The sequence below is a fragment of the Fibrivirga algicola genome (genome assembly GCF_011742925.1).
Classification (GTDB): domain Bacteria; phylum Bacteroidota; class Bacteroidia; order Cytophagales; family Spirosomataceae; genus Fibrella; species Fibrella algicola.
In genome coordinates this window covers 1-45840 of sequence record NZ_WAEL01000015.1, presented here as the reverse complement: position 1 = coordinate 45840, position 45840 = coordinate 1, and the positions used below count along the sequence as shown (strand labels likewise).

Annotated in this window: 56 protein-coding genes; 9 read left to right on the top strand and 47 right to left on the bottom strand. The window is 55.2% G+C overall.

Annotated elements, in window-relative coordinates:
* Window positions 1-94 precede the first annotated feature (94 nt).
* Window positions 95-1327, top strand: coding sequence for a tyrosine-type recombinase/integrase (locus F7231_RS26835; RefSeq protein ID WP_166694315.1), 1233 nt, complete (start codon window positions 95-97; stop codon window positions 1325-1327).
* Window positions 1328-1357: 30 nt separating this feature from the next.
* Window positions 1358-2305 (top strand): hypothetical protein, encoded by a 948-nt coding sequence (locus tag F7231_RS26830; RefSeq protein ID WP_166694314.1) that lies wholly within the window; start codon window positions 1358-1360, stop codon window positions 2303-2305.
* Window positions 2306-2345: 40 nt separating this feature from the next.
* On the opposite strand, the gene F7231_RS26825 is transcribed toward F7231_RS26830, so the two are convergent.
* The 3 genes from F7231_RS26825 to F7231_RS26815 are packed head-to-tail and all read right to left on the bottom strand — an operon-like array spanning window position 2346 to window position 3483.
* Entirely contained in the window at window positions 2346-2630 is a 285-nt protein-coding gene (locus tag F7231_RS26825; RefSeq protein ID WP_166694313.1) for a hypothetical protein, read from the bottom strand.
* Window positions 2627-3235 carry a master DNA invertase Mpi family serine-type recombinase gene (locus F7231_RS26820; RefSeq protein ID WP_166694312.1) on the bottom strand — a complete coding sequence of 203 codons (609 nt, stop codon included), beginning with the start codon at window positions 3233-3235 and terminating at the stop codon, window positions 2627-2629. Before F7231_RS26820 ends, F7231_RS26825 begins: the two co-directional genes overlap by 4 nt.
* On the bottom strand, window positions 3232-3483 hold the full coding sequence (locus tag F7231_RS26815; RefSeq protein ID WP_166694311.1) for a hypothetical protein: 252 nt from the start codon (window positions 3481-3483) through the stop codon (window positions 3232-3234). The genes F7231_RS26820 and F7231_RS26815 overlap by 4 nt, the downstream gene beginning before the upstream one ends.
* Window positions 3484-3739: 256 nt before the next feature.
* Between F7231_RS26815 and F7231_RS26810 the strand changes: the two genes are divergently transcribed.
* The 3 genes from F7231_RS26810 to F7231_RS26800 all read left to right on the top strand — a co-directional run bounded on the left by F7231_RS26810 (window position 3740) and on the right by F7231_RS26800 (window position 4850).
* The gene (locus F7231_RS26810) at window positions 3740-3946 is read left to right on the top strand and encodes a hypothetical protein (protein WP_166694310.1); all 207 of its coding nucleotides are present in this window, start codon (window positions 3740-3742) and stop codon (window positions 3944-3946) included.
* 230 nt (window positions 3947-4176) lie between these two features.
* Entirely contained in the window at window positions 4177-4431 is a 255-nt protein-coding gene (locus tag F7231_RS26805; RefSeq protein ID WP_166694309.1) for a LytTR family DNA-binding domain-containing protein, read from the top strand.
* A gap of 113 nt (window positions 4432-4544) precedes the next feature.
* Window positions 4545-4850, top strand: coding sequence for a hypothetical protein (locus F7231_RS26800; RefSeq protein ID WP_166694308.1), 306 nt, complete (start codon window positions 4545-4547; stop codon window positions 4848-4850).
* A 361-nt stretch (window positions 4851-5211) separates the two neighbouring features.
* On the opposite strand, the gene F7231_RS26795 is transcribed toward F7231_RS26800, so the two are convergent.
* The 22 genes from F7231_RS26795 to F7231_RS26690 form a co-directional block, all read right to left on the bottom strand.
* Window positions 5212-8502 (bottom strand): phage tail tape measure protein, encoded by a 3291-nt coding sequence (locus F7231_RS26795; RefSeq protein ID WP_166694307.1) that lies wholly within the window; start codon window positions 8500-8502, stop codon window positions 5212-5214.
* Window positions 8503-8504: 2 nt separating this feature from the next.
* Window positions 8505-8963 carry a hypothetical protein gene (locus F7231_RS26790; protein ID WP_166694306.1) on the bottom strand — a complete coding sequence of 153 codons (459 nt, stop codon included), beginning with the start codon at window positions 8961-8963 and terminating at the stop codon, window positions 8505-8507.
* Window positions 8960-11041 carry a hypothetical protein gene (locus tag F7231_RS26785; RefSeq protein WP_166694305.1) on the bottom strand — a complete coding sequence of 694 codons (2082 nt, stop codon included), beginning with the start codon at window positions 11039-11041 and terminating at the stop codon, window positions 8960-8962. Before F7231_RS26785 ends, F7231_RS26790 begins: the two co-directional genes overlap by 4 nt.
* Window positions 11041-13158 (bottom strand): hypothetical protein, encoded by a 2118-nt coding sequence (locus tag F7231_RS26780; RefSeq protein WP_166694304.1) that lies wholly within the window; start codon window positions 13156-13158, stop codon window positions 11041-11043. The genes F7231_RS26785 and F7231_RS26780 overlap by 1 nt, the downstream gene beginning before the upstream one ends.
* A 30-nt stretch (window positions 13159-13188) precedes the next feature.
* A complete protein-coding gene (locus F7231_RS26775; RefSeq protein ID WP_166694303.1) occupies window positions 13189-13815 on the bottom strand; it encodes a hypothetical protein in 627 nt (208 codons plus the stop codon).
* A gap of 2 nt (window positions 13816-13817) precedes the next feature.
* Window positions 13818-16193, bottom strand: a complete 2376-nt coding sequence (locus F7231_RS26770) for a hypothetical protein (protein ID WP_166694302.1) — start codon at window positions 16191-16193, stop codon at window positions 13818-13820.
* Window positions 16190-17395: a fibronectin type III domain-containing protein gene (locus F7231_RS26765; protein WP_166694301.1), complete on the bottom strand. Its 1206-nt coding sequence runs from the start codon at window positions 17393-17395 to the stop codon at window positions 16190-16192. Before F7231_RS26765 ends, F7231_RS26770 begins: the two co-directional genes overlap by 4 nt.
* On the bottom strand, window positions 17392-19350 hold the full coding sequence (locus tag F7231_RS26760; RefSeq protein WP_166694300.1) for a hypothetical protein: 1959 nt from the start codon (window positions 19348-19350) through the stop codon (window positions 17392-17394). The genes F7231_RS26765 and F7231_RS26760 overlap by 4 nt, the downstream gene beginning before the upstream one ends.
* An 80-nt stretch (window positions 19351-19430) precedes the next feature.
* The gene (locus tag F7231_RS26755; protein WP_166694299.1) at window positions 19431-19820 is read right to left on the bottom strand and encodes a hypothetical protein; all 390 of its coding nucleotides are present in this window, start codon (window positions 19818-19820) and stop codon (window positions 19431-19433) included.
* 86 nt (window positions 19821-19906) lie between these two features.
* Entirely contained in the window at window positions 19907-20671 is a 765-nt protein-coding gene (locus F7231_RS26750) for a hypothetical protein (protein ID WP_166694298.1), read from the bottom strand.
* A complete protein-coding gene (locus F7231_RS26745) occupies window positions 20672-21073 on the bottom strand; it encodes a hypothetical protein (protein WP_166694297.1) in 402 nt (133 codons plus the stop codon).
* 37 nt (window positions 21074-21110) lie between these two features.
* Window positions 21111-21686, bottom strand: coding sequence for a D-Ala-D-Ala carboxypeptidase family metallohydrolase (locus F7231_RS26740; protein WP_166694296.1), 576 nt, complete (start codon window positions 21684-21686; stop codon window positions 21111-21113).
* A 3-nt stretch (window positions 21687-21689) separates the two neighbouring features.
* Window positions 21690-22178 carry a hypothetical protein gene (locus F7231_RS26735; RefSeq protein ID WP_166694295.1) on the bottom strand — a complete coding sequence of 163 codons (489 nt, stop codon included), beginning with the start codon at window positions 22176-22178 and terminating at the stop codon, window positions 21690-21692.
* On the bottom strand, window positions 22069-22452 hold the full coding sequence (locus F7231_RS26730; RefSeq protein WP_166694294.1) for a hypothetical protein: 384 nt from the start codon (window positions 22450-22452) through the stop codon (window positions 22069-22071). Before F7231_RS26730 ends, F7231_RS26735 begins: the two co-directional genes overlap by 110 nt.
* A gap of 3 nt (window positions 22453-22455) precedes the next feature.
* On the bottom strand, window positions 22456-22629 hold the full coding sequence (locus tag F7231_RS26725; RefSeq protein ID WP_166694293.1) for a hypothetical protein: 174 nt from the start codon (window positions 22627-22629) through the stop codon (window positions 22456-22458).
* Window positions 22630-22641: 12 nt separating this feature from the next.
* Window positions 22642-23541, bottom strand: coding sequence for a DUF6712 family protein (locus F7231_RS26720; RefSeq protein WP_166694292.1), 900 nt, complete (start codon window positions 23539-23541; stop codon window positions 22642-22644).
* Window positions 23538-24896: a hypothetical protein gene (locus F7231_RS26715; RefSeq protein ID WP_166694291.1), complete on the bottom strand. Its 1359-nt coding sequence runs from the start codon at window positions 24894-24896 to the stop codon at window positions 23538-23540. Before F7231_RS26715 ends, F7231_RS26720 begins: the two co-directional genes overlap by 4 nt.
* Window positions 24897-24901: 5 nt before the next feature.
* Window positions 24902-25288: a hypothetical protein gene (locus F7231_RS26710; protein ID WP_166694290.1), complete on the bottom strand. Its 387-nt coding sequence runs from the start codon at window positions 25286-25288 to the stop codon at window positions 24902-24904.
* A gap of 323 nt (window positions 25289-25611) precedes the next feature.
* Complete coding sequence (locus F7231_RS26705) at window positions 25612-26475, bottom strand: hypothetical protein (RefSeq protein WP_166694289.1); 864 nt, start codon at window positions 26473-26475, stop codon at window positions 25612-25614.
* Between the two features lie 85 nt (window positions 26476-26560).
* Window positions 26561-26923, bottom strand: coding sequence for a helix-turn-helix domain-containing protein (locus tag F7231_RS26700; protein ID WP_166694288.1), 363 nt, complete (start codon window positions 26921-26923; stop codon window positions 26561-26563).
* 67 nt (window positions 26924-26990) lie between these two features.
* Window positions 26991-27266, bottom strand: a complete 276-nt coding sequence (locus F7231_RS26695) for a hypothetical protein (protein ID WP_166694287.1) — start codon at window positions 27264-27266, stop codon at window positions 26991-26993.
* A gap of 253 nt (window positions 27267-27519) precedes the next feature.
* Window positions 27520-27966: a hypothetical protein gene (locus F7231_RS26690; RefSeq protein ID WP_166694286.1), complete on the bottom strand. Its 447-nt coding sequence runs from the start codon at window positions 27964-27966 to the stop codon at window positions 27520-27522.
* 63 nt (window positions 27967-28029) lie between these two features.
* Between F7231_RS26690 and F7231_RS26685 the strand changes: the two genes are divergently transcribed.
* Window positions 28030-28251, top strand: coding sequence for a hypothetical protein (locus F7231_RS26685; RefSeq protein WP_166694285.1), 222 nt, complete (start codon window positions 28030-28032; stop codon window positions 28249-28251).
* A 113-nt stretch (window positions 28252-28364) separates the two neighbouring features.
* Entirely contained in the window at window positions 28365-28688 is a 324-nt protein-coding gene (locus F7231_RS26680) for a hypothetical protein (RefSeq protein WP_166694284.1), read from the top strand.
* A 236-nt stretch (window positions 28689-28924) separates the two neighbouring features.
* On the opposite strand, the gene F7231_RS26675 is transcribed toward F7231_RS26680, so the two are convergent.
* From F7231_RS26675 to F7231_RS26570, 22 genes are all read right to left on the bottom strand, one after another.
* On the bottom strand, window positions 28925-30649 hold the full coding sequence (locus F7231_RS26675; RefSeq protein WP_166694283.1) for a DUF4209 domain-containing protein: 1725 nt from the start codon (window positions 30647-30649) through the stop codon (window positions 28925-28927).
* Window positions 30650-30903: 254 nt separating this feature from the next.
* Window positions 30904-32601, bottom strand: coding sequence for a hypothetical protein (locus F7231_RS26670; protein WP_166694282.1), 1698 nt, complete (start codon window positions 32599-32601; stop codon window positions 30904-30906).
* Window positions 32598-33209, bottom strand: coding sequence for a hypothetical protein (locus F7231_RS26665; RefSeq protein ID WP_166694281.1), 612 nt, complete (start codon window positions 33207-33209; stop codon window positions 32598-32600). Before F7231_RS26665 ends, F7231_RS26670 begins: the two co-directional genes overlap by 4 nt.
* Window positions 33196-33780 carry a hypothetical protein gene (locus tag F7231_RS26660; protein ID WP_166694280.1) on the bottom strand — a complete coding sequence of 195 codons (585 nt, stop codon included), beginning with the start codon at window positions 33778-33780 and terminating at the stop codon, window positions 33196-33198. The genes F7231_RS26665 and F7231_RS26660 overlap by 14 nt, the downstream gene beginning before the upstream one ends.
* 67 nt (window positions 33781-33847) lie before the next feature.
* On the bottom strand, window positions 33848-34072 hold the full coding sequence (locus tag F7231_RS26655; protein WP_166694279.1) for a hypothetical protein: 225 nt from the start codon (window positions 34070-34072) through the stop codon (window positions 33848-33850).
* Window positions 34073-34074: 2 nt separating this feature from the next.
* Window positions 34075-34593 carry a hypothetical protein gene (locus tag F7231_RS26650; protein ID WP_166694278.1) on the bottom strand — a complete coding sequence of 173 codons (519 nt, stop codon included), beginning with the start codon at window positions 34591-34593 and terminating at the stop codon, window positions 34075-34077.
* Between the two features lie 2 nt (window positions 34594-34595).
* Complete coding sequence (locus tag F7231_RS26645) at window positions 34596-34934, bottom strand: hypothetical protein (RefSeq protein WP_166694277.1); 339 nt, start codon at window positions 34932-34934, stop codon at window positions 34596-34598.
* 89 nt (window positions 34935-35023) lie between these two features.
* Window positions 35024-35974: a hypothetical protein gene (locus F7231_RS26640; RefSeq protein ID WP_166694276.1), complete on the bottom strand. Its 951-nt coding sequence runs from the start codon at window positions 35972-35974 to the stop codon at window positions 35024-35026.
* 3 nt (window positions 35975-35977) lie between these two features.
* Window positions 35978-37246, bottom strand: coding sequence for a S49 family peptidase (locus F7231_RS26635; protein WP_166694275.1), 1269 nt, complete (start codon window positions 37244-37246; stop codon window positions 35978-35980).
* Entirely contained in the window at window positions 37239-37709 is a 471-nt protein-coding gene (locus tag F7231_RS26630; protein ID WP_166694274.1) for a hypothetical protein, read from the bottom strand. Before F7231_RS26630 ends, F7231_RS26635 begins: the two co-directional genes overlap by 8 nt.
* 174 nt (window positions 37710-37883) lie before the next feature.
* Complete coding sequence (locus tag F7231_RS26625; protein ID WP_166694273.1) at window positions 37884-38375, bottom strand: hypothetical protein; 492 nt, start codon at window positions 38373-38375, stop codon at window positions 37884-37886.
* 111 nt (window positions 38376-38486) lie between these two features.
* Complete coding sequence (locus F7231_RS26620) at window positions 38487-38864, bottom strand: hypothetical protein (RefSeq protein WP_166694272.1); 378 nt, start codon at window positions 38862-38864, stop codon at window positions 38487-38489.
* Window positions 38865-39212 carry a hypothetical protein gene (locus F7231_RS26615; RefSeq protein WP_166694271.1) on the bottom strand — a complete coding sequence of 116 codons (348 nt, stop codon included), beginning with the start codon at window positions 39210-39212 and terminating at the stop codon, window positions 38865-38867.
* Window positions 39213-39550: 338 nt separating this feature from the next.
* Window positions 39551-40969, bottom strand: a complete 1419-nt coding sequence (locus F7231_RS26610) for a DUF3987 domain-containing protein (protein WP_166694270.1) — start codon at window positions 40967-40969, stop codon at window positions 39551-39553.
* Window positions 40969-41445, bottom strand: a complete 477-nt coding sequence (locus F7231_RS26605) for a hypothetical protein (protein WP_166694269.1) — start codon at window positions 41443-41445, stop codon at window positions 40969-40971. The genes F7231_RS26610 and F7231_RS26605 overlap by 1 nt, the downstream gene beginning before the upstream one ends.
* Complete coding sequence (locus tag F7231_RS26600; protein ID WP_166694268.1) at window positions 41442-41675, bottom strand: hypothetical protein; 234 nt, start codon at window positions 41673-41675, stop codon at window positions 41442-41444. The genes F7231_RS26605 and F7231_RS26600 overlap by 4 nt, the downstream gene beginning before the upstream one ends.
* A gap of 129 nt (window positions 41676-41804) precedes the next feature.
* Window positions 41805-42629: a hypothetical protein gene (locus F7231_RS26595; RefSeq protein WP_166694267.1), complete on the bottom strand. Its 825-nt coding sequence runs from the start codon at window positions 42627-42629 to the stop codon at window positions 41805-41807.
* A 4-nt stretch (window positions 42630-42633) separates the two neighbouring features.
* Window positions 42634-42978 (bottom strand): hypothetical protein, encoded by a 345-nt coding sequence (locus tag F7231_RS26590; protein WP_166694266.1) that lies wholly within the window; start codon window positions 42976-42978, stop codon window positions 42634-42636.
* 111 nt (window positions 42979-43089) lie between these two features.
* Entirely contained in the window at window positions 43090-43359 is a 270-nt protein-coding gene (locus F7231_RS26585) for a hypothetical protein (protein WP_166694265.1), read from the bottom strand.
* A gap of 7 nt (window positions 43360-43366) precedes the next feature.
* Window positions 43367-43612, bottom strand: a complete 246-nt coding sequence (locus F7231_RS26580) for a hypothetical protein (RefSeq protein ID WP_166694264.1) — start codon at window positions 43610-43612, stop codon at window positions 43367-43369.
* Entirely contained in the window at window positions 43609-43779 is a 171-nt protein-coding gene (locus F7231_RS26575) for a hypothetical protein (RefSeq protein ID WP_166694263.1), read from the bottom strand. Before F7231_RS26575 ends, F7231_RS26580 begins: the two co-directional genes overlap by 4 nt.
* A 94-nt stretch (window positions 43780-43873) precedes the next feature.
* Window positions 43874-44191, bottom strand: a complete 318-nt coding sequence (locus F7231_RS26570) for a hypothetical protein (RefSeq protein WP_166694262.1) — start codon at window positions 44189-44191, stop codon at window positions 43874-43876.
* A 141-nt stretch (window positions 44192-44332) separates the two neighbouring features.
* Here F7231_RS26570 and F7231_RS26565 point away from each other — a divergent pair, with 141 nt between their 5' ends.
* Both F7231_RS26565 and F7231_RS26560 read left to right on the top strand, forming a co-directional pair.
* Window positions 44333-44686 carry a helix-turn-helix domain-containing protein gene (locus tag F7231_RS26565; protein WP_166694261.1) on the top strand — a complete coding sequence of 118 codons (354 nt, stop codon included), beginning with the start codon at window positions 44333-44335 and terminating at the stop codon, window positions 44684-44686.
* 118 nt (window positions 44687-44804) lie between these two features.
* Complete coding sequence (locus tag F7231_RS26560; protein WP_166694260.1) at window positions 44805-45365, top strand: hypothetical protein; 561 nt, start codon at window positions 44805-44807, stop codon at window positions 45363-45365.
* Window positions 45366-45840 lie beyond the last annotated feature (475 nt).

Below are 45840 nucleotides of genomic sequence, written 5' to 3'. Positions count from 1 at the left end.
AAGGTAAATACCTGAAAATCAACGGTTTTCAGGTATTTTTTTTGCCATTTTTAAAAAATGGCAAAAAAAATGGCAAGCTCAATTGTACTAAAGCATGAATCAGGGCAAATCCGACAAATTTCCCTTCAAGCTGGCTACCCTCTATAAGCCTGCTGACAATGATCTCACCAAGCAGTGGGTGGTTGAGTATCACATCTGGCATATTACCGAGAAGAAGCTGAAGCGCAAGCGCGTGGTACTGGCTCAGCCAACGGTAAAAGAGAGGCTACAAGCTGCCGCTGACCACATCAAGGTACTTAACCAGGCACTGAAAACGGGTAAGGCATTTACGGGCGAGAAGCCCGTCGATGAGGAGCCGTGGCGGGTACCCCTCAAGCGGAACAGGCTTCCCGATGTCAAGGCGGTTCCTGAGAAAATAGCAGCCAACCGGCCCATCATTCCAGCTATCGTTGAGTACCTAGCCTTCGTCAAAAAGACACTGGCGCGTAATACCCACACGGGGTATAAGACCTCGCTGTATTCGCTGATGAACTACCTGAACCGGCATAATAGAAGCAACATCTTCCTGGGGCACTTCGATCAACTGGAGGCCCTGACTTACCTGGATGAGGTTATTACCGTAGAGGGGAATGGCAACCGTACCCGCAATAACCGACTGAACGATGCCAGTGTGTTCTTTAACTATTATATCAGTCGGGATCAGCGGACCCGGAGCTTGGTTAACCCCTTCGAAAACCTGAACCTGCTACCCTATCTGAAGCACAAGCACCAGGCCTACTCCAAACGCCAGCAGGCTGACTACCGGAAAGCCTGTCAGGATCTGGGCTACCCCCAGTTACTGCTCTTTGTGCGGTTCATCTATTACACGCTGGCCCGCCCCAATGAAGAAGTACGCAGGCTCAAGATTCGCGACCTGCGCGAGAAGGTAATCTACATCACGGCCGAGAGTGCCAAGACATCCGAGGGGGATTACATTGCTATTCCCGGTCCGCTGGCTAGGCTCATCGAGGAGTTCAAGCTGAAGACGTACCCGGATCATTATTACGTCTTCAGCTACAATGATGAACCCGGACCAGAACTACTCGGCCCTAAGTATATGTACCGCCGTCACATGAAAGTGCTCGAGAAAATGGAATTGACCGATACGAATCACGATGTATACAGCTGGAAACACACCGGGGCCGTAGCGCTTTGGGAGGCCACCAAGGATATCGAGTTGGTACGCCGTCAGTGCCGGCACAAAGACATGAAGCAGACAATCGAGTACCTTCGTGATCTGGGCGTTCACGCTGACAATGAGAAGATCCACCAGTTTCCTGAATTTTAACGACCAACCGCCTATAACCTTTTACTACACGTGAAAAACGAAGAGAAAAAACGAACTGTTGTAGGTGATTCATTGACAGCTAAACTGGCTGAGAACAAAGTAATTCCCGAAACTGAAGGAAACGATAAGCCTAAAATTGCCTTCTTTATCACCCCATTAGGGGGGGATAGTTCTGAGATTCGTCGGGCAACTGATGGTCTTATTGACGCAGTCATTGAACCTGCCTTGAGGCGTTTCGGTATCGACTTAATTCCCCCTCATAAAATCAAAAATCCGGGTAACATTACGCGGCAGATAGTCCGTCATATCTTGGAATGCGATTTGGTTATTGCCAATCTCACAGGCTTAAATGCCAATGTGATGTATGAACTGGCGATTCGACATGCCAGGAGAAAGCCGGTTATTGTCATCGCCGAGAACGGGACAGTGCTACCTTTTGATATAGCTGCCGAGCGGACAATATTCTATAAAAATGACATGGGTGGTGCCGTTGAACTTACCGCTCGGCTGGTTGAGACAATTCCGCTGGCTCTCAATGATACGAATCCTGAAAATCCAGTTTACAATGGGCTGGAGGCCTCTATCATACAGGAACAGGTTGAGCAGTCGAATGACCCAGTACAGCATTACATACTCGACAAGTTGAATGAATTAGCTGACAGTGTAGCGACTTTACGTAGCAATTCATCCCGGACAACCTCACCTGATCAAACTAATAGCTCCTTATTTTCTTCATTCGAATCTCCAAATCACACTTCCTACACTATCCGCTTGCGAGAGCCCTCACGTGATCAGATACACAGTCTTAAAAATTTCCTTCTGAGGCGGTGGCCTAGAGCAAATATAGCTTTGGGGGCGGATGGAGTGAACTTAACATTTATAGGGTTTAAAGAAAAACACACCATACCGGCACTTACCAAAGTTTTAGAAAGTGCCGGTTTTGACGTTGAGGTTGACGAAGATCCGTGGCCATTTTAAGCTTGATACTTTACTGTCGGTAATTGCAGCAGTCTACTCATTACCGATGCTTGTAATTGTGTTCTATATCCAGGCGCAGAATCTTTTGTGATAAGTAATCATATGAATCGACGTAGCCTCTCCAGTATTCTTGGTTAAGCCATTTTTGACCATCCCTAATGATGAACTTTTGGCCATCATAAGCAATCTGAAGGTTAGCGGCATGATCAACGAAGTGAAACACTCGCTCGCCATTAATCATGCCCAGGTCTCTGGCCTGAAGCCTATTGAGAATCTCATCGTCAAATGGAGAATTTATCTCATCTGAAGTGCTTGGCCCTTTCATAGTTTTTGAATTAGGTCTCTGTTACTTATAAATGAATTGACTGTTTGCCGGTCAACGCCCAACATACGTGCCATGGCTGACAGAGATACCTTATTCTTCAGCCATCCCCGGATAATTTCTTCCTTACCCGACAGTTTCACCGATTCGTTGCGGCTTCCCTTCGGCCGGCCAAGTTGCATACCTTCCGCTTTCTTTCGTTCTAAGGCCTCACGCGTGCGCTGAGAAATCAAGTTGCGCTCAATCTCGGCCGACAAACCGAAGGCGAAGGCCAGCACTTTTGAGCTGATGTTGTTACCCAGCTCATAGCCTTCCTTAATAGCAAACACGCGCACGTCGCGCTCCATGCAGTCGTGCAGGATGCTCATGATCTCCATGAGTGACCGACCCAGCCGGGACAGCTCCGTTACATATAAGACGTCTTTGGCCTTCATCGATGAGAGCAAGTTCCCTAGGGCACGGTCGGCAGCAGACCTAGTACCACTGGCGGTTTCTTCGATCCACTGATCAACGTGCACCCGATCGGCGCTGGTTTTTTTCAGGATTTCAAAACGTTGGTTTTCGGCGGTCTGCCGGTCGGTTGATACCCGGATATAAGCGTAAATCATAGCGTAGCAGAAAGGAGTGGAACAAGCTCGCTCCAGGTCGTTAACCTAAAATCAGCAGTTTGCCAGGCACTAATGTTGCCTGTCTCTTTGCTGGGATCGAATAAATCAGATGGATTGGTATGAATGATGACCACAGCCGAAAAGGCGTGAGTCGTGTCCATACCGTAGTCATCTAGGGCAAGTAAAACCAGTAGTTCACCAGCTGGTAGATTAGTGGCCATCACCAGATCTCCAGGTTTCAAGTTCATAAAAGTGATGGCGTTTGGTTAAACCTATTTAACCCCTTAAATATACGCAAGTAGTAACACATTTTAACGCCACTTAATATACCCTAGTATTGAGGTATGTAAACGCTCGTTTCTTCTATCGAATCAGAAGCTATTCGCTGATGATTTATCATAGGCTCTAACCTAGCCTTTTAGTAAAACTACCGAACTGTACAGCTCAATTATTACTTAAATTACTCAAGTATTGGTAGCTTGCCCTTTCTGAAATGACCACTATATGACTTTACAGACGAGATTACTATTGCTCAGCGCAGGTTTTATTGGCTTTCTTGGCTACTGCGCAGTACTGATTGACTGGATACAGGATTTCTATAGTGGCCTATACAAGCGAGAATTAGCCGAGGCAGCTCTAAAGACGGGGGCCATCCTGCTTTATACCTACGCCGGTGTCCGTTTTGCTAAAAACAAGATTAATTTATTTTAAAAGATAAAAGGTGGCCGGTTAGCCACTAAGCGAAGCTGTATTATATGTCCCCGTCAATTAGTCCGTTGAATGAGCTGGTGATACCCGGTTACCGCTACTTTCAAAATCTATCCCTCATTGTTTACTGCGAGGGCGACATTAATTATACCCGGCTTCATCTGACAAAGCTTGAGCGGCCTGTTTCGGTTAATACCACCACGTTTTTGCCACCGAGTCATAGGCCCCCCCTAATGGTAACTAAAACGCTAAAGTATTTTGCGGAGCAATTGCCCCACTTCATCCGAATCAGTAGGGGGCTGCTGGTCAATCCCATATACATTGATAAAATCGTTACCGTGAAAAGCAAGTCAATGCAAGTTCACCTGCTGGACGGAACCATCCTGAATGGGTCGCGCCGGCAAATTCCGGAGGCCATCAACAAATTCACGCTCTACCAGGAGGGAGTTGTTGCCAGGCAGGTACGGTCGTCTCTCATCGTCGAGTGACATAAAGTCAGAACCCGGTTATAGTTGCCTAGTCGTGGTGGTAATGCCCCTAAACTATTTACTAATGGATATGAGACTAGATAGTTTTACCTTTCTGACTAAGCCCTAACGCTATGCTTACCCGTTTCATTGAGAACGCTGATTGGAACAGAGAACAACTTCAGTTGATACGAGATTATCATCTGGAATGGGGTGCTTACTTTAAGGAGAGAAGAAGCACCTGGCGAGCCTTGATGAACGCGCAGGCCCAGCAGCGACATGCGTTGGCTTACCACGCTTATAGGGATCGAGCAGCGCTGCTCACCAAACAAATAGAAGAAACTCAGCAATGGCGGATTGAAGGGGCAATAATGAAGCAAGCCATTATTGCCCATCACGAAGCAGAGCGAAACAAGTTGGGTCCACAAGGCGAAACCTGAGGTATCGCCCGAACCAGAAGCTCAAGGACAAAAGAGCGTCTATTGAGTTCAGTGGCCAACGACACTGAGCTGCTTACACGGTTGTCGCTTGCCCGGAGTTGAGGTATAAGTCTGTTAGCTGTCAACAAACAAAAAAGCGAACCAGTACAACCGGTCCGCTTTCCGCTTCTATCCTCACAAATAGAGATTTCTCCCCATTGCGAGCTACAAAGATATGCTCCCAGGGTCTGTACGGGAGATTTTTCCGAGTTGAGGACCCGAGAATAAAAAAGCAGACCAGCATAACCAGTCTGCTTTTTTATTTCTTCTAAGTTATTCAACCACAAGAATTTTTCCTGTTGGTAACCGTAAAGATAAGTAATTACAACGTATTCTGGGTACGTACCTGAGTGACCTCATCCCGGTACTCCTCAAATGCCCGGTAGTTATTCTCCACCTTCAGGTTCTTGATCTTGCTCAGCTCCCCTCGCATCAGCTGCATCTCCTGGAGCAGGGGCGTCAGGTTCATGCCTGGCGTGGATCCGGGTGCTGGCTGACTGCCGCCCATGGACGCTACCCCGGAGGCCGTCCCCATGTTCCGGTAGGCTCCCGTGACCTGCACCGCCTCCAGGGCGTGGGCCAGATTCGCCATCACCGGATTCTGGAGCATGGCCCCGCCCATGATCCACTCGGGCCGCTTCTCGCCCACCATGTACGAGCTGGCTCCCTTGTTGACCATGGTTGGTTTGGTGGCAAATCCCGACGCGCCCCCGTACAGCGACTCGTAATCGGTAAACCCGCCCTCATCCTTCATGGCAATGCCCGACACGCTCGCGGCGGCGGCTAGTCCCCGGCCAACGGCCAGAGCGGAGTAAATCCCCTTCACCACCGGCCCGGCGAAGCCCAGCAGGGTGAACTGCGGGTTAGCCCACACGTCTGAGATCTCCTTATACGTATTGATGGCGATCTTGGCAATGGCGTAGGCCCGCTCGGCGGCAAACATGGCTTTGTAGGCAATGGTGTGCTCACCCACCAGGGTCCGGTAGCCCGAGATACCCTCGGCAACAAACTGGGCCATTGCGTTCTCAAACGCCTCTTTGGCCTGCAAGCGCTGCTGATCCGTCAGGCTTTCGTCGGTGGCCATCTGCTCCATGGCCATCAGCTGCCGGTTGACCAGTCGCTGCTGGATGGCCGCCCGCTGATTAGCCTGGTCATTCTGGTTGGCCGTGATATCGGCCTCGATGGAAGCCGTATCCTGCTTGAAGGTGTCCAGCAAGCTGAGCTTGGCTTGCAGGAACTGATCCATGATCAGCAGCTCCCGGCCGTAGTGGACCTGATCGCTGATGGTACCGCCCGCATGCGCCAGGTCATTGGCGGCCAGATCGGCATCACGCAGCACCTCCAGCCGCTTGATGGCCATCTCGACCATCATCTGGTTGTATTCCTGCTGTTCTTTCAGATCCGCTGCCCGCTCCTGCTCCTGCTTTTCCCGCTTTTCGGCGTTGATTTTCTCCGCCTTTTTATCGGCCTTGTCCTGAATGGCGGCCAGCTCGGTGTACATAGTCTCGGAGACCTGCGCCTGTTTGTCTTTGTCACTGCCGGCCAGCTCCAGGAGTTTGGCGTAGTGAGTACCGAAGGCTATGTGATCGCGCTCGAACTCATCGTCGCGGTCCTGCGCCGTGCGTTTACGAGCATCCTCCAGGAGTTTGGCGTAGTCGTCCTCATGCTTCTGGGCGGCTTTGAGGGAGCGTTCCCGCTTGAGCCGATCGGCTTTTTCCTCCTTCGACTCGCCCATATCAATGCTACCTCCCCCGGCCTGTTTCGGCGGTAGGGTAGTGGCTGCAACCGGTTTGGGTACGTTGGCATTCAGGTAGTCACCAGAGAGACCTGCTTTCCGGGCTTCCAGCGCAGCAATCTCAGCGTTCTTGGCGTCAATTTGCTCTTTGAGCTTTTGCCGATCGGCGTTGGTCAGCTGCACATCCACGTACTGCCCCATCCCTGTGTTCTGGCGATCAACCCCGGTGCGCTGTTTGGTGAGCAGTCCCAGCTGCTGGCCACGGGCGCGGTTTAGCTCCGATTCAGTTTCGGCGATGGCCTGCTGATTGGTGTACTTCAGAATCTCCTGCTGCTGCTTGACATACGCCCGGGCCTTGTCGGTCGAGATGGCCATTGCATTACCCATCTTATCGAACTGGGTAACGGCCGAGGGAATCGTTTGGGCAATGGTGGCGATGATCTTGTTGAGTTCCGTCTGCTCATCCTTGGAGAGCTTGGTTTTGCTCTTCAATTCATCGTGGCGTTTCAGCAGGGGATTCACGTCCCGCTCCAAGCCCTTTACCGCCGATCGCTGACTCTCAAAGGCAGTCGTTGCCTCCTCACTGGCTGAGTTGAGGTCCAGTAGTTTAGTGGTCAGATTAACGAATCCACTGGCCAGCGGAATAAGCTTAGTCAGCAGCTGCTCCTTGAGATCGGCCAGTTTTTTAAGACTCACCGCCAGGGACAGATTCTTCTTGTCGTACTCGGCGGTGATGCTGTCGGTCTGGGTCAGGGCCTGGGTGGCCCGGTCGGATTTCTGGGCCAGCAGGTCCGTGTTGCTGGCCAGTTTGCTGAGCACTTCCATCTCGCCCGCCCCCGTCAATTTCGATTTCTCCAGCACGGCCATAAACTCGACTTGATTGCCCGAGACTTTCTTTAGCCCCTCGACGTACTTGACAAAGGCCCCGTTGATGTCGTTTTTGATCAGATCCCGGTATTCTTTGAGCGGTACCCCGGCTACTTTGGCGAAGGTTTCGGTCTCGGTCAGCATCTTCTGGAAGATATTCACCGTGGCCGTGCTGCCCCGCTCGGCCGTTACATTCAGCTCGGAGAGCGTGGCTGAGAGGCCCAGTACCTTACCCTCGGTCAGGCCCAGCGGAATGAGTACCCCACCCATGCGGTTGGCAAAATCCGAGAGCATGGGGGCTGTGGCCTTCCCCTCCGCGCCCAGCACGTTCATGGCGTTACCGATCCGGAGCAGATCCTGATCGATGTTATCCGACTTGATATTACTGAACACGTTGCGCAGGCCCAGCACGTTCTCGACGGTCTTCTCCACCGAGCCAAACTCATCACCGATGGCCACGTTAACCCGGTTGGCGCCATCGACGAACTTGTCCATCTCACCAGCGGCTACCCCGAACTGACCACCCGTAGCGGCCATGGCGCGCAGGTCATTGGTGCTGGTGCGGGTCGGCATTTTGTAGAGCTTTTCATTCAGGGCCTCGACCTGCTGCGTGCTCATGTCCGCATTCTTAGCGATATCAGCAAAGCTATCGGCCATCTTGATGCTGTGATCGAGCACCACCGGAGCCAGGCCGATGAGCTGCCCCAGTCCGGCCGTGAGCAGATTGCCTCCCAGTACGCCGGTGAGCGTCCCCACCACGTTCTGCTTGAAGCCCGCCCAGCCCGTAGCTGCCCCGTTCAGCCGGGCGCGCATGTCAGTCTCGGCGGCTGCCAGCGTTTGGTATTCTTTCATTTTTTTGGCAAACGCCGCCGGATCATCAGCCTCCCGCATCTTCGAGAGTTCACGCCGGGCCACGGTGGCCGCTTTGCCGACTTCGGTCAGGGCAGCCTGGGCCTGCTGGCCATTAATGACTAAATCAATAACGGCCCGTTCCTGTTGAGTTACTGCCATGATTATAGGGGGATGGGTAGGGTTAGGGTAAGGGCATTTTCAAGCAGCTGCACGGGCACACTCACGTACCGGGCGGCCAGTATTTCACGGAGGCGGTGCAGCTCGTAGCCTTTCTTTTTGGCGTACCAGCGGCGGGGTGTTCGTCCGGGTGAACCCATGCGCAGACGGCGGGCGGTAAGGCGGTCATTGTAGTCAGTGCCCCGCCCTACGCCTATGTCCTGAAAGCGGCCATAGAGCAGGAATTCCAGCACGATGCGGTGGGAACTGCCCAGGCCCTGCACGTTTTGCCACCACCGGTTTCGCAGGTTGCCCGTGCGTTTAGCTCCCCGTTTTTTGGTGTTGACCCGGTAGAGCTTTTTCTCCAGTGATTCCTGAAAGTGCTGGGTGGCGTAGCGGGTCCAGTCAACCAGCGCCCCCTTCAGGTTGATGCGCTGGTTGATATCCAGTTCCTCGTAGGTCATAGCAGCTGATAGCCTTCGCCCACCTCCAGCTGAATGGTGCGGGTACGACCCACCAACAGGCGGCCCGACACGCGGATGGTTATGGTAGCGTAATTCTCAAACTGCGCATCGACCACCTGCACCGCCTGGCTGATGGGCAGTTTGATGGTGTAGAGCGGATCCGGGTTGGCCAGCGTGGCGGTCTGCTCGAAGTCGGGTGAGTTGTGCTCGCTCACCCGCAGGGTTAGCAGCAGCTCCTGACTGAACACGGCCGGTATAGTACGGCCCGCATCGGCCCAGGCCCGCACCGTCAGGGTCAGCAGCCGCCGGCTCAGCGAGCAGCTGATGCCGGCCGGGTACTGGGTGGTGGGGTACATGATGACCTCGTTGGGCGGAATGCGCTCCACCTGACTCAGCTCCACGTACACGATCGGCGGGATGGCCGGGGCGGGATTCTCTCCGATCGGGGGCAGGAGCCGACTGACGAGTCGGCATTTGACCAGGCCCCGCTGGGCGGGTAGTTCGGCCTGAATCAGATCGAGCAGCCCCGTAGCCTCGTTGCCCTGCGGATCGCGCAGGTGCAGGCGACTGCCGGGCAGTAGACTCGCCGCCTGGGCCACCGGCAGCAGCAGCTGCTGGGTCAACCCTTTGGTTTTCGCCCGAAACGAAAACACCGAGCGCAGGCCACTGAGCCAGCCCCCGCGCTTGCCCCCCAGGGTCACGCTCTCCCCGTCGACGGGGAAGGGCGTGGCGGACGGATAGAACCGCCCACTGCTGTCCCGGCTCAGGGGGACGTAGCTCAGCACCAGCAGCCCTATGCTGTTCTTGCGGGTACCCTCAGCGCTCAAATACCGATCGGATTTTTCCAGCAGGGGTTCGGTCACGTTGCCCGGGCAGCGCAGGGCGGGAAGAGTCCAGCTGGCCGTGGAGCCGGGCCGGATCTCGCGCACCATTGAGCAGGTGCCCACCCGCAGTTTGACCTCCGTTTTGCCGTCTCCGTAGATCACCGGGGGAATGAGCTGGGCCTGCCCCTCGGCGGTGCGGCGCAGCTCATCGGTGCCTTCCACGTACTCGTAGACCGAGTAGCCCGTGCGGGCCGCGTCCGTTACCCCGCCGCCCTTGATTTGCAGCGCCCCCCGCAGATCCACCGCCGGGGCCAGCAGCAGATCACTAAAGCGGTCCACGTAGCACACCCGGCCCCGGCTATCCCAGCGAAAGAATAACCCGTACCGTTCACGCACACTTTTTAGAAACTCGGCCACCGTGCTCTCGGGCAGGTGCAGGCCGGGCATTGCCCAGTATTGACTGATCTGGTTTGACCCGTCCGGGGCCACGCCGCTCCGGAGACTCGAGCGAATAGCGGTCATGTTGAGCACCACCAGTCGCTGAACGTTCCCGTCGGCGGGCCAGCCCCCCGCCATGCGGTAGCCAAACTTGCCCAGTAACTGCCCGACCACCCAGGTCAGAAAGAAAAACGGCACAACGGGCTGGCCCACCTTGCCCGTCAGGGTGTCGGTCTGAAAAACGCCATCGGCATTCACGGCGTTGACGTACACGGGCCGCTCGTAGGTCAGCCCCGGCAACTGGGCAATGCGCTGGGCGGTGAACTCCTCGTCCATGAAGCCCTCGTTGCGCAGGGGGAAGAACGTCAGGGGAAACGAGCCAATTGGTAACTGCGCGATCTGGCCCATGCGCGGGGCCATCTGGCCGGGGTTCGTCGCTCCCAGGTACACCGGATCGGTGAGCACCTCGGCCAGTTTTCTGCCCGCCAGCTCATCGGTTTGAGCCGAGTAGTCCAGCCGCAGCGTGCCCGAGCCAAGGCCGTTCTCGATCTTATAGCGCAGCACGCCGTTCCGGTACAGGCCCCCGTCGACCAGCAGCTGCACAGGCAGCTCCATGGCCCCACTGGCAGCGGGGCGGTGCGTCTGACCGACAAACCGCTGATTGGGTGGGCAGTCGGTCAGCGGAAAGGAAAGGGGGTAGGAGAAGCCACCCGGCAGACTGTCGGCGTCCAGCAGGCCCGCTGCTTGCTCCAGCACCAGCGAGGTGTCGGAGCTGAGCAGGAGCCGATCGCCGGCCTGGTTGCGAATGTCGATCATTAGAGTTCAGATTCGACAGTGATGGAGGACCAGGTGTTATTCATACCCTGACTGACGGGCTGGCCATTGGTGTAATAGCTGGGCACATTGTCTTTCTTGCCCCGCCGCAGGATCAGGTTGGTCAGCACGTTGTCGGAGGTACCACTGCGGAAGATCACTGACTCATAGTAGGGATTCAGCCCCGCCGCCAGTGCCCCGAAGCTGGAGATTGTCGAGTTCTTCAGGGTGTTGCCCACGCTGGTGTTATCAAACTGCCAGCCCTGTTCGACGGTCGTGCTTTGCACCAGCACCGTCAGGTTCTCAAAGCTGCTCTGCCGGGACTTCACGTCCACACTGCGCCGGCCGTAGTAGTAACCCCCGTCGACGTGGATATCCTTGGTGCCGTAGAACTGCATGGGCCGGCCCAGCACGCTGATGTGCCCCCCCTTGAAATAGATCTGCTCGGTGGTGTTGCGCCCGTCGTCGGTGACCGAGTAGCCCACGGCGTTCTCGATCGAGCCCACGGCCGTGTTGGATTCAGCCAGGCTGTATTTGACGTTGACAAACTCGTAGGCGATCGTTTTGGCATCTTTCGAGTAATTCTTCGCGTGGTAGATGCCTGTGATGAGTCCCGAAAAGCTGGTGGCCATCCGGCTCACCTCCCCGGTGTTGGCCGCCGAGTTGGTGAAGCGGTTATTCGTCAGCGTGACGTTGGTTAGCCGCACGGCATCGTAGCCCTGCGAGAGGATTTCCACCGGCATCCGGGGAATGTTGATGAACTCGCAGTCGTGCATATAAAAGTCGCTCGACGTCGCTCCGGAGTTACTGCTGGTGCTGTACTGGGTGATGTTGAAGGCGTTCCAGTTGCCCGCGTTAGCCCCGATCCACTTGCACCGTGCGAACTCCAGCCCCTGAAAGGTGACCAGTTCATTCGTGAACACGGCCGCGTTGCCTGCCCCCGTCCAGGTGGTGGTAAAGGTGATACCCGTGATGGCCGCCCGCTTGACGGTGTGGGTATTGGTGAAAAATAGCGAAGTGGCTCCCGCTGTAGCCACGAACGTCGCTCCGGAGGGAGCCGTCAGGGCCACGTTGTCCCAGGCCCCGGTCTGGGTGAATACGTTTGACGCCAGGGTGTAGGAGGCCGGCGCGATAATGCCCCGTTTGTTGATCTGAGCCGTGGTCAGAAAGCTCTGGATCTGGGCCGTTGTGCTTAGGGGCACATCGACCATTAGGGCGTAGTTGACCCGGTTCACCGTGCTGTCAGCGAAGTAATGACTCGTCGCCGGCGTGCCCCCCGTGGCCGAGGTCGAGCTGCCACTGGTGACGGTCGTGCTGGTGGGCGTCACCCACAGGAGGTTGGTACCATCGGTGCTCAGGACTTTACCCGTCGCGTAGCCATCCCGCGATTTGAGGTAGTTGACCAGCATCAGGTTGAACTCGGTGGCGTTGCTGTAGAAATTCCCCATACTGTTATCGTACTGGATCAGCCCGTTGCCGTTGAAGAGGCCCCGGATACTGGTCGCGGTCCAGTTGTTGATCAGCGAGTAGTTATCCCAGCGCGTAATCTGGCTGTCTGTCACCAGCCGCAGCAAGGGGGTCAGGAGCAGGTTAGCCGGGTTGCGGGCCGCCGTTTGATCCGCCGTTCGGTTAGCGTTGTAGGTCGTGGTTGGAACGGCGGCATTGGCCGTGGTCTGAGCGGCCCCGATGGCGGCCAGATCCGTGGCCCGATTAGTATTGTAGGTGGTGGTAGGCAGCGCCTGATCCGCCGTAGTCTGAGCGGCTCCGATTGCCCCCAAATCAGCCGCCCGGTTGGTCGTGTATGTGGAGGCAGGCAGGGCGGCATTGGCCGTCACCCGCACCGCTTCCACCTCTGCCCGGTCATTGAGCCGGTTGACGGTGTAGAGCGAGGTCTCCAGCTTGGCATTCAGGGCCGTACTGGTCAAATACGCGGGAATTCCCGTCAGGTTGGTAAAGGCAGTGGGGGTCGTGGTTACCGAACCGGGCGTGCTGGTCAGGGGTGTCCACGGCCCTTTCTTGTAGGAGTACTCGATGACCGTCCCGTTTTTGCGGTAGGTCATTTGGGCCTGCGCCAGCGTGGTGGCCAGCAGCAGGCAGAAGAGGAGGCAGGTACGTCTCATGGGTAGGTAGGAAAAAGGAAAAAAGGAAGGTTAAACGTCGTCGGTGGTGTAGCTGAGTCCCAGCAGCTTGGTGCCCACCCGGATAAAGGGCTGCTCATTGATGAGCAGCAGTTGCCCCCCGGCACCAGCCGGCAGGGGAGAGGCCGTGGCAGCCGCTTCGGAGGCTACGCCGGGCACCGCCCCCGTGACCGTGCCTCCCAGTTCGTAGACCGGCACGGTCAGCGTCAGTGCCGAGGCCGTCACAAAGTCGATGCGCATAGGGGCGGGTTCACGGGGCTGGCCACTCAGGAAACTGTTCATTGGTTCGATCTCCCAGCTGAACTTGTAGTAAACGATCGGATCCCGCCGCCCGCTCACCAGCAGGTAGACCCAGATCGTGTAGCTGTCGGCCTCGAGGTCTTCACGCTGCTCCGGGGTCAGGTCGATCACCAGCCGGTCGGTGGTGCCCGTGGGGCGGATCAGCTGACCCGCCGCGCCGCCCTCTTCCAGCCGCACAATTTCCTCGACGGAGCCCACCACGTTGAAGCCCACCGAAAACCGCAGGTCGGCAATGTTCAGCGGAACACCGTCGCGGGTGAAGACCAGGGTGATCTCCCCGGTTTCGTCATTTTTGAGCCGGCGAATGGTGTCGAAGGCCAGGTTTGAAAAAGATGCCATGTCTATACGCCGGAGAGGTTGTTGTTGATCAGGAAGCGGGGTTTTTTGCCCTGATTGATGGCATCGACCAGCTGCTGGGCATACGAGGTACCACCGCCGCCGTTTTGCCAAGTAAGCGAGAGCAGCGTGGTGCTGTTGGCCGTGATCGTGAAGTCATACGCCGGGCGGGTAATCGTTGCGCCGATCGGGTGCGTAGTCTGCACATCGGTCATTACCTCGTTGATCCAGGCCCTAGCTTCAGCGATTTTGGTCGCGTTGAAGTCATTCGGGTCGGAGGCGTAAAAGGCGCCCCAGTCAATGAAGCTGGCCCCGCCGTCGAAGGCCCCGCGAATCCACTGCTTTTGCTGATCCTTCGAGTAGCGATCGGCCGTGACAAAGAAGATCTCATCGGCCGCGTAGAACCGTTCTTCCTGACTCCGGAGCGCGACGGTATGCGAGAGCTTGAAGTTGTAGTTCCAGTCGTTGTCCTGGCTGATCCCGTCGTGCAGGAGTAGGCCCGCCACCGACATGGTACCCCGGCTTTGTGACTGCCCATCGACCAGGTTGCCGAACTTGATCATCGTCTTCAGGTTCGGGCTAACCGCTTTGACCAGATTATGCCACCAGTTGGCGTAATCAGCCAGCGACAACTGACGATGGTTGTACCAGTCGATGGTGTGCTGGTTGGCATTGTAATTCCAGCTGGTAGCCGAACCACCACCGGGCACCGTTGGTGGTTGTACATTGGCCCAGCTTGTGAACGACGTACCCCAGACTGCATTGGCTGCCGCAAGGGCTGACGCATATTGCTGGGGGTTGTTCTGCCAGATAGTGGTGTACCAGCCCTGCGCACGGGTACGGAAGGCGGCTTTCTCGGTATCCGAGAAGTCGAACTGCACCTGCACGTCGTTGCTGCTACCCACCCGGTTGGTTGAGCCGAATTCGTGTTCGAGTTGCAGCCCGTTTGACACCATGAAGCCCATCACGATGCCCGCTTTGCCCGAATCCCGCACATGGGCGAAGGCGGCATTGAGGGCCGTTGCCTGCTTGGCGCGGGCACTCTGGCTGGAATACGAGGCAGTACGCACGTCGTTTTTCTCGACCGGATTGCCCTCATTATCATACCAGCACTCCGAGGCCAGCAGGTAACTGTCGGCGTTGCCTGCGCCCAGACCCACGGCCATGTCAAAATGCAGCTTCATCGGCATCCCGTTGGCCGTGCTGATGTCGAGGGCATCGTCGATCATGCGGAAGTCAAACGAGCCGTCCGGGTTCTGGAATTTCTGCCACGCGATGTTGCAAATCCAGCAGTTCATGCCGGCCCCGCCCTGATTGACCGGCTTTTTCGACCAGATCACACTCTCGCGTTCGTAGCTCATTAGCCCGCCCGTCTGCGCATCCCGATTGGAGTTGCCGATAAACAGGCCCATGTTCCGCTTACCAGCCAGGGTATGAGCCACAAACTCACTAGAGCCACCGCCGCCTCCAGCTGCGCCCGGCAGGGTCAGCGTGGTGATCTGATCGTTGGGATTCTGTGGGATTGTCAGCACGTACACGAAATACTCGGGCGTGCTGCCATTCGTGTACTCCAGTGAGACCAGGTACGAACTGCCCGTCACCAGTGCCACCGGCCCTGATGGCGAACCATTAATATCGATACTACCCTGCGCCACGGCTCCATCGAGGGGAAACGAATCAATGTCTACGTACTCGCCTGACTCGGCCGACGTACCGGAGTTGGTAATAATTGAGCCATCCAGGTTGCAGATCACTGACTTGAGGCCAGTGCGGCCGAAGGTGGTACCAATGCCCACCCGGCAGACCTTGCCATCGCCCCGGTAGATCAGCGTGGTCAGCCAGGCCGGCTTCACCGTTGAGGCGGTCAGCGAGTTAACAGCCGATCGACGAACGGCGCTCACGCCGCTGTTGGGGTATTTGGTCACTCCGCCAGCCCGCACCCGGGTGAGTGCCTGGCTGGCTGTTTCTCCCGTCGAAGCACGAGCTACCCAGTACACGTTGGAAGCCGTGATGGCCGGAGCCGACGTGCCTGTAACGGCATCGAACATAGGGAAGCCCCGTCGACGCACACCGCCTGAGTCAAAGGAGTAAGCCACGGCTCCGATGCTCTGGGCCAGTACGGGCTCTGGATCCGGGTCAGGATCAGGATCGCCACCGCCGCCACCAGTCGTTACATCACAGGTGTTGTCGATCACGGCTTTATAACCAGCCGGGGCGGTGGGGAAGATGGCCGACAGGGCCGCGCGCTTTTGGTTGTCACTGAGCCCGTCATAGAGAGGCAGCACCTGCGCGCAGTCGGAGGTGTCGAGCAGTACGTAGAGGCGGGCATCCGTGTCGGGATCGGCCACCTCCAGTACAATGGAGTCTTTTAAATCGGTCATGATTGAGGGAAGATGATTGTCCAGTCGTAGAGGGCCGTGCCGCCAAACTGAGCCGCGTAGGGGCCAACCACCGCCGTGGGGTTGGATTTGGGGCGAGCCTTGAGGTACATGACCGCGCCGGGTGATCCAGGTACCACGCCTGTATCGAAGCTGTGCGTATAGTCATTCGCCTGAAAGGGGGCCGGGGGGAATCGGGGGCTCCAGTCGATGATCACTGCCCCGTTAGCCTGCACCCACTGCCATTCCACCTCATCGGGGGATGACAGGGTGGGGTGCAGCGCCTGGGTGTTCTTGGGGGCAGGACCACTAACAATAGTGATCTCCATCTTGGTGATGGTTGGCACCACCGGAGCCGGGTTGATGGTGGCCACGTTACTCCAGCCCGACGAACCGGCTCCGTTGATAGCCTGGGCCTGAAAGCGGTAGGTAACGCCCGGCTGAATGTCGGGCAGATACCCCGTCAGGGTAGTATTGGGCGGAATAGATACATACGGAGCAAAGGCCCCGTCTGCCGTAGCCCGCACGATCAGCACCGCCGCCTCGTTGTTGGCGTTGTCGGTGAACTCGAGCCGGTAGCGGCCGTCACTGTCGATGACCACGGCCAGATCGGTTGGAGCCGCTGGCCGGGTCAGGGCCGTATCAGGCACAAACCGCCAGATCCGTACCGGTACGTAGTCGGGCAGGGCGTTGCTGTCAGGCACAAACCGCCAGATGCGAACGGGCAGGTAGTCGGGCAAGGGAGCCACGTCGCCCAGGTTGAGCAGGGGAGCCAGCGCATGAGCCAGATCCGCCAGCGTAATCAGGGCAAAGCGCACAAAGCCACCCGGCTGGGGAAAGCCCACAAACAGCTGATCAGCCCTGGTCAGCGTGGGAAACTGGCTGGACTGAAAGTTATGGGCTGATAGCACGTGGGGCGTATCGGCTCCGCGCCGGGTGATCTGCGCCAGATTGGGTAGCTCCTGATCGGGCTTTAGGGCATAATCATCTGGGCCAGACCAGTAGGTAACGGCCTCCACAAGGCGCTTATTGGTGGCGGCATGGTAGGCATAGACGACCACGCTTTGCCCATTGACGAAGGGCGAACCATCGTACTGGGTGAGAAATAGCCGGTCGGGCTGATAAGCGGAGGTGGGCGCATCCGGATCCAGCGAGAAGGTCCAGTCAGCGCCCGCAGGCTCGTCGATAAGCAGGGCTGCATTCATGATTGAGGAGTTGGAATAGCCCGGACGCGGAGACGTACCTGACTGAATATAGTGCGTTGCAGGTCGAGGCGCTGCTCATCGGCTTCCGAGCGGGTGTACACCGTCTGGGTCAGATCCTGAATCTGCTCGACGGGAATCAGGTCTTCTTTGGCCCGGTAGAGGAGGTCGGTGGTCTCCTGCTTGAGAAAACCCTTCTGGTTGAAGTCCCCCCGGGCCGCCAGCTGGTCGATCGTTAACAGATGATCAGGGGTCAGGCTGCGGGCCGCTTCGGGCACGCTCGGATCCCGCGACTGCACCAGCGTAACCTGGTTGATGGTTACGCTGCCGGCGGGGGCAAACTGCCGGGGGGGAGCCGGCTCTTCCAGGGCGTCATCCTCGGGGCTGTAATACTGCTCTTTACGCAGGGGCGTGACGGCGAAGGAGTGCGCAAACAGGTTCTGGCCGTCCTTGCCTTCCTGAATGGATTTGCTGACCAGCCCCATGGGAATGCGGGCATCCGGAGCCAGCCGGCTCAGGGGCCGTTTGAGGTACCACTTGGCGCGCGAGCGGTAGAAGTCTTTCCACTGCTGCAGCTCGCGCTCGGGCCGAAAACCCGTGGCCACGGTGAGATGCTCCTGATAGGCGGCCTGGTAGACCTCAAACTGCCCCTCATCGGCGGCGTAGGGCAGCATCAGGGGCCGGTCGGCCTGCTCAAAAAACAGGTTGTACTCGGCCGAGCCCTTGCCCCAGGTGGTCAGCACGTCGACGGCCCCCAGCGAGTTGACGTACGCAAACTGCCGGGCGTAGGGGCGCGGAGCGTAGTCGAGCACAAACACGTAGGGCTCGGTCAGAGGCTGACCACTTTGGTTAATCAGGCGGACGGTGTACTGGGTCAGCGTCAGGGCCGGGGCCAGCGTGGCCAGGCTCAGCTGATCCGGCCCCACCCCGTAGGTCAGCAGGGCCGAGGCGGGATAGGCCAGCGTCGGGACCAGATCCGTGCGGGTGCTGGCCGAGCCATTCAGCCAGGCCAGATCCACCTGCAGGCGAACCCCCGTCAGGGCGGCCCCCACGTTGAGAAAGGAGAGAAACTGAATCGAATCGGGGGCGATGTAGCGGCGCAAGGGCCCCAGGCGCAGGGCGTAGTCGAGCCGGCCCGGCTGACGCACGACACTGTCCAGGGCGTAGCCCAGCCCCGCCTGCCGGGCCAGCGTGGCCCCGCCCTGATAAAGGTGGCGCAGTTCGCTGCGTTTGACCCGGCCCACCTGAATGGGATCGCCGTAGGCCTCGGCGTACTCGATGTAATAGCACCGCTGACCCGCCGTAGCCGTGGCAGGCGTGACGTCCGGATAGGATTCGGTCAAATAGCCCTCCAGCAGGGGCGCCACGTCGAAGGTAGCCCGCCCGTCGGTGCCTGTTTCCAGGGGTGATTCAAAGACGGTTTCGAAGTCGGCGTCCAGATCTGTGCCAGGCGTGCCGGGCAGCTGCACCCGCAGGGCCACGTGGACGCTGTAGCGGGGACGCAGGCCCGCCGCCCGGCCGGGGGTCAGGTTGCTGGCCGTGCTTTTGAGGAGCACGGTGTGTTCGGTGAGGTTGTACTGGGGACCGGGGCGGCGGGCGGTGAGGCGAAAGCCCAGAAAATCGGCGGTCTCGATCTGAACGGTGAAGTCCTTTCTGAGCAGGTAGAACTCCTGCAGGTAAGGCAGCAGCTGGGTCAGGTAGGCCGTGTTACCCACGGTAACAAAGCCGGTGGGTACCTCGTAGGGGCCGGATGGGGCATTGCGGGCCGTCAGGATCAGCTCGTTGCCGTTCCAGATGAGTTTAGCCTGGTCACCCTCCGCCATTGACGTCAGGCTGAGCCGGTTCACCGCCCTGACGCCGCTGGCCGTCACCCTGCCGTCGCCGTAGAAGGTGTACTGGGTCTGTCCCGAGTGGACCAGGGCACGCTCGGCTGGCTGCGTTTCGATGACAATGGACATGCCACGAAATAGGGGACCGCCCCGCCTGGAAAACAGGTCAGAACTGAGTTAGCCCAGGTTTTACTCCGACGGGTAGTGGCCTAGAAGCGCGTAGGAATGGGGATGCGCCAGTGAAACTCGACGGCCATTCCGTACCAGCCAGCTCCAATCTGAGGCGTTCGTTGAAGGGGGAGGCGGTCGTTTTCCAGCACCGCTCCCAGGGGTAACTCGCCCTGGTCGCTCAGCGTCCGTATAACATCCAGCAGGGCCAGCACCGTCGCGCGGGCCATTCGCCGCGCTTCCCGCCGCTTCTGGACCGAGTTATCGGTTTTGTAGACCACCGCCAGCCCCCCCGTCAGCAGGCTGGTGTAGTTATCCTTGCGCCCTGATTCCAGCTGCTCGTCGAGCGCCTCCCAGACCAGCAGGGGAGTTGTGGTCAGTGTGTTGCGGGCCGCCTCGATAATTTCCTTGTCCTCCCCCACCTCTTCCACGTAGCAGAACTGGGCGGGCGGGCCGGGCAGGTAGGCTGGTAAACGCCGCCCAAAGGCTTCGTGCTGCTCGTCGATATCCAGGTCGTTCATACGTCTTTGAGTTTATCGGCCTCCTCGATCAGGGCCTGAAGGGTGGTCAGTACCAGGTAGACGTTGGTTTGCTCCAACTGGGCATACGTCCCCAGCGCCCCGGTCTGCCGGGCCAGTGAGAGGCCCACGTCGAGCCAGGTGTTATCACTAGAGGCGTTTTTGCCTGCCGGTTTGAAGATGCCGGGGAACAGCCGGATCAGCTCGGTGCGGGCACCGACGTAGTTGTAATGCAGGCCCGCCATCATGGAGCCTGCCCAGTGCTTTTTGACCAGACCCGCGATCTGAGGCAACAGCTTCGAGTTGAAATCAGGCGGACCATCCAGCCAAAGGCTCCACTTGCGGCTGATATCGACGGCTGCCACCAGGTCATAAAGGGCTTCGGCCTCTCCGTCGGTGTAGCGCTTCAGGGCTGCCTCGGCGAAGAGAAAGCCACCGAAGGTGAGGTCTTCCAGCCCATCACCCGGCCCCCAGAAGTGCCGAAACCGCACGTTTACCCGGCCCCGCATCCATTTGGTAGGGGGCGTATCCAGCCACCGCAGCAGCTCCAGCAACTCCAGCTTCTGGGCTACCGTGAGCGCCTCGAGGTGCCCAAGCGTCAGGCCCGACCACAGCATCAGCAGGGCGTAGGCGTAGTGCTCGGTTTTCTGGTGCAGCACGTGTTCGACCTGACCCCACTGTTTCGGGGTCAGGTCTTCCCAGCAGGCGGGGAGTTTGTAGTGGCGCAATCGACCACTGGGCAGGCGCAGGCTGAAGGTGTGCATTTAGGCAGTGGCTGGTTTGGGCTTAGTCCCGTTCACCGTGCGGGAGGTGCGACCCACCGCCGTTTTGATGTCTTTCACCTCGGCCATCAGCTGCTCGTGCCCGGTACGGCTGGTCTCCTGCAGCTGGCTGATGGCCGTAGCCAGCTGCCCGTTGGAGGTCACGTTGTCACGGGTCAGACCGATGAGCAGCGTTTGGGTGTTGCTGCGCTCGACATCGTGCTTTTCCTGCTGGGCCTTCAGCTCAGCGGTGTGGGCCAGCTGGCGGGCATCAGAGGCCGCGATGAGGTCTTTGACGTAGTTGACCAGCTTATAGATCGCCACGATGAGTACCGCAACAAAGGGAGTGGCCTTGAGCATTTCGCTCAGCGCGCCCATGATATTCAAATCTGGATTGGGAGTCATAAAAAAAGAGGCGGGTTTAGGTACGTTGGAAAGACGGTTAAATGGGGTCGTAGACGGTCCTGGTAGTGAGTTTACCCTTCACCTTTACCTGGGCAAACCGGGCACGCAGCACCTGCCCCCGGTTCTTGCCGTTGGCCCTAAACGAAATGTGTACCCACTTGGGGTTCCCCGTTTTCGGATCGGGATGCTCCAGGATCAGCTGATCGAAGACAAAGGTTTTGCGGATGTAAGTCAGCAGCTCCAGATTGGTCAGGAAGCTCAGCCCGTCACAGTCGATGTCGATGGCCTGCCCCAGACAATGCGCCGAGGTAGCCGAGGCACCGGGAATAACGGCATTCAGGGCCGGCGACCGAAAAAAAGAACTGATCGGTAAACGGTACAAATAATGCTCACATAGCGGCCGGTAGATCTGCTCGTAGACCAGCTGCATATTGGCCCACTGGGCGGCGTTGGGCGTGTTGGGCAGGCTATGATCCAGCGCCGTCTGGGAAAACGTAGCCTCGGCATAAGTGCACCACTTGCCCAGCCCTTCTTTGGGTTTGGGGCCTATTACGACCAGCTCCGGCAGCTCAATCGGTCCCAGGGTGGAATAGGCGTCATCTAGCTCGTTCATGGCCTAGCGGAAGAGAAAAAACCCGATGATGCCGCCCAGCGCCGTGCCAATGACCAGCAGCCGGCCGCCCCGACGTTTCAGATCGGCCTCGTATTGCATAAACGCATCGTAGAGGCTTAATCCGGCCTGGTTGCGATACCGCCGGGGCAGCAGCTCCCAGCAACGGTTAATCACCCGGTTGGCCTCTTCGAGCTTTCCCTGAGCAATGGTCAGCTGAGCCGTCAACTCGTTGTGTTTGGCCTCATCGTAGGCCGTCAGGGTCTCGCCCTTCAGCACGACCGTATTCAGGGCCGCCAGCTCACCCGTCAGGGCCACGATCCGACGCTCACTGGCTACCCGGAGCGAATCCGCTGCGCGTACATACGCCCGCAGCACGGGCATACTAATGGCCGTCAGGGAGGTGGGTAACTCCGGGAAGGCGGAGGAGGGTGTCTGGGCCAGGCTCAGCAAGCAGCTGGCGCAGCACATCGTAATCATGAGCAGCCGTTTCATACGGTTTTTGGGTTTGGTAGGTACGTTGTTTGGCGGTGGTAGCCGCCTGGTTGGCTTCGGATTTATCCCGCACCATTCGGTCGCGGATCGTGTCCCGTTTGATGACGGGTGGGGGCGAACTCTCGGTTTTGGGCGATTTGCAGCTGGAGGCAAACAGGAGCGCCATACCGATCAGGATGACCGTGGAGAGGATGGCCAGTACCGTCCAGAAGAAATCGTTCGGATCTGGCTGGGGTCGGCCGGGAAGCTGAAGAACTGGGGGCGGTGGGTACATGGATTAGCTGATAAGGTGGTAAATGAGGCAGGACAGAATCACGTACAGCACCAGCAGGTGAGTGCACCGGGAGTGGTGCTCGGAGGCCAGAAAACGCCGTTCCAGAAAGACCTCCAGGCTCATGCCCAGCAGCCCCAGTACGATGAAGAGGCCGATGATGGCCAGAAATGCAAGCATAACAGTAGGGGTTTAGAAGGCAACAATTCGATCGCCACCGATGCCGGTGGACCGGGTTTCGGCTACGTTCGGAGGCGGAGTCAGGGCGCTGGTCAGATCGCTGAGCGTGGCCCGGGTCTGCTGCTGGTAGTAGCCAATCAGGGATTCGATGCGCTGGCTATCCTCGAGGGGTTTGCGATAGGTCGCCGCCGTGGAGGCCTCCGAGGTGCCCAGCAGTTGCACGCCGGCTTCGGTGATGTCGATCTGCCGCTCGCGCAGGGCAATGGCCAGCGTAGCCGAGACCAGCGCTGACTGCACTAGCTCCAGCTGCACGCCAGTCAGCTCATCGACCTGAATCGCTTGGGCCGTCAGGAACCTGCGGATCTGCATCGTCTCGGCCTTGCGCATCGAGGGCAGCAGGGCCTGATAGGTCAGCCGGCGGGAATCAATGAAATAAAACTGATTGAACACCGCCGCCGAGGGAACCAGCCCGGGAGCCGGGCGCGTCTCGAGCCAGGCCGGAAAGTCCTCGGGCGACGTCTCCAGCACCTGAAGCAGATCCTCCACCGCGTCCCAGCCATCGGTATGCAGGCTGCTGCGGGCCTCGTCGTACTGCCACTGGAAGGCGTCCCCCTGCTGGCCACCGGTGCGGCGCATAACTCCGGCATCGGTGATCTGCACGTTCTGGGTGGGCAGGGCTTTGAACAGGGCCATATTACCGACCGCCCGGCGCATGTAGGCCAGAGCCCGGGTCTGGGCCGGCGTCGGATCCGTCAGGGCCAGCAGCGCATCGATCACCCCGAAGCCCCCCAGCTGCCGGGCCAGTGTAGCCTCGGCGCTTAACAGGTGGGGCATCAGGCCCGTGATGTCGGTATCCCGGTTAATGTTGACGGCGGTTTTCAGCTCGTCAATGGTTTGGATCAGCTGGCTCATGCAGTCGGGGTGACGACCTCTTTAGTTGAAGCGCCGGTGTCGAGGTTGGTCAGGTACTCGTCGTTGAACGAGAAGGTCAGATCGGGATAGCGGTCATACCAGCCGTTGTATTCGGCTACCACGCGCAGCGGCTCCAGGATCCGATTTCGATAGGGCTTGGCTTTAGCCAGGAAGATGTAGAAGGCCTCCCTCTTGTTTGAGCCGCCGTTGGTGGAGTTCACCCCAGCCGAGCTGAAGCCAAACAGGGTTGGATCCACGCCGGACGCATACAGCAGGTGGGAGGTACCCTCGGCCATGTCGAGGTTGTATTTACCATCCTTCACCTTGTCATCCAGTACATTGATGATGATGCCGCGCGGGGTGGTGTCGGTGCCGTAGCCAATCCAGCTTTCGGTCAGCACCGCTTTATGGGCGTTCTTGACGTCGGTCAGACTGTCCATCAGGCCCTTAAGAAACTCATCCCGGATGATCTTTTTCCCCTCGTCGGTGGCGTTACGCCACTTGTCTCCGTAGACTTTCTCCCAGTATTCACTCGGCACTTCGATATGGTAGCGAAGCGTCATCTGGTTCTGAAGGCCGTACTTCTTAAAGAGGGGAATGGCCTCCAGCACATCGAGCCAACCCGACGAACGGGCTGAATCCCAGGCGGCCAGCTGATAGTGCGCCTTACCTGGTGAGGGAAACGAGATCGGATAAACGTACTTGTAGACGTTCGATTGACTGCGGATCCAGTCCACCAGGTCATACCGGTAGGGGTTGACCGCCGGAATGCGGATGGTTTCGGCACTGTCGGCCCGGGCACCATTGGCCCAGTCGGCGTTGATGAGCACCGTATTCAGCTCGCCGTTCTTGCCGGGTTTAGCCCAGCGGCAGTCGGCCGTTTCGTTGTTGTGGAGCTGCACGATCCGGCTCCGGTCGCGGGAAAGAATGAACTCGGGGAAGCCGTTCCACCACCAGGCCATGTCCAGGCAGGCCTCCGAGAGGTAGCGTTGCATGGCGATGGAGCGCATAAACTGCCTGATCTCCCGATCAGGCACCATTTTAGTGCTTTCCTCGTCGGCGGCAGCAATCAATCCACCGCCCATCCACAACGCTGCCGTATCGGTCAGGGCGCGGGGGATAATGGTCGATTTACTGGCCTGGGCGATGATCTTCTGGGGCAGATCGTTGCTTTCGCCCCATGGAATCAGGTCGCCCGTTCCCTGGGTGGTGTCTTTTGGGAGTACCTGAGAGGGTGCTTTTCCGGGAGCGACTGACCCGATCTGGGGCAGACCCGAGACAACGGCGGCCGCCGACGGTAAGTAGGCGACCTGGCTGGCGCCAGCGTCGACCAGGTGAATGGGTTGCTCGGCCATATCAGTCAGCGCACGGGGTGCTCGTTAATGAAAAGGATCAGGTGGAGGTGTACCTGGCGGATCTGGTTACTCTCCAGACTGCGGATGCGGTACATCCAGTTGGGTTTCGGCCTATGAATCAAACCTATATCGATCAGCCGCTTCTCAATGCCAATCGATATGAGCGGGCCATGTGGCACAAATCGGGCCGGAGCTAGGGAGCCATCTATGGCATCGTTGTCTTTGTCTCCGCGTCGGCACAGTACGGCCCGCTCAAATCGAATAATGTCACCGCCGGTCTGCCTAGACTGGTTGGCCGTGATGGCCGTCATCGAGAAAGGAACAGGAAGTCCGTTTCCGTCGAGTCGGCGCATAATCGTGAGGGCTTCCTGCCAGGTCAGTAGCGATTTCATGGGTCAAAATTGCCCGCTGAACCGCCCGGGAAACAGGTCAGAACTGAGTCTACACACTTTTCTACCGTGTTTTTTGGCTTATTGTCACGTTTTCAAGTGGTTAGGCCAAAAAAGTAACCACGCCAAAGGTCAAATCACGGATATGACCCCGCCACGCACTAGCGAGCCATTACAATTGTAGTGGCATTTTCCGGTGATATATGATAGGGTCGGCGTGGAACAGGTCGGTGCGTGGAACAGTAATGCTTGTGCTGTATCAAATAAAAACGCCCGACGGCATGACCGTCGGGCGTTTTTATTTGATAGATTGTATTCTTAAGGGGTTAGTCGCCGGTTAAGAAATCCGTCAACGTCTTATACTGAGCGATATGCGCCTTTGCTTTTATTAGAAATTCATATAATAAATCGTCTATTTCAGGATCGGAAAGACTTTTAACCGATGCCTTAACACTTTCGTCGTTAACTAACGTGAAGAAGTGGGCGAACGACCATTCTTGGTTAGAATTCTCAGGATTGGCATTAATTCTCTGTACAAGGTCTATTGCTTTAATTAGGTTTTTTAAAGATAGGATTGCTCGTTTCTTGGTTTCTACCAATGTAGTTCTGTTCGGGCTGATGCCATGAGTAGCAATTATGGACATAAGTGATAGGATGCCTGAGGAGATTGAACTATATAACTTGTCCTCGGCCCTTGCTTCGCCAGATAAGATTTCAAGAAACAAAGTTAAATGCCCCTGAATATTGCTGCTATGGTATCGGGCAAGCTCCTCGATTTCCGCTGCCTGTTCTTGCACCTGTTCTAATCGTTCAAGGTTCTGAGCGTTAAGGTCTTCCAGTTGCTTGATGTTATCAGACACGCGCTTAGTATAGTCTGCTCTGATTGCGTCAAACTGCGACCTAAAATATCCTAGGTTAATGAACACAGCAAGTATACCCAGAAGCGTCAACGTGCCTCCAAATACAGCTAGAAAGAAATTAGCCTGATCCGATACTGCATTGGCGAAGTGATCCTCTTTGGCCTTGTAGTATAATAGCTCACGTTGCAAAGAATCTGTCCGGCGTTGATACACCTTTTCAAGCTGGGTTAAACGGAGTTTAACTGAATCAACAGGTGGACGTTCTGAGGGCTGAGCCGTGGTGGGTATTGATAAGGTGATGGCAATTAGAAGTAAGTAGATTGATCTCATGTGATAAAGTAGGATATGGTAATATACAGCAAAGCCCCTCAGCTAGATAAGAGGGGCTTTGCTGTATTTATTGAGATTTTTGCCGCTAATACTCTGCGGATTCCAACGCAGGCTTGGCCTTCTGTTGCGGCTTGAAGTACAGCGCATCTAGGGCCTTGATCAGGGTACTAAACATCTCCTGATCTTCTTCGCTAATATTCTCCTGAATCTTAGCCTTCAACAGGATGACTCCTGATGGTATGTCCAGCACTTGGCAGATCGATTCCAGTGTCTGCAAGGTGGGTACCCTGTCATTGCTCTCGATCTGCGAGATGTAGGACGGTTGCAGTCCAGCCCGTCTGGCCAGTTCGGTCTGGGTCAGTTTCCTGGCTTTCCGGGCGACTGTGAGGGTTTCGCCAATTCTAATAGAATTGAGCTCCTCTTGGTTTTTTAGTTGATCATGTCCCATTGTAGGGTCGGTAAGCGTGCTTCAGCGAAGCTGATGCCCGAGGGCAGGGTGTTTTTGAACGACTGGCTTAAGTGTCCAGTATTCGCGTAACTATATCTGCGGTTTTAATTATCCAGCCAACTACGTCAAGGGCTTTATTTACGTCAGTTTTCGTTGGGGGATCTATAGTTTGCCCGTTGTCTTTCATCCGCTGAAGCCTCTGTAAGACTACTTCTATTTGTGCCAGTGCCGTGTTAATGTTAACTGCGGCAGCCCCATCCGATTGAATGAGTGAAACGTTCAGCAACTGTGCTGTTTGAGATAAAGCCATGATACTGGCTTCGATTTCCGAATGGTTGTCCATCGGTTTGAATTGGGTAAGTGATCTGGGTTTCAGTCATTGCGATACAGAAATTAAGGTTAAATTAAGATTAAATAGATGTTAGAGAACGCTCAAATGTGCTGATGGAACTGTTACTGTTAGTAATAAAGTTCACTGTCAGTAATAATTTCTAAAATATCTGTTTGGTACTGACTGGGGCAATAGGCAACAAAAACACCCGGTGGTCTTGCCGTCGGGTGTCTTGAATTCAATAGAAATGCATAGGCTAACAGCCCTAAGCCTGTTCGCTCCGTTTATAGGGGCGAGGGTCATGGCGTACCGCCCTGATTAATTTAATGCCCAGTTGACTAACCTCTTTAATATTCTCGGTCGGGATAATGCCACGAGCTATCCAGTTAGTGATTGTAGCCACATTGGCGATGTTGAATAGTTTAGCGTATTGCATGGGCGTTACCCAGTCGCTCAGGGCGAACTCAATACCATCTAAAATAAGAGTGTTGTATTGGTTGTCTTCTTTATAGTGGCGAATCCTAACCTCTCTATCAATCAGAGCGTAATGTTTTTCAACCATAACGTCCGATAGCTGTACAACCTCATCCGGCATCCACCCAGGTGCTTGTGTTTGCCGCATCAGGTCGATTTTGTGCTTGCGTGCCGCTTCAAGCTCCTCCAATGAGTCTGCTTGCCTAATCAGTTCTTCAACTTCCTTAGCTGTGTACATTGTAACAGATGTTTAGTGTTGGCTAAAAGTACATATTGTTTAGCAATTAAACAATATGTACGTTTGTTCTACCAAATAGCCACAACAATGACCGCCCATCAGATCACCGCCACCCGCAGCACCCGTACCGAATGGAGCACCTTGGCCCGCGCCAAGAACTACATGGAAACCAGCCACGAGTACGCTAAACTGGCGATCGTGATGGGCTGTAACGGTACGTTTTGGGTGATGACGATACGCCTGGCCAGCATCCTAGTAGCGGCCGGGTATGAACACGCTAAATAGGCATAAAAAAAGTCTCTCTTCGAATCGAGAAGGGCTGGTCGCGTGGGTTATGCTCTACACCTTTGACGGCTTCTGATTGATATCTCGCTTATACACTTAAATTGGCCAACTGAATGATTTCAACTGGGGACATAATAATGGCTTGCCGATATCGAAAAGGCTTGGTAACTCATGAAAAGGCAAGAGATATTATTGATAAAATAGGCCGACATCGCCTAATGGTAGAAATAGAGGAGGAAAATCAATTACCTAATGACAATGAATTTGTTCAACTTGCAAAAGCTTTTGGTATTTTAACGGAGGATTTAAAACGGGTTATACATACGCACGGTGTCCTCTGGATGATAGGGCCTGAAAAAATTAGAAATTCGATCTTCAAGGAGTATGGCATTTTTACGGATGATATCAACGCCGTCTTGAGTCAACTATATACCTGACAAGTATGATGAAGCAAAAAAGCCACAAATTATCGGGCTACTAAAAATTATAGGACAGTTTTCTGGTGTATACAACAGCGCCCGATATGAAACAGGGGAGCCGTGGAACAGATGCCAACAGATATACCTGACCAAAGTGCAAGCGAGTATATAATTTAAACGTGGAATTTAATGCTTCACTTTCTATTGCAGATTATTGTAATTTATATTTTCACACTTGAGCATTGACGTATTAGCTATTCTGTTTCGTGAAACCTCAATAAACCTAAGCAAAGTAGTGTATGGATAATTATGTCTGCATTAGTTGAATTAAATTTTTCAGGGCTGAGAATACCATGACAGACATCATTTCTTAAGTTTAGTCCTCTGGAATCAGTGAAAACTAACCTAAAATAGCTTGACAAGGCATTACCTAATGCTTTTTCTACAGTAGGATCTCTCAAAACGTCGTCGAAAGTTTTGACATGATAGTGATTGCCCGAACGAGCTTTCTTAAAAGTATTGCCACCCGACATCTCAATAAGATGTCTAATTGCTTCTTCAATTTGAGGTATTATTAAATGTATGAATGATAAAAAATCGTTCTTAAAAAAAGCATCTAACCCCAATTTTATAACATGGAGTCTGTTCGGTGGGAACAAGTCAGAGCGACTTATGAAATCTATAATTGCATTTGATGAGATTTTTTTATCTGCAATGCAAGCAGTAATTACCCATCTTAAAAGAAGGGATGTGACGCTAAGATTATTAGTAAGACGTAGGAAAATATGCCCCTCTATATCTTCAGTTAATGGACCAATAACCGCTATTGTTCTACCTTTATCATCATACAATCCCCTTGTTATTAGTGCGGATATTGAATTTTTGTATTCTGAATTTTGGATAATTTCTTTCGCATTCTCTTTGCTTGGGATATAATGAACTGCTAAACGGTTTAATATTTCGTCAGTTGTGCCAAATGTCATATCTTTAATATAATCATCAATCGTTTCTTTTGGTATTTCAAAATTGCTTGAAATTTTTTTCATATTTTGAATTACATTTGGGCCTTGCTCTCTTATTCTTATTAACAATAGCTCTGTTTGATCTGATAAATTATAAGTTGAGTATAGTTTATATAAATGTTCTAAAAAGCCTGCTTCCATCAACGGTGAACTTGTAAGTATAGCTTTCTCAAATGCTTCTCCAGCTTTCTTTATAACTCTAGTCATATTTTCATTGTCACTTCTTTTTTTGTAAAAAGATGCAAGTCTTATTGCTACGGCTTCTGTCTCCCAAGGGTCTATTTTTTCAATGACATTATCACTTGATTCAAATTGAGTGAGCTTACTTTCAAGTTCAGATATTATTTCATTCGTCTCATTATTTGTCAATTTGATAATTTTATTATCTATTAATAGATCGAATTTGTACTTCCAAAAATTTGTTTTTTGTAAATTGTTCAAATAATCTTGAAAACGAATTATTTCGTTTTTGCATTCTTGAACGAGTATTTTATTATTTATTAAAGATGATACAGAAAGAGCCCTTTGTAGTTTTTTGAAATTTTTACTCTCGTATTTATAAATATCTTTTTTAGAAATATTTAACAGAGATTCGATATATTTAATTGCGGTTAAATGGTTAGTTTTCGTTTCACACACCTTCTTCTCAAAGTCGTAAACTAAACCCAAATATCGAGATTTAAGGATAGGGTTTTTTGAGATTTCTCCTCTCATATTCCAATATTTCACCATATTACAGTCAATGCTGGAAAATGATGGAGATTCTACCACTGTACCATCATCGTTTTGATGTCTATAATTCGGTCCGAAGTGGGTTTTCCAATGGTTAGACTTATTATTACTTTCAACAAGCTCAAATGCAATCATTTCAGCTCTAAACTCAAACGAAAAATCTGTCGATTCCTCAATAGCTAATTTCGTGATTTCTTGGCTAATATCATTTTCGTCAAACTTCATGTCGTTTGATTCGTCGAAGTGATTTATAATCTCTGCTAAAGTCATATATAAATGGTGTAAAGTGTCATGCCCGTGGTATAAACTCAGCAAGTGTACAAGTGAAATGCCAATATAGAGGAATGTACTGTATCACGTTGTCTTGAAATTCGATATTGTATCATTCTGGTAACATAATCCCACGCTTTCGCGCCGCTTGTGTCGCAGTTTTCGAACAGGAGGGGTTAGGGAGGTTTTCATGTAGTTGATTTACTCGGTTAAGCACTCGTTAATACACCGCTGATATCGCCCGTGCCACCCACCAGCACGGTCAGCCACCAGAACAGCGTATCGGCTGCATCGGTCAGGTGGGTGGTCAGGTGCTGATCGATAGCCTGGTTGCGTTCATCGGTCTTATCTTTCTCAAAGCCATTGCGGCCCTGTTTGGTCCCGGCTCCCAGCATGGCAGAGGTGCCGACCATGGTATTCTCTCTATTGAAGCGTTGCAGGGGTACGCCCGGGGTCTGCTCCCTGAGCGCCTTGCCCCACGCCAGGTAGCGCTCGTTGTGGGCGGGTACTTTCCCGATATACCGTTCGATGACCGTCCAGCCATTCTTGCGGAGCGTATCGATCACCACGCTGGCGTACGTGTTCTTATTCAATCCAGACGTGCCCACGGCCGTCAGATCAAACACGTACTCGACCCGCTTGCGGAGCCGGTATTTGTAGTAGTCACAAAACTTTTGCACCACGTCAACCGTCTCCTGGGGATGGGGCAGGTAGAAATGATTTAGATACCGCACCTCATCGCGGCCGGTCTTGTTGCGGGCACTGAAGCGGCTCAGACGTTGCCCCACCCACAAGCAGTTGAAGCTGGCCCCGTAGTCGCCGGCGATGGTCAGATCGGCACTCGGATCATCGTCGACGTCCTTGCGGCAGTCATTGAAGAGCGCACCGAACTCCTGATTATCCACGTACCCGTAATCGATCGCATCGTAGCAGTGCAGATCCCGGTCAAACGAGGGGTAGAACCCACCCTCGGCCCCCTGATCGCGCTTGCTCAGGATCTGGGCGTTGAACCGGGCGGGCGGTAAATCGCGCTTCTGTTCCCGGAAATACTGCATGCCCAGCACGTCGATGTTGACAAAGCTGGAGGCCTCGTGGTAGTAAGTCAGCTCCCGGCGCAGTTCCCCCAGCAGCGCCTGGTGTTCGATGATCCGGGCACTGGCCGCCGCGTTAGGCCCTTTCCTGAGCCGTTGCCGATCGTCGTAGATGGCCTGCTCCAGCCCCAGGATCAGCTCGACGGCCTGCCGGTTATGGGGCAGATTCGATTGCGCTTCGGCCTCGAAAATCCACTTCGCCTCCTTGCCGGTGGGCATATCTGTGGTGAACCATTCGCCGTGCAATAAATGACAATGGCCGTAGCGTTGCCGGTTGCCCCGTTTGATGGGCCGCACCTCCTCGTCGAGCTTGCGCTTGTTGATGAATTTGACCTCATCGCCCAGCACCGCATCGACCGACAGGCCGTTGGCACTACCGGGCCGATCCTGACCGACCAGGGGCACCACCGACAGCTCATCACCATCCCGGATGAACATACTGTATTTGGGATCAAGCGGTGAGAAGTAGGGCAGCTTCAGGCCCAGCGACTTCTCCGGATACCGGCCTACCCAGTAGTTGCGATCGCGCTCGTAGCCCAGCCGGTGCAATCCGTTGAGGATCGCCGGCAGCGTCCGGGTCAGGATCTGGATGTAGGAAACGCCCAACAGCACGAACGAACCACGGGGCATCTGCTTGACGCAGTCGTGGAGGTGCGGGGCTAGGATGCCGTCAGACTTGCCGCCACCCCGCCCGATCACACCCGTAAAGTTCTGAGGGTTGATGAGGCGGGCCATCAGCTGGGCGCTGTTCATGTGCCCCTGCCGGATATCGCGGGCTTCAGCGGCACTTGGTAGTGTGCTACGAACGACGGTCATGGCTGGTCGGGTAAGGTAGGCTGGTCAGCGGTCCCGCGTTCGGGTAGGTCTTCGTGTTCGATATCCTCGATCAGCAGTTCACGCCGGGCTTTGGCCTCACCCAGATGACGCTTCACCTGGTCGAGCAGCTTCGGATCGCGTTTGGCTCCACCCGTCACCAGGGATGGGTTGAAGTCCAGGTGCATCTCGATGACCGTCGCCCCGCCACTCTCGGCCTGTTTGGGCTGATCAAAGCCGCCCAGCGCGATAAGGTTCTTGTCACAGTTGGCCGCCACGGCGAACTTACCCGCCGCCAGCGAGAGCTGCCTCAATTCCTTGATCTGGGCGATGAGCACGATCTTATCAAACTCCAGCACCGCCGAATCACAGTGGGCGTAGAAGGTTTTGGCCATCCGGACGTGGTGATAGACCGTCGCATCCGACAGCTGCCAGTCGACGCAGAAATGGGAGACCACCTCCCCGTCGTGCTTGGGCTTATGGGTCAGGATGTAGTCGCGGATCTGCATCCACTTGAGCTTGATATCGGCCAGCTCAGGCGGCAGCTTTTCGGTACCGCCCTCCTTGTACCATTTGATTAATGCGTCAAAAACCTCGTCAAATCGTCTCATGGGTTAGCTTCGTCAGCAGGGTTTGGTAATGGGTGAGCTTCTGGGCGTAGGTAGCATTGCCAGGCTGCTGCCGGACTTTCTTCTTGTACAGACTCACGTAGGTGCGCAGGTTGGCCAGCGTCAGGGGCTTGGTCTCTTTGGCCGGCTCAACGAATGCCTCGGGGTCATAGAGCCGGTCCAGCTCCTGGGTGATCACCTTAATCCGGAGCGCACTCGTGAGTCGTTCAGCGGCCCGATCGGGCTGCTCGAGGATGGCCCTGAGCCGCGCCTTCAGTTCGGTGCGTTCATTCAGTAGGCGCGCCTTTAAGGCCTGATCCGGAGCGGGGATATGCCCGCTTACCACGGGGGGCAGCGGAGCGGGTGCCAATACGGGTGTACCTGCCGACAGCACGGCCGTCAGGCAGTCACGCAGTTTGGGGCGGGTAAACGAATCAGCACCGCGCTGGAGCAACTGCCAGGTCAGCGACGTCTGATCAAAACCAGCAGCGGCCAGCAGCTCGAGGCCGGCCGGGTAGGAGGGGTCAGCCTGATCGAGCCAGGCTTGCACATTCGTGGTGAGATCTGCACGCATAAAAAAAGAAAGGGGAGCCCTCCGAAACGGCGGCTCCCCTTTATTCGGTCTGAGGGTAGGTAAGGCACTACTCGGCCTGGACAAGCTGCACATGCGGCCACTTCAGCACATGGAGTTGTTCCAGTTGATCTTCCGTGATCTCGTCGAGTTTGTAGGTACGTCCCGTAACGGGCACAAAAAACTCTTTCTGATTCCTCAGCCCGACGAGCTTGAAACGGGAGGTCGGTGCCTGAGCTACCGGGGGAGTGGCTGCTGCTTCAGCAGCCAGCTCCGTTTTCTTGTTTTCTGCCATGATTACGTAGTCGGCTTCATGGGGACAGTAGCCGCCGTGTACTTCACCAGGTTAGCGGCGAACCACTCCAGCTCGAACTTCATGCCCCGGCCGTCCCCTGAGTTTTTACCCGTGTCGTAGGTGGCCCGGATGTTGACCTGAAACTCCTTGTCGCCGCACTGGATCATCTCCGTCGAGCCAGGCAGGGGAGCCAGCACGATGAAGCGGTCATTCTTGGCCAGGTTAAACAGCATCACCGCGTCGTCGGACTCCCCGGGCAGGTAAATCTCAGCTTTGCCTTTCAGCGACTGCCGGTCAGGACCACCCATGGCCTCCAGCAGGAGCGAGGCCAGATCCTTGGTCGAGTAGACCTCAAAAAAGCCCTTGCCCGCCGCGCATACGTGGGCGGTGTTTACCTTGTAATCAACCGGCTCCTGAAGCGTGGTGAAATCGCTGAAGGGACACAGCAGGATCCGCTGCTGCAGACCGCCCATGCGGCTGGCGTTGCCCGGATCTTTGATGGATTTGTAGGTTCCTGGCATGGTTACTTCGCGTTAGCAGGTGGGACGATAGGCAGCAGGAAGCCCACTTTCTTGGCCAGCAACTCCTTTTGCAGCTCGGCATCTTTCTTCAGATCCTCGGCCGTGTACACGCGTGACTCTTCGCCATCGCCATCCCGCTTGTACTGAAATTTAGGGACGGTGATCTGGTAGGTATCCTTGCCGATCTTCACGGTCTGGATAATGCCAGGGGAGGCTTCCAGGGCAGCCTGCACGGCCTCCTGCGCCTTAATGGTTTCGGCCTGCTGATTCAGCAGCTCCTGGGCCTCGGCCAGCTGTTGCTTCAGCTGCTCGAGTGTTGGTTCGTTCACTTGATCAGACATGATCAGGATTTAGGTTGTGCGGTGGGGGTACGCGGCTCACGCCATCGATGGGATGATCAACGTACCCCTTTTGCAGGGTGAGACGTTGATTACAGGTCAGAGCGGAAGACCAGCTCGGGCAGGATGAAGCCCACCCCACGCCAGAAATCAGACAGCAGTTTCACCTCGCGGTTGAAGGGCTGCATATCGAACTGCTGCTCATTCTGGGTGCGCTTTTTCAGCATGATCGCGTTTTCTTTCGGTGTACACCAGATCCGGTTCGAGTTCACCAGGCCGGCGTAACCTTTCACGTAGAGGTTGGTGTTCTCGATCGAGTTGTCGATCTTGGCGTCGCCCCGCGTGTTTTTGCCGTACACCTTCTCTTTGGCCCGCAGGTAGCGCCGTTCAATGGTCTCGTTACAGGCCACGATCATGCCCCGCTTCCAGTACCGCTTATCGATCTGGTCGGCAAAATCCTCGAAGTACTTCACCAATAGGATCGGATCCGAGGGAATAGCGCCCATGGTAATTGGTGTGATGCGGCCCGCCGTCGTCTGCACGTCCTGAATCTTCAGGTAGCCATCCATACCAGCACCAGCGGCACCTGCTGTACCCGCCGTTGGCTCGACGCGCACGCCGTTGACGATTTCATTCAGCTCCAGATCTTCCTGAATCTGGGGAATTACGTGCATCTCAACCCACCAGCGGATGAAGGGCCACTCCGATGGCTTAACGCCTTCGCCGGTCAAAAAGCCCAGCCAGGTGGCTTCCAGATCATGGGGTGTGACCGACGTATCCACCTTGAGGTGGAACATGCCGATCGAGATCGGATTGAAGGTGGTGTTGCCGATCGGCGTGAAGGCAGCCTGGTAGGCCTGCACCAGCCGTGTTTGCAGCGATTTAGCGGCGCGCCACACTGTATCGTCCTGGACGATAACCGTAAAGAGCTCCTCGCTCTCGGTGGTACGGCGAAGCAGTTGGTACAACCGCTTCATGTTCTGGCCAGAGTTCAGGTAATACGCCCCGAAATCGGCAATGATGTTGGTGAGAGTCAACGCCATGGTTTATTCTTCGTCAATTAGGTGAGAGATACCGGCAGACGCAGCGGTGTAGTTGAGCTTAATGGCTCCGCTATTCCCTTCGTCAGCCTGCTTGTCGTTTGCATTCAGCGGCGTGGTTGGATCAGCCCCGCTCAGGCTACCCAGCCGCGTTACCTCTTTCTTGGAGGCTTCCAGCGCTGTCTGCGCGTTGTCGCGCTCCGTCTTAACGGTATTCAGCTCCGTCGTCAGGCGCGTCACTTCAGCGTTGGCGGTGGTCAGCGCGGCTGGATCGGCTGCACCAGCGATGGCTTCGAACTGCGCCTGGGTGACCAGGGCGCAGCCGGTCACGCCCAGCGTGGCCAGCTCGGCGTTGGCCGATTCGAGCAGCCCATCGGTGAGCTGCTCACCCTTTAGGCCCGCAAGGGCTTCCAGGGCAGGTACTTTTTTAAATCCGAACATATCGGTACGGGTTGAGGAAATAGTTAGTGAAGCACTGGTGCCGCGCAGGGCGGCGATAATTTCTTTGGTCGTGGCAATGCCGTCGAGCAGTCCTTCGGTGACAGCATCGGTGGCCGAGAGCATGGCTCCTTTCAGGATGCCCTTTTTGTCAGACATGCCCGGCCGGCGGGCTTTCATGTAGTCGATAAAGCGGCCCGCTTCAGCGGTGGCCAGCGCGCGCAGCGGCTCGAAATCCCCTTTCTCAGCGGCGCGGGATTCGGCGTTCTTCTGGGTTGACTGCTCGGCGTAGATATCCTCGATGACGTAGCCCGACTTTTTGAGGTAGGCCCGAAAGTCGGCCCAGGTGATGTACACGCCAATGGAACCCACCATGTCAGCCGAACGGCCCGCGTAAAACCCGTCACAGGCCGCCGCAATCATGCACCCGGCTGAGGCAGCCATGCCGTAATCAATCCGGGCAGCGGTAGGCCAGGGGGCCTGCTGTAGCTTATCGGCGATGCGCCAGCCTGCCGTCGACTGCCCACCCGGGGAGTTGATCAGCACCAGTAAACCCGCCATCAGCGGATCGGCATAGATCCGGTCGAGGACGTTGCAGATGTACTGGGCGTAATAGTCGTAAATGCCTCCCTGAATCGAGAGGACCGCAATGGAGCCAGCCTGCGTGGCAGCGGGGAAATACCCGTAGCGGTATTCGTAGACCACCGGATCATCATCCGGCACCTCCAGAGACAGGGGCTGCTGGTGCAGCTGCACGGCCAGCGCCATCCCGAAGGACGGGTCAATGGCCCAGGGCTGGGCGGCCAGATCGGCCAGAGTGAGGGTTTGCTTAGCCATTGGCGGCGATAGTGGGCGAAAGGAGAAAACAGGGCTGATCGAACTCACCGGCCAGCTTGAGGGTGTAGCCCCGCGCGTCAGGTACGTCGCGGCCTGAGTCATACTGGTAGGTCAGGATCAGGCCCATAGTCGTGGAGCCGACCTGCCGCCATGTTCCGGCATATTCCCGAAACCTGACCAGCAGGGGGATACTCGTCAGTTGCCGAAGGATTGGCTCATAGGTGGGCGCATCATTGGGAGCAAAGCCCTGGATGGTGATCTGATGCAATGAGCCGTTATCGGTGTCACCGTGCAGATCGACAAAGCCCAGCGTGCCGGGGGTGCAGTAAAAGGTGAACCATGGGAAGCCGGGCTTTAGCTCCACCGCGCCCGTGGTGGGGCTGAGGTCGGTGATGCCACTGATGGGCGTCACGCGCAGCTCAGCCCCACCACCAGGATTCCAGGATGTCGGGCGGGTGTTCATCGGTTAAGGGTGAATGATGGGCACTACATGGCTGATGGGTACAGGAGTAAATAGCAGCCACGAAATAGGCGTGCTAATCGCCCGGAAAACAGGTCAGAACTGAGTCTATGACAATGGACTGGGCACAAAAAAAGACCGCCCCTAGCGGAGCGGCCTGCGTGTCGGCTAAGCCGATCAGGAGGGAAACTGTTGTTTCTGGTGACGACGGTAGTTGCGCATAGCCGTATCCAGCGGATAATGGTCTTCACTGACTCCCCAGCGTAGCAGGGTTAGCTCAACAGCTTTGCGAATTGAGGCGGTGGTTTCCATGCGCAGTTCGATCTCATCCCGCAACCGCTGGCGGAAAGTCTGCATGACAAACTGGTTGAAAGCCAGTTCCCGGCCCGGCGTGATCAGGGTGCCGACCCCGTAGCGGGCCTGCCATTCGGGTATTTCGACTGGCAGTTGTGCGGTTAATTCCTTCAGGCCGGCACTTCGATCCTCGACCTCTTTGTAATGCAGGTGCTGGCGATCCAGCAGGGCAAACAGATGGCTAGCGTACTGATTAAACGGTTGACGGTGATCCCGGCTTACGTAGAGGGGTTTGCCTTTGGTCGAGGCTAACACAATCTCGCGTACGAGGGGCGTTACAGCAATGATAAACGTTCGACACGGGGCCGGATTCATACGTGAGCGGAGAGAGTAGTACAATTGTATCCTACTAAGATAAAACGCTTACCCGCACGTTTTTAGGACAGAACTGAGTCTTCAACGTGGTCTGCGCAACCGCTGATCAGGCTAGCCACTATTCTTCATAAAGGGCATCATCGTTTGCTTATAATACTTTCCTGTTTCTCCGTACCATCGACGCCGCCAGTTGTCGCGGGAATCGTGGTGATGATGGCAGACGTGACAGAGCGATTTAAGATTGAAAAAGCTAAGATTGTCCGGGTTGTGATCCAGGTGTGCACAGTGCAATTTGACCTTCTTGCCTGTCCGCGGATGCGGTTTGCCGTGCTCGGCTCCGCACTCTTCGCACTTGCCCCGCCCCCGCACAAAGCGGATAAAGTAGCTGATTTTTAGCCAGCGTTTGGGGCGGCCTTGTCCGTAGCGGCGACGGTTGATGGGCATGGTAGAATGGGCTACAAAGTTGCGGGGGGCGTATCGGTGAAACAACTAGTTGAGGCGGTCCTCAATGGGCGGGGGAACCGGAGGGCGGGGATCCAGTAAGTGTTCCAGATCAACCATCAGTGACTGCACGGTCGCGTAAAACACGTCGCCGAACTGCTCCAGGGTGATCGGTTCCAGGCTGCTGGCCACGTGCTGAAGGTGGTCGAGAGGCAGTAAATTAATCAGCGAGTCAGTGGTCAAAACGTGCACCACCGCGTCAGGGCGCTGGAGGTAATAATGATCCAGGCCATGGTGGGGATCATGGCGGTACCAGGCGGTATAATCGGGTTTGGGCATGGGATGAATTGATCGGCACCACAAAGCGTGTTGTGGTGCGTGTTGACATGTTGACAAGAAACCACGTTAGTTTAGTCCTATTTATATGTTAACCAATTGATTATCAGTTTAGCCTACCGCGCAACTAGAGTCAACATTTTGCCGTTTTTGATACCCTTAACTCGCTGATAATCAAAGGGCGGGTGTCAACTGTGGTGCGTTGACACGTGTTGACACGGTGTCAACCTATGTCAACATGCGCGTGTTGCTATAATGCCATTGATAATCAGGAAGTTAACTACTTCAAAAACGGCAAAATGTTGACAGAAGTTGACACGTGTTGACATTGATTATCAGTTATTTAGGTGTAGAATTGCACTGAGCCGTGTCAACATCGCAACAGCAGCCACAATCGCTTAGAAATTACGGGCTCCGAACGCGCCGGGGTATTTGTCCATGTAGTCGTGGAGCTTACGGTTGACCGCCTGCCTGGACACGTTCAGATGCCTACCCATCTCCGTCTGGTTGTAATTGTAGGCCTTCAGCAAGGCCGCAAATTCAAGCACATTGGGCGGTACCATGACTTTGTTTTTGGCTACCTGGTAGGCTTCAAAGCCGCTGGCCATGAAGTACTCGCATACGCGGAGGGAGGCGGCCACGTAGTCAACCTTGATGCCGAAACCCTTTACGCTGCCCAGCGTGCCATAGGTGAAGGTCCAGTCCATTGCCGCCAGAATGAGTGAGATGCGCAGGACGTATTCTTTGATTTTTCCAAAGATGCCGCCCAGCACGTTGCGGTCGGTCAGACTCTCCATCCGGTTGATCTGCTTGGTGTGTTTGTCCTGCCACTCCTGAAACAGCTTCACGCCGTCCACGTGCATGGTCACCACCTGGGGTTCGGAGTCGGGCCAGTCCATACGCAGCTCGTTGTGCAGCCGCTGGATCATCGTGGTGTAGGGCTCGATCACCTCTTCGGGCAGGCTATAGGTCAGGTTGGGGGAGATCACCCGGTCGGTCTCGGCAAAGGCGAACAGCATCCGGAAGATGTAGCCTGTCTGAAGCCGGTTTTGCTCGTAGAACCGGTACAGCACGTCAGGCTGGGTCGAGCCCATCACCGAGGCCACCAGGTGATTCTTGTCAATGTAGGTGAATTTGTTGCCCGCCCGCCGCATTGAAAACGAGGAAGAAGGGGACCAGGCCGACGTCCAGAACGACGCTTCCGACTTGCCGGTCTTGTAGCGGTCCATGTCATCGAGCCACTTGAGCAGTTCATCTTCGTAGCGGACGACGCCCTTGAAATTGTGGCCGAATACGTCTTTGATCAATGACTCGAAGGTGATATCGGAGAACAGCAGCACCTTCTGGTTAGGGAATTTATCCGAATTATCGGCGGCCGCAGCCCGGCACTCGTCCAGATACAACCGGTTGTATTCGTCCTGGATCTTGTGCAACGGCCGCAGCAGGACGCCCTGGATCATGGACTTACCCGAGGAGGAAATACCAACCGTGGCTCCCCACATGCTCAGGCACACCTGCCACCTGGAGGGTGTCTGGGCCCGCAGGGCGGAGCCGATAGCGGCCGAGGCGCATTGCAGCAACGAAAGCCCAATAAAGGCCCGCTCACCGTGCATGTTCTCCACCAGCTGGGCAATCAGGGGTTTAAGCCGGTCAGGAAATACGTCCAGGGGAAACACCAGACCGGCCCGGCGTTTCTTGGTTTCTGCTTCCAGGTCGTCATCGGTGACCAGGGAGGCGTAGGCATTGGGTTGCTCCCCCGGTGGAGGGCCGGCTGGCTTTCTAAAGCCAGTATCGAGGTTAGGGTTATACTGGCGCATTAACTGTTGTAGTCGTTGTGAAGAAAAGCCTCGAGCCGCAGCGCCTCGGTTTCCGATAGATCAAATAAACCCACCGCTAGGTGCAGTTGCCTGGTTTCGGGGCGGAAGGCAAACTGACCGCTGGTTGAGATTATTAAGTTGGTCGAGAGCCGGTAAAAGCGCTCAGTGGGCACGTTGATCTCGGTGGTGTGATGCTGCACCGAGCGGGGGCCAATGACCTGCTGCTGGATAAAATCACCGCCCGGCTGGTTGTACTGCTGGTTGGTGGTTTCGTAGCGGGGACCGTAGACGTTTTTGGGTAACGCCGCCGCTACCTCCAGACTCTCGATCAATTCGACGGCCTTGTTGACGACCTCCTCGACGACAGTAGCATCGAGGGGCGAACCGACAGGCCCTAGCTGGGTGAGCTGGATCAGCTCCTGCTGGGCATCGGCAAACGCCTGACGCTTGGGATTTAGAACGGTGTTGGTGTTCATTTGCTAAAGGGGGTTACCACAAACTGGATGAACTTGGTAGCCTGCTCAGGGGTGTACTCCTGAATGAGTTGTTGGGCCCGTTCCGGGCTACTGATGTCAATGATTGTGCTGGCCACCACTGATCCGTTCGGGTGCCAGCCCCGAACAATCACCTGGTCCTGTTCCCCGGCCGTTATGTCCCGGTACAGCAGTACGTTGCCCAGGGGCGTTTCAACAATGCGCTCGTTCATGGATTGGACTGATTTTGGTTGCGGTGAAAAAGAAGGGATAGTACCAGCCAAAGCAGCACGCCCCAGCTTAAAGCCAGGGCGGCTGTCTTAGCCATAACGTGGAGCCAGGTCAGGACCTCGATCATGCGTTTAATTGGCTGGATGAGGTAGGGGTTGATCAGTAGTTTCCTCGGTATCAATCAGCTTCTCCAGAAAAGCCGTAAACTCGGGCTGCTTGGTAATGCCTGCGGCAAACAGCTCTGCCGCCACGTCGTGGGAGGCGTGATCGAGTTTGATTGATTTCTCGCCGTAGTGCAGTTCCCAAACCGAGGCAATCAGCCCGTAGGCCAGCGTACGTTCCCGGTCCGTTTCGACCATTTCCAGTAGGTCGGCTTCCTCCAAATCATCATTGATGTAGGCCGACATGGTAGCGCCCAGCAGAATAACTGACGGATCCAGGTGCGACATAGCACCCGAGTGGCGCAGGTAGTCGACCGTCTGCTTAAGGGCTTCGAACTTGAAGCTGCCTGGCTCGGCAGGGGGAGGCGTCGGTTTCTTCATCAGATCAGCCAGCTCACTCATCAGGCCCAGATCACCCCTCGACTCTTGCTGGCGCTCCCTGGCTCCCTGCTGCACCGTATCGGCAATGATTTTAAGCAGCCCATCGTCGGGCAGTTCTGACTCCTGGGTAGCGGTGCCAAGGGCCACCAGTGGATCCGGATACCGGATAAAATCCCAGCCTGACTGCTCCAGGCAGTTATAAGTAATCTGCTTCAGGGGAAAAGAGGTCTCGCTCAACCGGCCCAGCACCAGCCAGTCGGCTTCCTTACCACCATACCCGTCATCGAGTAGCAGGTCTTCGGTAAGGGGCAAACCCGCTACCAGTACGTCCTGCACTGGGTTGATGGAATACGAAATTGTTGGAAATTCCACCAGCCCGGCTGGTGTGTTCAGTTGTTTGGTCTCGATAGTCATCTGTCTATGAGTTGATTGGTGAAAGTGTATAGCCCAGCATGGCCAGCGCCTGCTCAAAGGCATCGAACGCCTGCACGCTGGCCTGGGTAAGCAGGTCGGATAGCTTGGTTTTGCCCGCTGAATTGGTCAAAAACACGATGGTTTCAGGCTTGCCGGAACGGCTGCTGTAAGCCGTCGACGAAACGGCAACGTACTGGGTCAGCGGACTACCAGCTCCGATGATAGGCTCGGCCAGCGTTCTGACCGGGCAGGGTGGATCGAGCCGGTAAAGCTTGACCCGGTTGGTTGACAACCACCCCTCTGAGGGGCCCAGCTCATGAAGGAAGGTGGCGGTTTTTGGGGCGTCCATTGGTCTTCAGTGCTTTGGTCGTTGGCAGTCGCTCATCGAGCGGATTGCGCCTTTTTTTCAGGAGAAAGGGAATGGCAATAGCCATCCCTAAGCCAAGTGTTAGTATGCCGATCATAGCCCCTTTACCTCATCCACGATGTTGCGGATCGTTTGGTGGTTCCACACGTCGATGATGCTTCTCAGGTTGGCCAGCAGACCCGTCAGGTTATAGGGATCAGTTGGCTGCTCGGGGCGAAGGAGCTGCCCCTTCTGGTGAAAGGCCACGGCCTCCAGCGCGCCGTAGAGGTGGTTGGTGGTCTGCTCGACACAGACCCGGTCCTGACCCAGTTCCCAGGCTTTGAGCGCCGGAGAGGAGTGGGAGTTGGTTTCTTCTGGTGGCATTGTCTGGTTAGTTAGTGGGCTTCTTACCCGGTGCTACAAGATCCAAGTCGGGTCGATTTGCATTGGCGCTCTTCCCATCTTTGCGCCACGAGGCCGCCACCCAGGGGTGTCTGGCCGTCGTAAAAAGCGGATCGGCCACCATCCCCAGAAATAGGTTGAGGGCCACGTTCCACGTTACATCCTTGACCCGGTACCCCTTCCGGGTATGGGTTGCTTTCTCCCAAGCACTGCGAGCTGGCTTATCCTTCTTCATGACCGTGACCGGTTCAAGATGGCCTGAATCGTCTGCATCTGACCCGTGTAGTGAGCTGGGATTAGGGTGAGCCCTAACTTCCGGGCGCGCAGCTTGGCGGCAGCACAGGCTTGGTACTCGCTCACCTGGGCATGCCGGGTGAGCGTACTTTTTTTATACGTTTGCATTCTCTTTTGCAGAGGTTTATTACCCCGGTTCTGTTCCTAGGCAGGCCGGGGTTTTTTGTTGGAAAATGTACTGGGTAAGCGTACTGGGTACTTGTCAATCTAAAAGGTTGATTTTCTGACGTTTAAATACCTTCGAGGTAGCCGGTTCCTCCTGGCCAGACTCTACTTTTAGGTCTAGCCGTTCTAGTAGTAGGACCAGTCGGTTGGTCGCCTGTAACCCACCGCGCGAGTTGACGATATTGGTTAGACGCGAGTAGCCCGTTATCCCCTCGAAATACTTGTCCTCGCTGGCGATGCGCTCGGCCAGGTCCTTCAGCGTCATTTTTTTTGGTATCAGCTTAGTTAGCCGTTCGCGCCAGTGCTCGACCGTCAGGGGGTCGGTGTAGACCGTTCGTTTATTCGCGTTGCTCATGAGTTGCCTGAATAATGCCAGTAGACTACATTTACACAGCATTATATACCGTGTAATGTTTAAATATTACAAAGGTAATATTCTATTACTACATGTCAAGCGGTAGGAATATTTTCTTTTTGCTGAGTAGTATTTTTTAAGATGAGCGAATTCGGACAACGCCTACGTCAGCGGCGCGAGGAAGTGGGAATGAGTCAAGACGAGCTGGCTAGAAGAATTCTCGTGAAAAGCGGAAAGCAAACCATCTCGAAATGGGAGCAGGGTAAGACTGTGCCAGATTTGACAGAAATCCTTCGAATTGCGGAGGTTTTAGACGTTACCGCAGCCTGGCTCGTGGATGGTACAGAGGCCACCACGTCAACTATGCAGAAGCCACCTGTGGGCTATGTGCTAATGCCTTCTGAAGAAGTTATCGATATGCAGCGGCGTCTACTTCAAAAACAACAAGTTGAATTGCAACAACAGCAATCAGAGTTGCAACGACAGAAGGTCTAGGTGCTCATACGAGCTCTACTTCTACTCAACTCGTCAATTAATAGTGTCGGACTACTAATCAGCAGCCAACTCCTTGAATGAATAATTACATAATTATCCTCCACGCATTCAGGGCTGCATGAAAGATATAATCCTGACAACCGTAGCTTGTTTGTCCTTTTTGGTAAGTGGTCTTCTGGTCTACTGGCGGGAGAACAAAAAACTGTTTCAGGAGAAAATCTTCGAGCAAAAGCTCGGAGCCTACAAGGAGGTTCTTGAGGAACTTGGGATGTATTACGAGGATGTTTTTAGCTTTTTAAATTTCTTTCAGTACTACGACAAATCTGAAGAACAATGGCTGATTGACTCCAAACCCTACTTCGATGAATACTTTCCAAAAGCTTTTGCGCTAAAACGGCTCTACTACAAGAATCTGATTCTGTTACCGGAGCCCCAGTTGACCCATCTTAATGAGACACTGGGGCGATGCATTCGCCACATAACTGTCCATCACCACATACATACGACTATTCCTTTCGATTCGCATGACGAGCTCTACGACTTGATTGCCACCTTCGCTGAAAAAGCAAGGGAAGACCTGAGCATCAGCGTTCTCAATGCGGCGCTGAATAAACGACTGGCGCAGGAGTTCTATCCCATCAGCCTGCCTAAAAAGGCGGTCTATGAGAGAGGAATGTAAAGAAGGCAGCAAAGCATTAATATGGCTTCAAGCAAATAAAGCGTAGCATACCCTAAAAGGCGATGCGCGACATAGCTGAAACCGAGGGTGCCAATGGGGAGGTGAATATGGCTATAGTCAGGCCCCTGAGTAGCCCAGAAGATGACCAGTTGTGAGGCTGAAAAAAGAGACCAGTGTACGGACTCGGAATCCAGCTCGAACCGAGGACTTCTTTTTGACGGCATGGTCAAGTTTTGATTGAGAGTAGACTCACAGCAAGTTCCGAAACGCAAGTCAACCAACCAAAACAAGCGATGTTGCCACCGCTTGACATAAAATATTATTCGTTTGATAATCAGTTAATTGATTTCTGTGTAAGGAATGCATACGAAACGCCCGAAAATGGCAAGCGATCAAGGAAAAAATGTGCCTCTACTGTGCTTTAAAAGCCTTTTTGGGAAGAATATAGTAATGATTCAAATCCCTGCGTCTCCAC

Bases quoted from the DNA above. Each gene is read 5' to 3' on its own strand.
- F7231_RS26835 (WP_166694315.1), top strand. From the start codon at position 95: ATGAATCAGGGCAAATCCGACAAATTTCCCTTCAAGCTGGCTACCCTC.
- F7231_RS26825 (WP_166694313.1), bottom strand. From the start codon at position 2,630: ATGAAAGGGCCAAGCACTTCAGATGAGATAAATTCTCCATTTGACGAT.
- F7231_RS26820 (WP_166694312.1), bottom strand. From the start codon at position 3,235: ATGATTTACGCTTATATCCGGGTATCAACCGACCGGCAGACCGCCGAA.
- F7231_RS26815 (WP_166694311.1), bottom strand. From the start codon at position 3,483: ATGAACTTGAAACCTGGAGATCTGGTGATGGCCACTAATCTACCAGCT.
- F7231_RS26810 (WP_166694310.1), top strand. From the start codon at position 3,740: ATGACTTTACAGACGAGATTACTATTGCTCAGCGCAGGTTTTATTGGC.
- F7231_RS26805 (WP_166694309.1), top strand. From the start codon at position 4,177: ATGGTAACTAAAACGCTAAAGTATTTTGCGGAGCAATTGCCCCACTTC.
- F7231_RS26800 (WP_166694308.1), top strand. From the start codon at position 4,545: ATGCTTACCCGTTTCATTGAGAACGCTGATTGGAACAGAGAACAACTT.
- F7231_RS26795 (WP_166694307.1), bottom strand. From the start codon at position 8,502: ATGGCAGTAACTCAACAGGAACGGGCCGTTATTGATTTAGTCATTAAT.
- F7231_RS26790 (WP_166694306.1), bottom strand. From the start codon at position 8,963: ATGACCTACGAGGAACTGGATATCAACCAGCGCATCAACCTGAAGGGG.
- F7231_RS26785 (WP_166694305.1), bottom strand. From the start codon at position 11,041: ATGATCGACATTCGCAACCAGGCCGGCGATCGGCTCCTGCTCAGCTCC.
- F7231_RS26780 (WP_166694304.1), bottom strand. From the start codon at position 13,158: ATGAGACGTACCTGCCTCCTCTTCTGCCTGCTGCTGGCCACCACGCTG.
- F7231_RS26775 (WP_166694303.1), bottom strand. From the start codon at position 13,815: ATGGCATCTTTTTCAAACCTGGCCTTCGACACCATTCGCCGGCTCAAA.
- F7231_RS26770 (WP_166694302.1), bottom strand. From the start codon at position 16,193: ATGACCGATTTAAAAGACTCCATTGTACTGGAGGTGGCCGATCCCGAC.
- F7231_RS26765 (WP_166694301.1), bottom strand. From the start codon at position 17,395: ATGAATGCAGCCCTGCTTATCGACGAGCCTGCGGGCGCTGACTGGACC.
- F7231_RS26760 (WP_166694300.1), bottom strand. From the start codon at position 19,350: ATGTCCATTGTCATCGAAACGCAGCCAGCCGAGCGTGCCCTGGTCCAC.
- F7231_RS26750 (WP_166694298.1), bottom strand. From the start codon at position 20,671: ATGCACACCTTCAGCCTGCGCCTGCCCAGTGGTCGATTGCGCCACTAC.
- F7231_RS26745 (WP_166694297.1), bottom strand. From the start codon at position 21,073: ATGACTCCCAATCCAGATTTGAATATCATGGGCGCGCTGAGCGAAATG.
- F7231_RS26740 (WP_166694296.1), bottom strand. From the start codon at position 21,686: ATGAACGAGCTAGATGACGCCTATTCCACCCTGGGACCGATTGAGCTG.
- F7231_RS26735 (WP_166694295.1), bottom strand. From the start codon at position 22,178: ATGAAACGGCTGCTCATGATTACGATGTGCTGCGCCAGCTGCTTGCTG.
- F7231_RS26730 (WP_166694294.1), bottom strand. From the start codon at position 22,452: ATGTACCCACCGCCCCCAGTTCTTCAGCTTCCCGGCCGACCCCAGCCA.
- F7231_RS26725 (WP_166694293.1), bottom strand. From the start codon at position 22,629: ATGCTTGCATTTCTGGCCATCATCGGCCTCTTCATCGTACTGGGGCTG.
- F7231_RS26720 (WP_166694292.1), bottom strand. From the start codon at position 23,541: ATGAGCCAGCTGATCCAAACCATTGACGAGCTGAAAACCGCCGTCAAC.
- F7231_RS26715 (WP_166694291.1), bottom strand. From the start codon at position 24,896: ATGGCCGAGCAACCCATTCACCTGGTCGACGCTGGCGCCAGCCAGGTC.
- F7231_RS26710 (WP_166694290.1), bottom strand. From the start codon at position 25,288: ATGAAATCGCTACTGACCTGGCAGGAAGCCCTCACGATTATGCGCCGA.
- F7231_RS26705 (WP_166694289.1), bottom strand. From the start codon at position 26,475: ATGAGATCAATCTACTTACTTCTAATTGCCATCACCTTATCAATACCC.
- F7231_RS26700 (WP_166694288.1), bottom strand. From the start codon at position 26,923: ATGGGACATGATCAACTAAAAAACCAAGAGGAGCTCAATTCTATTAGA.
- F7231_RS26695 (WP_166694287.1), bottom strand. From the start codon at position 27,266: ATGGACAACCATTCGGAAATCGAAGCCAGTATCATGGCTTTATCTCAA.
- F7231_RS26690 (WP_166694286.1), bottom strand. From the start codon at position 27,966: ATGTACACAGCTAAGGAAGTTGAAGAACTGATTAGGCAAGCAGACTCA.
- F7231_RS26680 (WP_166694284.1), top strand. From the start codon at position 28,365: ATGATTTCAACTGGGGACATAATAATGGCTTGCCGATATCGAAAAGGC.
- F7231_RS26675 (WP_166694283.1), bottom strand. From the start codon at position 30,649: ATGAAGTTTGACGAAAATGATATTAGCCAAGAAATCACGAAATTAGCT.
- F7231_RS26670 (WP_166694282.1), bottom strand. From the start codon at position 32,601: ATGACCGTCGTTCGTAGCACACTACCAAGTGCCGCTGAAGCCCGCGAT.
- F7231_RS26665 (WP_166694281.1), bottom strand. From the start codon at position 33,209: ATGAGACGATTTGACGAGGTTTTTGACGCATTAATCAAATGGTACAAG.
- F7231_RS26660 (WP_166694280.1), bottom strand. From the start codon at position 33,780: ATGCGTGCAGATCTCACCACGAATGTGCAAGCCTGGCTCGATCAGGCT.
- F7231_RS26655 (WP_166694279.1), bottom strand. From the start codon at position 34,072: ATGGCAGAAAACAAGAAAACGGAGCTGGCTGCTGAAGCAGCAGCCACT.
- F7231_RS26650 (WP_166694278.1), bottom strand. From the start codon at position 34,593: ATGCCAGGAACCTACAAATCCATCAAAGATCCGGGCAACGCCAGCCGC.
- F7231_RS26645 (WP_166694277.1), bottom strand. From the start codon at position 34,934: ATGTCTGATCAAGTGAACGAACCAACACTCGAGCAGCTGAAGCAACAG.
- F7231_RS26640 (WP_166694276.1), bottom strand. From the start codon at position 35,974: ATGGCGTTGACTCTCACCAACATCATTGCCGATTTCGGGGCGTATTAC.
- F7231_RS26635 (WP_166694275.1), bottom strand. From the start codon at position 37,246: ATGGCTAAGCAAACCCTCACTCTGGCCGATCTGGCCGCCCAGCCCTGG.
- F7231_RS26630 (WP_166694274.1), bottom strand. From the start codon at position 37,709: ATGAACACCCGCCCGACATCCTGGAATCCTGGTGGTGGGGCTGAGCTG.
- F7231_RS26625 (WP_166694273.1), bottom strand. From the start codon at position 38,375: ATGAATCCGGCCCCGTGTCGAACGTTTATCATTGCTGTAACGCCCCTC.
- F7231_RS26610 (WP_166694270.1), bottom strand. From the start codon at position 40,969: ATGCGCCAGTATAACCCTAACCTCGATACTGGCTTTAGAAAGCCAGCC.
- F7231_RS26605 (WP_166694269.1), bottom strand. From the start codon at position 41,445: ATGAACACCAACACCGTTCTAAATCCCAAGCGTCAGGCGTTTGCCGAT.
- F7231_RS26600 (WP_166694268.1), bottom strand. From the start codon at position 41,675: ATGAACGAGCGCATTGTTGAAACGCCCCTGGGCAACGTACTGCTGTAC.
- F7231_RS26595 (WP_166694267.1), bottom strand. From the start codon at position 42,629: ATGACTATCGAGACCAAACAACTGAACACACCAGCCGGGCTGGTGGAA.
- F7231_RS26590 (WP_166694266.1), bottom strand. From the start codon at position 42,978: ATGGACGCCCCAAAAACCGCCACCTTCCTTCATGAGCTGGGCCCCTCA.
- F7231_RS26585 (WP_166694265.1), bottom strand. From the start codon at position 43,359: ATGCCACCAGAAGAAACCAACTCCCACTCCTCTCCGGCGCTCAAAGCC.
- F7231_RS26580 (WP_166694264.1), bottom strand. From the start codon at position 43,612: ATGAAGAAGGATAAGCCAGCTCGCAGTGCTTGGGAGAAAGCAACCCAT.
- F7231_RS26575 (WP_166694263.1), bottom strand. From the start codon at position 43,779: ATGCAAACGTATAAAAAAAGTACGCTCACCCGGCATGCCCAGGTGAGC.
- F7231_RS26570 (WP_166694262.1), bottom strand. From the start codon at position 44,191: ATGAGCAACGCGAATAAACGAACGGTCTACACCGACCCCCTGACGGTC.
- F7231_RS26565 (WP_166694261.1), top strand. From the start codon at position 44,333: ATGAGCGAATTCGGACAACGCCTACGTCAGCGGCGCGAGGAAGTGGGA.
- F7231_RS26560 (WP_166694260.1), top strand. From the start codon at position 44,805: ATGAAAGATATAATCCTGACAACCGTAGCTTGTTTGTCCTTTTTGGTA.